This is a genomic window from Kribbella sp. NPDC049174, from assembly GCF_043197365.1.
Lineage (GTDB): Bacteria > Actinomycetota > Actinomycetes > Propionibacteriales > Kribbellaceae > Kribbella.
Genome location: NZ_JBICSZ010000014.1, coordinates 56,407 through 114,077 on the forward strand (window position 1 = coordinate 56,407; position 57,671 = coordinate 114,077).

The following is a 57,671-nucleotide window of genomic DNA, read 5'->3' on the forward strand; positions in this document are numbered from 1 at the left end:
AGATCAGCGAGTGGAACGGGATGAACTGCCAGGACACCACGAAGACGACCACCCCGAGGGCGAGGTTCCCCTGGCCGAGCCAGTCCTGGGTGAGGAACCCGATCTTCAGCCCGGCGCCGAGCCCGAAGTTCGGGTCGAGCAGTGCCTTGTAGGTGATCGCGATCGCGGCCGAGCTGAGCAGCAGCGGGATGAAGAACAGCACCGCCAGGAACCCGCGGTAGCGCTGCCGGCCGGCCAGGAAGGTGCCGATCAGCATGCTGAGCGGCGTCTGCACCACCCAGGACAGGATCATGATCTCGAAGGTCACCCAGACCGTGTGCGGCAGTCCGGGATCGCTCAGGACCGAGCGCCAGTTGGAGAAACCGGTCGGGCTGATCGGGCCGAGGCCGTCCCACTGGGTGAAGCTGAGGAACAGGACACCGAACAGCGGGACGACGCCGAAGACGATGAAGACCACCAGCGCGGGCAGCGCCATCCAGGCGACCGGACCACTCCGGCCGGCGGCCTGCGTCAGGCGTGGGCGACGGCCGTCCGGGCGTGGCAGTTCGGTGGGCGAGGCGACCCAGCCGGTATCGACCGGGCCGCCGGACAGATCCGTCACCTCACTTCCCGATCACTGCGTTCATGCTGTCCGCGAACTGCTGGGGTGAGATCGACAGCTGGAACAGCTTGGCGATGTTGTCGAGCAGGGTCTCGGCCTGGGTCGGGCTGAGCGCCTGGTCCCAGGACTGGACGAAGGTCTTCGCGTTCGCCGAGGTGTCGTAGACGAAGTTCAGCCACTCGGAGTCGTTCTTGTCGGTGATCGACGAGAGCTTGTCCTTGGAGCTCTTGGCCACCGCGATGTTGCCCGACTTCACCCACGCCTCGACCGAGGCGTCGTCGAGGGTGTTGTTGGCCAGGAACTTCTTCGCGGTCTCCTTCTCGCCGTCGGTGGCCTTCGACGAGATGGACAGGTACTGGCCCGGGTTGCCGACGGTGGTACTCGGGTCGCCCTTGCCGCCGTCGACCGGCGGGAAGTTCATGTACCCCAGGTGGCCGCCGGTGACGAAGTCGCCGCCGGACGCCTTCATGTTGCCGTAGGTCCAGGCGCCGTGCAGCATCATCGCGGCCTTGCCGGTGAACAGCAGCGCCTGGTCGGCGTTGGAGTCGGCGGTGATCGAGGAGAAGCCCTTGATGAAACCGTTCGCCTTGATCAGCTTCTGCATCTCGTCGAGCGCCTTCAGCGCGGACGGGTCGGACCAGCTGTTCGGCTTGCCGTCGAAGATGTTCTGGAACACCTCGGAGCCGCCGATCCGGTCGAACAGGAACTCCAGCCACATCATGTTGGTCCAGCGCGACTGGCCGCCGAGTGAGAACGGCGCGATCCCGGCGCCGTTGAACTTCGGCACCAGGTCCATGATGTCGGCCCAGGACTTCGGCGGCTCGGCGCCGATCTTCTCGAAGGCCCGCCTGTCGTAGAACAGCACGATCGGCGTGGTGGTCTCGACCGGCATCGCGTAGATCTTGCCGCCGACGGTCGCGGCGCCGAAGGCGGACGGGAAGATCGAGTCCTTCAGCGTGGCGTTCTCGCCGAACCACGAGGTCAGGTCCTCGACCTGGTTGGCGTCGACGTAGCTCTTCAGGCCGCCGCCGCCCCAGCCCCAGATCAGGGTCGGCCCCTGGCCGGCGCCGATGGCGGTCTTGATCTTCTGCTTGAACGCGTCGTTCTGGAACTCGGTGGTCTTGAGCTGGGTGCCCGAGTTCGCGTCGTTGAACCGCTTGACCTGCCCTTCCCGGATCGCCTGCTGCGGCTGGCCGGTCAGGAACCAGTACGACGCACCGCTGCCGGCCGCCGCACCACCCGTGGAGCCGCCGGAGCTCTGTGGGCCTGAGGTACCACAAGCAGCAAGGCCGGCCGCGAGCGCGCCGCCGCCGACCAGGCCGAGGAAGGAACGCCGAGATGTCGTGATGGGATCCACAGTGATCTCCGTACTCCATGCCGCGGACCGCTCCACGGCGCATCGGTTGCGGGGTGCCCCAGAGAGACCGCGAGCACCTCGATTAAGACTATGTTTCGTAACGTAGGTTTCGGGAGTTTCGCTGTCAAGACTTGAACTACCGACTTTTTGGGGTCACAGTGAGGTCACGGAATCCCTGCTCTCACAGGCGATCCCCAGACTTCTCGAACACCGTGACGACGTCGGGAAGCAGGATCAGAATCTTCGAAACTTTTTCGATACTTTGTCACGGCAAAGGGCACAGGTTAAGGGAGAATTTCTTGTCCACCTCCGACTCCGCCGGGCCGGCGCCGATCCCGTCCGACCGTCCCTGGCTCGACCCCGCCCTGGCGGCCGAGAAGCGGGCGGAGCTCTTGCTGCAGGCGATGACCCTGGACGAGAAGATCGCGCAGCTCGGCAGCCGCTGGGCCGGCAACGACATGGCCGACCACGAGCTCCCCGCGGAGGAGACGATCAACGTCGCGCCGATGGAGGACGTGTTCGCCGCGGGCGGTTCACTGTCGCTGGAGGAGGCGAGTCGGCACGGTCTCGGCCATCTCACCCGGGTCTGGGGCAGCGTCCCGCAATCGGTCGAGCACGGCGTGGCCGAGCTGATCCGCCAGCACAAGGTGGTGCTCGAGGGTTCCCGGCTCGGTGTCCCCGCGCTGGTGCACGAGGAGTGCCTGACCGGCTTCACGACGTACGGCGCCACCGTCTATCCGGCCTCGATCGCGTGGGGTGCGACGTTCGACCCCGAGTTGGTCGAGCGGATGGCCGCGGCGATCGGGCGCGACATGGCCGCGGTCGGGGTGCATCAGGGGTTGTCGCCGGTGCTGGACGTCGTCCGCGACTATCGGTGGGGCCGGGTCGAGGAGACGATCGGTGAGGATCCGTACCTGGTCGCGATCCTCGGGTCGGCGTACGTTCGCGGTCTGCAGAGTGCCGGTGTGCTCGCGACCCTGAAACATTTCGCCGGGTATTCGGCGTCGAGGGCCGGGCGCAACCACGGGCCGGTGTCGATGGGGCGTCGCGAGTTGCTCGACTTCATCCTGCCGACGTTCGAGACCGCGATCGCGACCGCCGATGCGGCGTCGGTGATGAGTTCGTACTCCGATATCGACGGCCTGCCGGCGAGTGCGGATCCCTGGCTGTTCGCCGAGGTACTGCGTGATGAGTGGGGTTTCGGCGGCACGGTGGTGTCGGACTACTGGGCGGTGCCGTTCCTCTCGTCGATGCACCGCGTCGCCGCCGACAACGCGGACGCCGGTGTGGTCGCGCTGACCGCCGGCACCGATGTTGAACTGCCGGACACGATCGGGTTCGCCGGCCTGGCCGACAAGGTCAAGGCGGGTGAGGTCTCCGAGGATCTGGTCGATCGCGCGGCCCGGCGACTGCTGCTGCAGAAGGTCAAGCTCGGTCTGCTCGATCCCGACTGGACTCCGGAGAGCTCGGTCCGCGAAGGCGGTGCCGACCTCGACTCGGCCGAGAACCGGGAGATCGCGCGGCAGCTGGCCGAGCGGTCGGTTGTGCTGCTCGACGCGGGCACCGCCTTGCCGCTCAATCGCAACCTGCGAAAGATCGCGGTGGTCGGGCCGAGCGCGGGCGATCCGCGCACGCTGATGGGGTGCTACGCCTTCCCGAACCACGTGCTGCCGCGGTACCCGGACCGCGGTCTCGGCGTCGGGGTGATCAGCCCGCTCGATGCCCTGCGCAACGAAATCGACGGCGCGGAGCTCGTGCACGCGAAGGGTTGTGAGGTCACCGGCGAGGACCGGTCCGGGTTCGAGGCGGCGGTGGCGGCGGCACGCGACGCCGAGCTGTGCATCGCGTACGTCGGCGACCTGTCCGGACTGTTCGGACACGGCACCTCCGGCGAGGGCTGTGACGCGGAGGACTTGCGGCTACCCGGCGTACAGGCCGAACTGCTCTCGGCAGTGCTCGACACCGGTACGCCGGTTGTCGTGGTGGTCGTGTCAGGTCGGCCGTACGCGCTCGGCGACATCGCGGATCGGGTTGCCGGTCTGGTTCAGGCGTTCATCCCCGGTCAGGAGGGTGCGGCCGCGATCGCCGGCGTACTGAGTGGACGCATCGTGCCAAGCGGCAAGTTGCCGGTGCAGATCCCGCGGCATGTCGGTGGGCAGCCCGGTACATACCTGCAGCCGGCACTCGGCAGCGTGGAGAGTGCGGGGATCAGCGGGCTGGAGGCTCGGCCGTTGTTCCCGTTCGGGTACGGCTCGTCGTACACCGGCTTCGACGTCGGCGACCTGCGGCTCAGTGCGTCCGAGATCGGGAACGACGACGAGTTCACCGCGACCGTTCGGGTCCGCAACACCGGTGAGCGGGCGGGCGACGAGGTCGTCCAGCTCTATCTGCACGATGTGGTGGCGCGGATCGCCCGGCCGCTCAAGTTGCTGACCGGGTTCGCCCGGGTGACGCTGGAGCCAGGCGCGGCCGCCGATGTCACCTTCCGTGTGCACACGGATCGCACCGCGTACACAGGGCCCGACCTGCGCCGCATCGTCGAGCCCGGTGACGTCGAAGTGATGATCGGCACGTCGTCACAAGACCTGCCGTGTCGGGCTTTTGTCCGGGTTACCGGGGATGTGAGGGTGGTGGGGCATGATCGCAGGCTGACGACCCCGGTCCAGGTCACGCCCGTGGCCGACCAGCGAGTAGGAGGAGGGTGATGAGATGTCGCGGTTGAAGGGTCGCGTCACCCTGGCCACCGTCGCCGGCACCGCCGGAGTGTCGGTCGCCACGGTCTCCAAGGTGCTCAACGGACGCAGCGACGTCTCGCCGGCCACGCGGGCCCGGGTGCAGGAGATTCTCGAGCGGCACGGGTACGTCGGCCGCCGGCCCGAACCGGTCGAGCGGGACAGCGTCGAGTTGTTCTACCAGGGCGTGGTGAACGCGTACTCGGTCGAGGTGATCCAAGGCGTCGTCGAGGCCGCCCAGGTGGCGGGCGTGGACGTCGTACTGAACGCGCATCCGCCGCACCCGCAGACCTCGAGCACCGGCCGGGCCGCGCGCTGGATCCGCGAACTCATCGGCAACGGCCGGCGCGCCGCCATCGGCATCACCAGCGAACTGGCCGACGCCGACCTGGCCGCACTGTCCCGGGCCCGGCTGCCGCTCGTGGTCGTCGACCCGGCGAACATCCCGCAGCCGGACGTGACGAGTGTCGGCTCGACCAACTTCGCCGGCGGGATGGCGGCCACCCAGCACCTGCTGTCACTCGGCCACCGGCGGATCGCGTACGTCGGCGGACCGCCGACCTCAGGCTGCAACCAGGCCCGGATGAGCGGCTTCCGCAGCGCGATGGAAGCCGTCGGCGCGCCGGTGCCACCGGACTACATCTGGCTGCGGGACTTCCTGTACGACGACGGTCTGGCCGGCGGAGCCAAGTTGCTCGACCTGCCGGACCGGCCGACCGCGATCTTCGCCGGCAGCGACGAAGTCGCCCTCGGCATCCTGGAGGCGGCCCGCGCCCGCGGCCTGCGCGTCCCCGAAGACCTCAGCATCGTCGGCTTCGACGACACCGAGGTGGCCCGGCTGGCGTCCCCACCGCTCACCACCGTGAAGCAACCGCTGCGCGAGATGGGCGCTGTCGCGCTGCGCACCGCGCTCCAACTGGCGGCCGGCGAGAAGGTCGACTCCCACCACGTGGAACTGGCGACCAGCCTGATCATCCGCGCTTCCGCGGCCCCCACGCACTACACGTCGATCGCCGCCTCCTAGCGATCTTCGACCCATCCCGTCAGGGCTGGAACAGTTTCCACTGCCCCTCGGAGACGACCTGGGGGACGCCGTCGACCACCTTGATGGCGGTCTCGTCGTCGATCGCGTACGTCGGCGCAGGAATCCGTGCCGCCCACTTCTCCGCGTTGGCCAGGGAAGCGTCGGGGTGGTGCGGGTGCTCCAGGTGCGGGATCACCGCGAAGTCGACGAGTCCCGCTCCCTGTCCGGTGACCAGAATTCTGTCGATGTCACCCCGGGGCGTGGCGAAGACGACGTCCTCCGACTTCAGCGGTCCATCGGTCCCGCGGGGCGGTTCGACGAAGGTCTCGACGAAGGTTGAGGTGACAGCGATGCTCCCGGCGCTCACCCCCACGTAGACAGCCTCGGAGCGCAGCGTCGGCAGCAGATCGGTCAACCCGGAGCGCCGCATCCAGTTGGCGAGAAACAGGGGATCGCCACCCCAGACCAGCAGTGCGTCGGCGTCCCGCACCGTTGGCACCCACGCAGCCTCCTCGATGCTCGGCAGCACCGACAACTCCAGGATCCCCAACGACTTCCAGCCCAGGTCACTCAACCGCGATGAACCCTGGCCGCACATCGCCCGCCACGCCATGCCCGGCCCGCCGGGGAAGGAGTAGATGGCGGTGGGGATGAAGAGGGCATTGGACTCGGAGACCGGTTTGCCCAGCAGGTCGACCAGCGCGTCGTGGATGCTGCTGTTCGTGATCCCGGACGATGTGAGGAGAGCTCTCATGCTCCTACCTTCCCGAGGTAACTCCCAGCGCGCCTGAAGATTGCGGTGGGGCGCGTCATTCGGTACCGTTGTGTGTTTGTGCGGGGACATAAAAAAATGCCCCTATCGGGGCATCTGGTAACAGATTATCAGGAAATTCCGCGGTGCGCAATGGGACGTGGGGGCAGCGTGACGAACGAGGTGCTGGCACGAGAGATCGCCATGGAACAAGGCGATGTGACGACGATGTACGACCGGCTCGACGTACTCCGGGAGCGCGTTCGGGGTGAATTGGCGCGGGTCCAGCGGGAGGAGACGACCGAAACAGAGCAGGCCTACACCGAACGTCATTCATTCACCGAGCTGTTCTCCAGCCGATTCGCACAGTTGTCGTCGGTGGAGCGCGGACTGTGTTTCGGCCGGATCGACACCGGCGGCGGTGAGCGTTTCCACGTCGGCAGGATCGGGCTGTTCGACGAGGACTACGACCCGCTCCTGATCGACTGGCGGACACCGGTCGCCCAGGTGTTCTACCGGGCCACGTCAGCGGCCCCGCTCGGTGTCACCCGGCGCCGGCACATCCGGCTGCACGGCCGGACGGTGATCGGAGTCGACGACGACGTCCTCGACCTGGACGCGCTCGGTGACACCGACCGCCGGTCGCTGATCGGCGAGGCCGCGCTGCTATCGTCGCTCGGCGCCAACCGCACCGGCCGGATGAACGAGATCGTCGCGACGATCCAGTCCGAGCAGGACGAGATCATCCGGTCCGGCCTGCCCGGTGTGCTCGTCGTCCAGGGTGGCCCGGGCACCGGCAAGACGGTCGTCGCGTTGCATCGGGCGGCGTACCTGCTCTACACCTATCGCGAGCAGCTCGCGCGCAGCGGCGTACTGGTCGTCGGGCCGAACAGCACCTTCGTCCGGTACATCGATCAGGTCCTCCCCTCGCTCGGTGAGACCGACGTCGTCCTGGCGACGATCAGCGAGCTCTACCCGGGTGTCGTGGCGACCGCGCCGGAGTCCCAGACCGCCACCCGGGTCAAGGGCGACGAGGCGATGGCCGACGTACTCGCGCAGGCGGTGCGTGACTTCCAGCTGGTCCCGACCGCACCGATCGAGTTCAAGGTCGACCAGTACGAGTTGGTCCTGCGTCCGAGCGCCGTACGGAAAGCGCGGCAGCGGGCCCGGGACACGGATCGGCCGCACAACCGCGCTCGGCCGACCTTCGTGACCGGAATCCTCACTGTGCTGACCAATCAGATCGTCGACCGGCTCGGGCGCCAGTACCTCAGCGCGGAGGACATCAAGGACATCCGCAAGGAGCTCGCCGAGGACGACCGGGTCCGGGCGGTGCTCGACCGGCTCTGGCCCGAGCTCACTCCGCAGATCCTGGTCGCCGTCCTGCTGTCATCGCCGGAGCGGCTCGAGGCCGCGGCTCCGCACCTCACCGACGACGAACGAGCAGCGGTACTGCGTCCGGTCGACGCGGACTGGACACCGTCCGATGTCGCGCTGCTCGACGAGGCGGCGGAGCTGCTCGGCGACACCGACGGAACCGTTGCCGCGCGCAACCGTCAGGAGGCGGACGAGGCCGCGGCCGAAGCCGCCAACCGCGAGTACGCCCGGGGTGTGGTGCAGATCGAGCTGACCGCCGACCGGATGACGCTGATGCCGTGGGAGATCGAGCAGTTCGCCGAGCTGGTTCACCAGCGGACGCAGCTGATCGAGAACCCGGGCACCCTGGCCGAGCGGGCGGCCTCGGATCGCACGTGGGTGTTCGGGCACGTCATCGTCGACGAGGCGCAGGAGTTGTCCGCGATGGACTGGCGGATGCTGATGCGACGCTGTCCGCGCCGGTCGATGACGCTGGTCGGCGATGTCGCGCAGACCGGTTCGGCCGCGGGCATCGGGTCGTGGGCCGACGTACTGGACAAGTACGCGCCGCGGCGGTGGCGGAACGCGCAGCTGACGGTGAACTACCGGACACCGATGGAGATCATGGCGGTCGCGGCCGACGTACTGGCCGCGATCGACCCGACGCTCGACCCGCCGGACTCCGTCCGCGAGACCGGCACCCAGCCGTGGATCGACGCGGTCCCCGCCGATGCGTTCGTCGACGCCCTCGTCACCACGATCAAGTTCGAGCGCCAGTCGCTCGGTGACGGCCGGCTCGCGGTCATCGTCCCCACCTCCCGGTACGACGAGTTGGCCGCCGTACTCCCCGGCGTCGCCCAAGGCCACGACCCGGCCGTCCTGGACGCGGACACCGCCCTCCTCGACGTCGCCCAGTCCAAAGGCCTCGAGTTCGACGCGGTCCTGATCGCCGACCCCGCCGGCATCATCCAGGAGTCGGACCGCGGCCTGTCCGACCTCTACGTCGCCATCACCCGACCCACCAAACGCCTCACCATCCTCACCCCCGGCGACCTCCCGGAGGTGCTGCAAGGGAGGCACTGACAGTGCGTGGATCAGCAGTGACTGCCGCGCGCGCGTAAGGCCGTCTTCACTGGATGCATGCGAGCGACTTACATGTACAAGGCCGGCGACGTGCGGGTCATCGACGTACCGGATCCGGTCATCCAGGAACCGACCGATGCCCTGGTGCGGGTCGTCAACGCCTGTATCTGCGGCAGTGACCTGCACCCGTATCACAACCTCCCCGCGACACCCGGTGGGAGACCGATGGGCCACGAGTTCGTCGGGGTGGTCGAGGACGTCGGCGGTGACATGTCGACCCTGCGGAAGGGAGACTTCGTCATCGCGCCGTTCGCCTGGTCGGACGGAACGTGCGAGTTCTGCCGCGAAGGGCTGCAGACGTCCTGCCGACACGGCGGCTTCTGGGCATCGAACGGGATCGGCGGCGGGCAGGCCGAGGCGGTCCGGGTACCGCTGGCGGACGGGACGCTGGTCAAGGTCCCGGTCGACGTGGACTCGGCGCTGCTGCCCTCGTTGCTGACGCTGTCCGATGTCTACGGAACCGGGTACCACGCCGCGCTGAAGGGTGGCGTCCGGGCCGGCACCACCGTGACGGTGATCGGCGACGGTGCGGTCGGGCTGCTCGCCGTCCTGTCCGCCCGTCAGCTGGGTGCTGAGCGCATCATTCTGATGGGCCGGCACAAGGTGCGGACGGATCTCGGCGTCGAGTTCGGCGCGACCGATGTCGTCGCCGAGCGTGGTGCGGAAGGTATCGCGAAGGTTCGCGACCTCACCGGTGGCGACGGCACGCACGTCGTACTCGAGGCCGTCGGCCACATGCCGGCCTACGAGCAGGCGCTCGGCGTCGTCCGGCCCGGCGGTGTGATCAGCCGGGTCGGCGTCCCGCAGTACGACGACGCGCCGGTCGGTTTCCCGAGTCTGTTCGGGCCGAACATCACCCTGACCGGCGGTCCGGCCCCGGTCCGCGCGTACGTCGACCGGCTGCTGCCCGACGTACTCGACGGGAAGGTCGCTCCGGGCAAGGTGTTCGACCGGACCGTCGACCTCACCGGCGTCCCCGACGGCTACCAGGCGATGCATGAGCGCGAGGCGTTGAAGGTCCTGGTCCGCCCGTGATCTCACGGGCGCGGCCGGGGGCGATCCTGGCGATCATTCTGGCCAGCTACTTCATGATCCTGCTGGACAACTCGGTGATCTTCACCGGCCTGCCGAGCATTCGCACCGAGCTCGGGCTGTCGGCAACAGCGTTGTCCTGGGTGCAGGACGCTTACACGTTGGTGTTCGGTGGCTTGTTGCTGCTCGGAGCGCGGGCCGGGGATCTGATCGGCAGGCGGCGGCTGTTCGTCGCCGGGCTGGCGGTGTTCACCATCGCGTCGTTCCTGGTCGGCGTGGCACCGACCGGCTGGTGGCTGATCGCGGCGCGAGCGCTGCAGGGGATCGGCGCGGCGATCGTCGCGCCGGCGTCCCTGTCGTTGCTGACGGCAAACTTTCCGGAAGGACGCGAACGCACCCGCGCGGTCGGCTGGTACGGCGCCACCGCCGGGATCGGCGCGAGTCTCGGGCTGGTCGTCGGTGGTGCCTGCGCGCACTGGATCTCCTGGCGGGCCGGCTTCTTCATCAACCTGCCGGTCGGGGTGGCGTTGATGGTCGCGGCACGTCGGTACCTCGGTGAGACGGAACGCCGTAGCGGCCGCTTCGACAGCGTCGGTGCATTGACCGCCACCCTCGGGGTGGGTGCGATCGTGTTCGGGATCGTGAACTCGGCCGAGGCTGGCTGGGGTTCGCCGGAGACGGTCGGTGCGCTGGTCGCGGGCGTCGTACTGCTGGTGGTGCTGGTGGCGAACGAGTGGCGCGCGGAGCAGCCGATCATGCCGTTGCGGTTGTTCCGGAGTCGCGAGCGCAGTGGTGCGTACGCCGTCCGGATGCTGTTCCTCGGCGCGATGATCGGGTTCTTCTACTTCACCACGCAGTACCTCCAAGGGGTTCTCGGTTACAGCCCGCTCGAGGCCGGGCTGGGGTTCCTCCCGATGACGGTGGTGAACTTCGCGGTGGCGGTCGCCGTACCGCGGCTGACCCGACGCTTCGGCAACGCCGTGCTGCTTGCATCTGGTCTCGCTGTGACGTTGGCCGGGATGGCTTGGCTCAGCCGGCTCGATCCGGGAGACGCCTACCTGATCAGCGCCGGGTCGCTCACCGCCCACGTCACCACCGCAATCACCGGAAGCGCAGTCCTCCTCGCCGCGGCCCTCGTCATCGCCCTCGCCACCATCACCCCCACCCGCATCGCTCCCCCAGTCCAACCCCGCATCGCAACCGGGAAGGCATCATGACCGACACCCCCACACCGGCCCAGAAGCTCATCGGCGACTTTGCTCCGAAGCTTGTCTCGCTCACCGACGACGTTCTCTTCGGGGATGTCTGGGCGCGGACCGAGCTGTCTCCGCGTGACCGCAGCCTGATCACCGTGGCCAGCCTCATCACCGGTGGCAACACCGAGCAGCTCCGCAGCCATCTGGCCCGGGCGAAGCAGAACGGCCTGACCGAGACCGAACTCAAGGAAGCCATCATCCATCTGGCCTTCTACGCGGGCTGGCCAAAAGCGATGTCTGCCATCACTGTGGCAAAGCAGGTCTTCGCACCCGAAGGGGAGAGCAGTGACCAGCTGGACTGCCGATGAACTGGATCGGATCGGCAACGCGACCGAACTCCGCGTCGCGTCAACGCGCAAGGACGGCACGCTCCGCCGCTATGTCATCATCTGGGTCGTCCGCGCCGGCGACGACCTCTACATCCGCTCCGCCTTCGGCACCGACAACCCTTGGTACCGCCGCGCCAAAACCAGCGGCACAGGCCGCATCAAAGCCGGTGGGGTAGAACGCGACGTCACGTTCGCCGAACCCGCCCCCGACGTCCACCGCAGCCTCGACGCCGCCTATCACACGAAATACGACCGCTACGGCGAAGCCCTCGTCTCCCCCGTCGTCGGTCCGATCGCCGCCGAAGCCACCCTCCGCCTCCTCCCCCGCGACTGACCTCATCCAACAGGAGTCACCATGGAATACACCCGCCTGGGCACCTCAGGCCTGAAGGTCAGCCGGATCGCGTTGGGCTGTATGAGTTTCGGCGACACGTCGCGAGGGTTCAACGAGTGGGCCCTCGACGACGAGGCGGCCGCGCCGGTCTTCCGGCAGGCGGTCGAGCTCGGCATCACCTTCTGGGACACGGCCAACGTCTACGGGTACGGCAGCTCGGAGGAGATCGTCGGCCGCGCGATCACGCAGTACACCCGCCGCGAGGACGTCGTACTGGCGACCAAGGTCCACTTCCCGATGCACGACGGCCCGGGCGGATCAGGCCTGTCCCGCAAGGCGATCCTCGAGCAGATCGACGCCTCGCTGAAGCGCCTCGGCACCGAGTACGTCGACCTGTACCAGATCCACCGCTTCGACCCCGGCACCCCGGTCGAGGAGACCATGGAAGCCTTGCATGACGTGGTCAAGGCGGGCAAGGTGCGCTACCTCGGCGCGTCCTCGATGTGGGCGTGGCAGTTCGCGAAACTGCAGCACGCCGCGGACCTGCACGGCTGGACGCGGTTCATCTCGATGCAAAACCAGTACAGCCTGATGCAGCGCGAGGAAGAACGCGAGATGTTCGGCCTGCTCGCCGACCAGGGTGTCAGCAGCATCCCGTGGAGCCCGCTGGCCAAGGGCCGCCTGGCCAGGCCCTGGGGGACCCAGACCCAACGTGCCGACACGGACCCGGTCGGCCGCCGCTTCTTCGCCATCAACGACCAGCCCATCGCCGACGCCGTCCAACGGATCGCCGAGACCCGCGGCATCCCGATGGCGCAGGTCGCTCTCGCCTGGGTCCTCCGCAATCCCGTTGTCGCCGCACCGATCGTCGGCCCGACCAAGTCCCACCACCTCCCCGACGCCGCGGCAGCCCTTGACGTCGACCTGTCCCCGGAGGAGATCGCTGCCCTCGAGGAGCCGTACACGCTTCGCCCGCCGACAGGCTTCTGAAGGTCATTCAGTGAACGAACGATCACGGTGGGTGAGAACTCTGGGCAGCTGAGTAAAGTCTGTAACGAAAAGGTCCCGGAAAGCCCTGTCCTGACGTAATCTGCCGGACCATGCACAGAGGCGAGCCGGCCCGGCCCCACGTCGTTCAGTCGGTGATTCTGTTCCTGTTGGTCAGCGGTCTCTGCGGCGCACTGGTCGCAGGCCTGGCTCTTCCGTTCGCCGGACTGGCCGGAGTCACCACCGAGAAGGCGCACGACACGGTGCAGTACCTTCCGCAGGACCTGAAGACGGAGCCGCTGGCGCAGAAGAGCCAGATCTTCGCGGCCGACGGCTCGCTGATCGCGACCCTGTACCAGGAGAACCGGACGCCGGTCACGCTGAAGCAGATCAGCCCGCTGATGCTCAAGGCGATCGTCGCGATCGAGGACGACCGGTTCTACGAGCACGGCGCGCTGGACGCCAAGGGCACCCTGCGCGCGCTGCTGCGCAACCAGTCGCAGGGCTCGGTCCAGCAGGGTGGCTCGAGTATCACCCAGCAGTACGTGAAGCTCAGCCTGGTCGCCAAGGCACGCACGCCGGAGGAGATCCAGGCCGCCACCGCGGAGACGTACGAGCGCAAGGTCGCCGAGCTGCGGTACGCCATCGCGGTGGAGAAGCAGTACTCCAAGGACGAGATCCTCAACCGCTACCTGAACCTGGCCTTCTTCGGCGATCGCTCGTACGGCGTCGAGGCCGCGGCCATGCACTACTTCGGCGTCCACGCCTCGAAGCTCAACCTGCCGCAGGCCGCCCTGCTGGCCGGCCTGGTGAAGAACCCGACCGGCTACAACCCGACGAACAACCCGAAGCGGGCCAAGGACCGCCGCGACGTGGTGCTGCGCCGGATGCAGGAGCTCGGCATCGTCACCGCCAAGGAGGCCCGGCAGGCGATCAGTACGCCGGTCATCGACCCGGCCAAGGTCCGCAACGTGCCGAACGGCTGCGCGAACTCGAAGTACCCGTTCTACTGCGACTACATCGTGTCCAAGCTGAAGGAGAACCGTGCCTTCGGCAAGACCAAGGAGGACGCCGAGAACTACATCGAGACCGCCGGCCTGATCGTGCGGACGTCACTCGACCCGAAGGTCCAGAAGGCGGCCGAGGCGTCGATCAAGAAGCACTCCAAGCCGACCGACTCGGCCGTCGCCGCGATCACGATCGTCGAGCCGGGCACCGGTCTGGTGAAGGCGATGGCCCAAAGCCGGCCGTACGGCAGCAAGAAGGGCCAGACGTCGTACAACTTCAACGTCGAGAAGTCTTACCCCGGCGGCTACGGCGGGTTCCAGAACGGTTCGACGATGAAGGCGTTCACGATCGCGGCCGCGATCAGCAAGGGCGTCCCGATGACGTACCGGATCAACTCGCCGCAGACCCTCCCCCTGAGCGGCAAGAAGTTCAGCACCTGCACCGGTACGACGGTCGACGACGACTACAACCCGGTGAACTCGACCAAGACGATCGCGGACCCGTCCATGCTCGACGCGGCCAAGGCGTCGACGAACACCTACTTCCTGCAACTGTCCCAGCAGATCGGCCTCTGCCCGATCGCGACCATCGCATCGAAGCTCGGCATGTACGACGCCCAGACGATGCAACCGCTGGAGCAGGTCGTCTCGTTCACCCTGGGTTCCGCCGGTCTGATCACCCCGCTGATGCTCTCCAACGCGTACGCGACCTTCGCCGCGCGCGGGATGTACTGCAAGCCGCAGCTGATCACCGCGATCACGACCAGCAAGGGCAAAGCGGTTCCGACGCCGGCGCCCAGCTGCAAGCGTGCGCTGTCGCCGACCGTCGCCGACGGCGTCAACTACGTGCTGCAGAAGGTGATGGAGCCCGACGGCACCGGCGGCAAGCTCAAGTTCGGCAAGAGCGACCTGGCCGGCAAGACCGGAACGATCGACAGCAACAAGGCGGTCTGGTTCGCCGGGTACTCCTCGAAGCTCGCCGCCGCTTCGGTGGTCGCGGACGCCAGCCCGCCGTACGACGATCTGATCGGGCAGACGCTCAACGGCAAGAAGATGCGCGACGCGTCCGGTTCGGGGACCGCGGGTCCGATCTGGGAGTCGGCGATGCAGGCCGCGCTGGCGGGTCTGCCCACGAGCCGGTTCGTGGCGCCGGACGACAAGACGATCCGCGGCAACGTGAAGGACCTGCCGTACCTGAAGGGGATGCCGCCGGCCGAGGCGATCGCCAAACTGGCGCAGCTGGGCTTCAAGGCCCAGGTCGCGCCCGCACCGGTGGACTCGGACGCGCAGGCGGGCACGGTCGCCTACACCAGCCCGCGGCAGGAGGACGGCGCGCCGGAAGGTGCGATCGTGACGCTGTTCCTGTCCAACGGCAGCAAGGCGCTCCCGCCCACACCGCCGCCGACGCCGCCCATGCCGCCGATCACGCCGCCGACGATCAAGCCGCCGCCGGGCTTCCCGACCTGCGGGCCCTGGGATCCCAAGTACCCGAACTGCCGGCGCGGCGGCGGCTGACCGTCCTGTGGATATCCCCGACGGGCAAGATCGATGAGTCACTAGGCTGTGGTCAGCAATTGCCTCAGCTGAAAGGGATTCCCGTGACCGTCGACGAGCTGCACCGCGCCCGCCAGGACTACGACGCCCTCGTCGCGCGGGGACTGAAGCTCGATCTGACCCGGGGCAAGCCGTCACCGCGTCAGCTCGACCTCGCGAACGGGATGCTCGATCAACAGGGCGCGCCGGTCTCCGCCGACGGTGCCGACCTGCGCAACTACGGCGGTCTCGAGGGGCTGCCCGAGCTGCGGGCGATCTTCGCCGACGCGCTGCAGGTGCCGGTCGGCCAGCTGCTCGCGGCCGGCAACTCCAGCCTGGAGCTCATGCACGACGCGATCGTGTTCGCGTTGCTCAGCGCCGTACCAGGTGCCGAGCGGCGCTGGGTCGACGAGCCGGAGATCACCTTCCTCTGCCCGGTGCCCGGGTACGACCGGCACTTCGCGGTCTGCGAGCGGTTCGGCATCACGATGGTCCCGGTGCCGATGACGCCGGACGGTCCGGACATGGACGTCGTCGAGCGGCTCGTCGCCGCGGACCCGCAGGTGAGGGGCATCTGGTGCGTGCCCAAGTACAGCAACCCCGACGGCACGGTCTACTCCGACGAGACGGTGCGGCGCCTGGCCGCGATGGAGACCGCGGCGCCGGACTTCCGGATCTTCTGGGACAACGCGTACGTCGTCCATCACCTGACCGACACCGAGACGGAGATCGCCGACGTACTGGCGCTGTGCGCGGAGCACGGTCATCCGGATCGGGCCTTCGTGTTCGGGTCCAGCTCGAAGATCACCTTCGCCGGCAGCGGTGTCGCGTTCTTCGGGTCGTCGGCCGCCAACATCGCCTGGTGGTTGAGCCACACCTCGAAGCGCAGCATCGGCCCGGACAAGATCAACCAGCTCCGGCACGTCACCTTCCTCCGCGACGCCGACGGCCTACGGTCCCACATGCGCAACCTGGCGGAGCTGATCCGGCCGAAGTTCGAGGCGGTCGACAAGATCCTCACCGCCGAGCTCGGTGGCACCGACCTGGCCTCCTGGACCAGCCCGGCCGGCGGGTACTTCATCTCCCTGCAGGTCCCGGAAGGCTGTGCCCGCGCGGTCGTCGCCAAGGCGAAGGACGCCGGTATCGCCCTCACCCCAGCCGGCGCCAGCCACCCGTACGGCGACGACCCCGACGACCGGACGATCCGGATCGCGCCGACCTACCCCGAGCTGCCCGAGGTAGAAGCCGCCATCTCCGGACTGGCCACCTGCATCCGCCTCGTCGGCGCCGAGAAGCTGGCGGCCGACCAAGTTGGCTGACCGACCCGAAGGGCCTGGCCAGTACCTTCGACCGCGCCGGCCTGACCAACCCGGCTGACCGCGCCGACTCACCCCGCGCCGGCTCACCCCGCGCCGGCTCAGCCCGCGTCGGCTCAGCCCGTGCCGGTGACGGCGAGGATGAAGCGCTGGGCGGGACTCAGCCGCCTGTACGTCTCGACCCGGAGGTAGGCCTGCTGGTCGAGCTGCTGCGGCAGATGGCGGAGCGCGAAGTAGGAGTGCATCGCCCGGCGCGGCTTGTCGGTGCGGTTCTGGGTGCCGCCGTGCCACAGGTGGCTGTTGAACACCACGACAGTTCCGGCTTTACCGGTCAGCTGGATCTGCTCCGGGTGCTCGTCACCCGGATTGGCCATCTCGTCACCCGGCATGGTCCCGCGCCGGTGTGACCCGGGGACGACACGGGTCGCGCCGTTCTCCGGGGTGAAGTCGTCGAGCAGCCAGATCGAGTTGCACACCTCGTACGCGCCGGGCTCGACCGGGTGGCCGAAGTCGGCGTGCAGGCCCTGGTGACCCTGACCAGGAAGGGCCGCGCGGCTGTTGAGGGACGACAGCTTGAACTCGCCGAGCACGTGCTTCATCGCGGCCAGGACGCGCGGGTGGCTGAAACACACCTCGAACTTCGGGTCCTTGTTGACCAGGTCGGCGAGCCGGTCGGTGCCGTTCTCCTGGTGCACTTCCAGACCCGCCCGGTCACCTTCGGCGGCGGTGAGCTCCGCCATCCTCTTGTTGAGTCCGGATACCTCTTCCTCCGTGAGAATCCCTTCCAGCGGAAGGAATCCGTCGCGGTCGAGCTGCTCCTTCTCGGCGGGTGCGAGTACGTCGTCGGTCACGCCGAGGTCGTGAAGTGCGGTCGCCATATCCATCACAAGCACTCCTTTACCGATGCACGAATCGATGTCAGCATCGATCGGACATGCCGGAGAAACAATGCAGAAGGCGACAGTGGTTATGCACAAATCGCTTCGACTGCTCGGCGCCGGCGTACACACCGCGGGGCCGGGCAAGGACTACCCGTCGCATGCGCACACCTCGTGGGAGCTGGTGTACTACGTGCGCGGACGGATCACGTGCCCGGTCGGCGCCGAGACGTACGCCGCCACGCCGGGGACCGTGCTGCTCACCCCACCGCGGACGTGGCATGCCGAGCTCAGCCGCACCGGCTACGTCAACCGCTTCCTGCAGGTCGACGCCGCGGTCGGCATGCCTTGGCCACGCGTCTGCTTCGACGACGGCGAGCGCAGCCTGGGCAGGGTCTTCGACGCGCTCGTCCGCGAGAGCACGCAGCCCGGCGACGACAGCGACCGGCTGTGCTCCTTGCTGCTCGGCGAGCTCGACCTGCTGCTGCGCCGCGCCACGGCGGCGCCGCTGACCGCGGCGGAGCAACTGGTCGTGCAGGCAGAGCGGATCTTCGAGGAACGCTTCGCCTCGGGAATCCGGGTCGCGTCGGTCGCCGCCGAGCTCGGCATCTCGCCGTCCGGGCTGCGGGCGTCCTTCGCGCGGTTGCGCGGCACGAGCCCGCGCGCGGCGCTGCAGCACGTCCGGCTGCGGCACGCGCTGGGCCACATCCGCAACTCGACGTTGACGTTGCAGGCGATCGCGGAGCTGACCGGCTACGACTCGGTCAGCCACCTCAGCCGCCACGTCAAGGCCGCGACCGGGTCGGCGCCGGGTGCGTTGCGTACCCCCGAATGACTCTTACTGCGTGGGGATCTCGAAGATCAGGCAGGTCGACGTGGCATGCGCCAGCAAGGTGCCGCGCTCGTCGAAGAGGCGGGCTTCGGCGACCGCGGTACGGCGTCCCCGGCTGATGACAGCGCCTTCGCAGCGCAGGAGACCCGAGGCGACGGTGACCGGCTTGATGAAGCGGGTCATCAGGTCGAGTGAGGTGTAGCCGACGCCGGCCGGGAGCGTCGAGTGCACGGTGCAGCCGGCTGCCGTGTCGAGCAGGGTGGCGATGATCCCGCCGTGCACCGTGCCGAGCGGGTTGTAGTGGAACTCCTCCGCCGGCATGAAGACCGTGACCTTGCCCTCCTCGACCTCGATCCCGGTCCCACCGACCAGCTGCAGGATCGGCGGCGCCGGGATCTTCCCGTCCCGCATCGCCTGCAGCATCTCCAGCCCGGAAATCGCGCCGAGCGACGCCGCCGTCCGCGCCGGGTCGGACCAGGAGAAGGTACGGCTGCGGGTCGCCTGCTGGGTCTCAGTCATGGACCGAGCCTCACACCACCCACCTGGGTCTGTCAACGAGACCTAGCACTCACTACGATGGCACGATGAGCGCGACGTACGACGCACTGGACTGGTCGGTGGACAACTGCCCGATCGGGCGGGCGATGGAGATCCTCGGCGAGCGGTGGACCGTGGTGGTGCTGCGCGAGGTGTTCAACGGCATCCGCCGGTTCGACGACCTGCGGATCCGGACCGCGATCCCCCGGCAGGTGCTGTCCAACCGGCTCGGCAAACTCGTCGACCACGGCATCCTCCGCCGGGTCCCGTACCGCGAGCCCGGCGCCCGGCAACGCGACGAGTACCGGCTGACCGAGAAGGGCTTCGATCTCTACCCGCTGCTCATCGCCATCCGCGACTGGGGTGACAAGTACCTCGTCGGCGAGGAGGGCTCGCCGCTCACCATCACCCATCGCGACTGCGGTGCCGTCGTCCACACCGAGGTCCACTGCGAGTCAGGCCACACCGTTGTGTCACCGCGCGACGCCGTACCGCGACCGGGTCCCGGCGCCCGCCCGCGGCGCCCCACCGAGCGTTCAAACGTATGAAATCAAGGCTTTTCGGACCCCGGCCCTCACTCCTCGCATCGTTCTCGGTAGGGTGCTGCGGCGACGAACAACCTCTCGGGGAAAGGGGGTTGCGTGAGGCAGTTCAACGCGCCGCCTGGCTGGCCTGACCCGCCGAATGCCAGATGGCGACCGCCCAAACGCTGGGGTCCTGCTGAGTCCTGGCCGCCCGCGCCCGCAGGGTGGGTGTTCTGGGTCGACGAGGACGGACGTCCGGTCCGTGGGCCGATCGGCCGGTACGGCGGTCCGAGCATCATCAAGCTCGGCGCGGTCGCGGCCGTCGTACTCACGTTGATCGGTCTGGTGCTGTTCAACCCGTTCACTGGAGGCGACGACTCGGCGACCACCGCGGCACCGACGGCTGCGGTCGAGACGACGCCGGCGCCGGAGGGTACGCCGACCGGACCCGAAACCGCGGCTCCGACGACCAGCCCGACCACGGCGCCCACGCATGTGCCGACACAGACGCCGACGCCGACGCAGACACCGAGCGGGACGCCGACCGAGCGACCGACGTCACCGCCGTCCACGACCACGTCGAGCACCCCGACGCCGACCGAATCCACGACGGCACCGACCGGCTCCAGCGAGGCCGTCGTGTATCAGAGCTGCGCCGAGGTCCGAGCCGCCGGCAAGGCACCCTTGCACCGCGGCGACCCGGGCTACTCCGAAGAGCTCGACAAGAACGGCGACGGGACGGCCTGCGAGCGCGGCAACTCCTGACCGCCGTCTCGCAGTCCCTCGTTCCACAGCTCCTGGGTCTGGAGGATCCAGAAGATCGCGAACAGGGTGATCAGCACGCCCTCGATCCACAGCACCGCGTGCTGCCAGCCGAACAGCGCCTTCCAGGCCAGCATGACCAGCGGTACGACGACCATCCCGAGCGCGATCACGGAGTACCTGTTCGCCGGCACTGACCGAGTGTCCGCAGGCTCCTCCTTGCGGCGGAACTGCTTGGCGTTCAGCAGCACCACCGCGATGATGCAGACGAACATGACGACGGCCGCGGCATAGTGCGCGTTCTCGGTGAATCCCTCCCGATCCAGGAAGAACCAGGCGATGCCACCGCCGAAGATCGCCAGCGCGACCGCGAAGCCGAGCAGGTACATCGGATTCCGGTCCGACCGCGAGAGGTGGGCCCGGAGCACGAACACCGCGGTCACCAGCAGGCACGGTGCTCCGACAACGAACAGGGCCAGCATGTTGTTGGCGATGTTCGCGGCCGTGTCGCCCAGCACCACCGGCACCGATCGGCACGCACCCTGTCCGGGTGTCGGCACCAGCGCGACCGCGGGCGCGAGGATCCCGGCCACGTTGAGCAGGATGTCCTCCCGCTCGGTGTTGCCCTTCAGCACCACCATGCAGAGGCCGATCGAGATCAACGCGCCGACGAAGATCGCCTGCACCGGGGTGTAGTAGTAGGCGCTGATCGAGGTCTGCAGACAGCGCGGATCCGTCTTCGACCACTCGATCACCAGCGCCGCCCCGAGCAGCACGACCATGGCGACCATGGCCATCCGCAGATAGCGGTACGTCTTGATGGAATAACCAGCAGGCTCAGCCATGTCGGCCCCCTCGAGCAAGCTCCCCCTACATCTCGCAGTATGCGCTCGCGAGGGCCGCACGGCAGCAGCACGTGCGGCCCACGCGTGTCGGATCAGCCGGCCTGGGCCGTGGTGTAGACGTTCTGCGCGTCGGTGCCGAAGTACGGGCCGAACATCCAGGTCGGGATGAAGTTGATCTTGTAGCTGTTCACCGAGTTGACGATGCCGGCGCCGGTGGACTCGCTGAACTGCAGGAACCAGCCACCGCCGCTGGAGCCGCCGGTCATGTCGCACGTCATCCCGATCCCGTCGGAGATGAGTGCGTCGAAGGTCGAGCCACTGCAGTAGATCAGCTTCGAGCCGTCGTACGGCGCCGCGGCCGGGTAACCGAAGGCGTACATGTTCTGGTCGCGCGCCTGGTTGAACGCGATGCCCTGACCGCCGACCACGTCGGTGAGGTTCTGGCCGTTGAGCGGGTTCACCGCGGCGGCGCCGACGTCGTAGTTGATGTCCTCACTGGCCACCCACTGCGGTGTCGCGTAGGTCTTCTTCGCCGTCCAGGTCCCGTACGGCGTGCTGCCGTTGTTGTACGCCGGGACGAAGACCCAGTTGGTGTGGAACGCGCCGTCGAGTTTCACGCAGTGCCCGGCGGTGTGCGCCACGATAGGCCGAAGACGCCCGTTTCAAAACCCTTTACAGGCGGATCGACTTCTTGTTCATGAACTCCTCGATACCGGCCGGGCCGAGTTCGCGGCCGATGCCGGAGCGTTTGATCCCGCCGAACGGGAGGTCGGCCTGGGAGCCGCCGGCGCGGTTGAGGTAGACCATGCCGGCGTCGATCCGCTCGGCGACCCGGCGAAGCCGATCGGGGTCGGTCCCCCAGACGCTGGCGCCGAGACCGAACGGGGTGTCGTTGGCCAGCCGGACCGCGTCGTCCTCGGTGTCGGCCCGGAACACGATCACGACCGGCCCGAAGATCTCCTCGTAGTACGCGTCCATCCCCGGTGCGACATCGGTGAGCACGGTCGCTTCGAGAAACGCACCGGGCTCGATCCGGTGACCGCCGGTCCGCAGCGTCGCGCCCTGCTCGACCGCCTTCGCGACCTGGCCCGCGACCTCGTCCGCCGCAGCGATCGACGCGAGCGGCGGCAGCTTCGTCTCCGGGTCGGCCGGATCGCCGGGCACGTAGTACTCCGCGACCCGCTTGGTCAGCCGGTCGACGTACTCGTCGTAGATGTCGGCCAGCACGATCATCCGCTTCGGCGCGTTGCACGACTGGCCGCAGTTCCGCATCCGCGCGGTCGCGGTGGCGTTGACCGTCTCGTCCATGTCGTCGGTGTCGAGCACGATCAGCGGGTCCGAGCCGCCGAGTTCGAGCACGGTCTTCTTCAGGTGCCGCCCGGCCTCGGCGGCGACCGACACACCGGCCTGTTCGCTGCCGGTCAGCGAGACGCCCATGATCCGCGGATCGGCCAGGATCGCCGGGATCTGCCGGCTCGACGCGAACGTGTTCACATAGACGTCGTCCGGTACGCCGGCATCCCGCAGGACGTCCTCGATCGCGCGGGCCGAGCGCGGGCAGATCGACGCGTGCTTGAGCAGGATCGTGTTGCCGAGCACCAGGTTCGGCGCGACGAACCGGGCCACCTGGTAGCACGGGAAGTTCCACGGCATGATCCCGAGCAGCGCGCCGATCGGGCTCTTGGTGATGACGGCCCGGCCGCCCTTGATGTCCAGCGGCTCGTCGGCCAGCAACGCCGGCCCGTGCTCGGCGTAGTACCGGAAGATGTCGACCACGATGCCGATCTCACCGCGGCCCTCGTTGATCCGCTTGCCCATCTCCAGCGTCATGATGTTCGCGAACTCGTCGGCCCGTTGCTCGAACAGGTCCGCCGCCCGCGCCACGATCGCGGCCCGTTCCACCACCGTCCGGCTTCGCCAGCCCGGGAACCCGGAGTGCACCCGGCCGATCGCCTCCTGCACCTCCTCGTTCGTCGAGTTGGCCACCTCCTCGACCAGCTCACCGTTCGCAGGGTTCGTCACCACATACATGGGTCCTCCATCCACAGACGACGCAAGCGCTCAGGCTAACCACTTCTCTCCATACTGTATACAGTGGTTTCATCTGTTGTGGTCAGCGGTGTCGACAAGGCAAGCTCATCCACGTCCTCGCTGCGCTCCGGGCGCGGATGAGGCACAAGAAGCACTGTGTTTGACGGTGAACTCGCTCCGCTCGTTCACTGCAGCCCGTTGTCCCGCCCTGAGTGATCGGATGCCCGCCCGTGTCTGAGCAGCGGAAATTTCGTCTTGCCCTGCGACTGGTCGCCGTACTGGCCGCCGTGTCGGTCCCTTCGCTGGCGCTCGCGTCGCCGAGCGCGACCGCTCCCCCGGATCCCGAGAACGCCTGGCAGTACCCGCATTGGCCGCAGCAGCAGCCGTGGCAGGAGTCCGGCGTACAGCAACGGATCGCGTCCACGACCGGTAACGGTCTGCCTGGGCCGATCGACCCGCAGAACTGGGAGAACCCGGACCACATGACCTGGAGCGACTATCGCAAGCCGCCCGGGACGAACTGGTCGGACCCGAACGTCAAGGGGTCGACCAGGACGTTCAAGGGTGCGCTGGTGCTGGTCGACTACCCGAACCAGGACTTCGTCGTGACGAAGCCGAAGGGGTCGACGCCCTTCGGCAACCCGAGTGCCGAGGCGAACGGCGTACCCCGGGAACAGGTCGCGGAGTTCTACAAGAACTTCCTGAACACCCCCGGCACGCTGAACCGCGGTCACACCATCCACGAGTACTGGATGGAGGACTCCGGCGGCCGGTACGGCGTCGAGTTGACCGGCTTCGGCCCGTACCGGATGCCCGGCAAGTCGCACGAGTACGCGATGGAGTTCCAGGGCGACGGCGCCTGCCCGGCCGGCGACACCTGTAACAAGAACATCCGGACCGACGCCCGCGCCGCCTGGGTCGCCGCGACCGGACCGGAGGTGCCGGCCGGTTTCGACTTCGTCTTCTACCTGAGCGCCGGCCAGGACGAATCGTCCACCTGGCAGGAGTTCGGGATGATGAAGTTCCCGACCAAGGAGGAGGTCACCGAGGAGTTCGGCCCGCCGGACCCGAACCTGCCGAACTGGTCGAACACCCGGTACGTCGACTGGACCTCATGGGCGGCCGGCGCGTCGATCTGGCCGAACGCCGGTGGCGGTTCGTCGACCCAGGCCGAGAGCTCCGGCATGGGCGTCTACGCGCACGAGCTGAGCCACATCCTCGGGATCGGCGACAACTACAACAACCCGTACGGCGTACCGCCACGGCGCGCGTACACCGGCATCTGGGAGATGCTCAGCCGGGGCAGCTTCAACGGACCCGGTGGACCACACAGCCGGTGGATGATCCCGGCGACCGGCGGCGGGTCGATGGGCGCACAACACATGCTGCGGAACAAGATCAAGCTGCAGATGGTCGACGAGCAGAACGTGCTGCGGCTGTCCCGCGACGCGTTGAAGTCCTCGGGGGTGGTGATCGCCGACGTCACCGCGCGGACCGTGCAACCGGGACCGAAGGGTCTGGCCGGCGTCAACATCGAGCTCGGCGCCGCCGGTGATCTCGCGCCCGCGTGCGACATCACGACGGATCCGATGTGCGACGGCCGCGGGTACCAGAACTACACGGTCGAGGTCGTCGACCGGATGGGCACCGACTCGTTCACGCCCGACTCCGGCGTACTGCTGGCGAAGACGAAGAACGAGGACCGGGCACCGTTCGAGTGGGTCATCGACGCGAACCCGCAGGACATCGGCATGACCGACTACGTGCTGCCCGACGGCACCGAGGTCCCGATCACCATCGGCGACTACCGTCAACTGTCGGACGCGCTCTTCCACGCCGGCACGAACTCGGGCAGCGAGTACGAGTACACCGACGCCGCGAACCGCCTGCACTTCTACATCACCAACGTGAAGCGGGATCACCAGGGCGTGCTGTCCTACACGGTCGCCATCCGATCCCTCGACGGCGCCGGCGCGCAGAAGCGCGGTGTCCGCGTCACCCCGACGGCCGCGGTGAAGGCCCAGAACGGCGTACTGACCTGCAAGTTCCCGCTCACCAACACCGGCAAGGCAGGCACCGCCGGCCAGCACCCTGAGGACGTCACGTCGTACCTGAAGGGCGACGTCTACCGCCTCACCGCCAAGATCGACGGCCAGGGCTGGTCGATGTCCCTCCCGAACGCCCTCACCACCGCCAACGCCGGCCAGCACACCACCGTCCCCGTCCACGCCAAACCCGGCACGTCGACCCTGGCCAAGATCACCCTCACCGCCACTTCCGAAAGCGACCCCACCAAGAAGTCCACCGCCACCTGCATCGCAGTCAAGCGGTAAGGGCAACCAGCTCGTCCAACGTCCACACGCTGCTGACGCCGGGCGCGGAGAGGAGGTACTCCGCGACCCGGCCGGCGGTCCAGCCGTGGGACTCGATCAGGCCTGCGGTGATCCAGCGGAGGTACGGCGCGGTGGGTGCGACCGGCTCGAGGTCGGCGGCGGTGCCGTGGGTGACGGTGAACATGGGTATGCCGTCCTGGTCGCCCAACCGCGCCACGGTCTCGTAGCGGCCGGGGCCCATCGTGTGGACTGTCTCGACGTGGGGCAGCAAGCCGGCGAGGTCGTCGGCGAACTCGCCTCCGGGCTCCCGGCGCATCTCCTGCGCAGCCACGTCACCCAGCTGCTCCGGCGTCAGCAGGTAGGCCCGCCCGGCTACCCGCCCCGGGCCGGCGGCGTCGTAGAACGCCGAGCCGCCACCCCAGACCCTCGACGCACCCGCGAAGACGAGTCGGCCCGGCACCTCGACGCCGACGATCCGCTCGGGGTCGCTGCGGTCGCGGCAGCCTGGGTACACGCGCGCACCGCCGGCCGGGCGGCCGCCGGCCAGGTAGCAACGGAAGCGGCCGAGAGCCAGGTTGGAACCGTAGGCGACGTACCAGACTCGCTGCATCGAACCTCTCAGACCGGAAGCGGATGTTCCACGAAGGCCTGTTCGGCCTCCGCCAGCACAATGCGGGAAGCATCACGGTATCGGCGATCCGCCTCCGCCGGGGTGTCGCCCACCGCCGTCAGCCCGAGCCGGCCCTTCTCCGTCAGGCAACTGATCATGTGGAACACCACGCCGACCTGCCGCGACTGGTCGAAGTGCAGCCCGTGCCGCGCCACGATGTCGAAGACGTCCGCCGGCACCAAGCCCTTCAGCAGCTCCGACTCGAGGTGATCGGTGGCGACCAGATGTTTCTCGTGGCCGCGCGGCGTGATGAACAAGGCGGTCCGCGGGTCGTACCGCCCGTCGGTCAGGAACTGCAACGTCAGGAACGGATGCGTCGTCCCGCCCTTGCGCAGATTCAGCTCGATCGCGTACGGCGTCCAACCGCCGCCGGAACCACGGACCACGACGAAATCGACTGCGAATCGCCCAAGCGCACCTTCGGTCGCCAGTCGCCGCCCGATCGTCGCGGCGTGTTCCGAGATCAGGCGTGCGTATTCCGGCGCGGCCGGGAACACACACCCCAGATACCGCTGGCCACTCGCTCCACCCAGCAGCTGATCGTGTGTGGACAGCAGCTCGACCTCGCCACCGGGCAGCACCCGGAGCTGGACGCTCGGGCTGCGCAGCTCGTCGCCGACGATCCGCTCCTCGACGATCCCGCCGTTCTCGGCGAACTTGGCGATGTAGACGTCGAAAGGCGTCTTCTCCGACTCCAGTTCCATCTCGCGCAGCCGCTTCATCACCTCGTCGCGCTCCGCCGGCGCACCGGGTGCGGGCAGTCCGTTCAGCCGGACCACCGCGTTGCCCTCGCCCGAGACACCCTCGTTGAGCTTCACGATCGCGCTGTCCATCGTGGGCCGCCCGGCCCGCATCGCGAGCACCGCGTCGGCGATGTCGTCGAGGCTGCGCAGGTTCTCCGCACCGAGCGGATGCGGGACACCCACCTCGGCGAACATCCGCCGGCACCCGGACTTCGACCCGAGTGGTGCCAGCCGGGGATCGGCGGCGTACATCGGGATCCCGAGGCTGAGCGCGACATCGCGTTCGAGCTCGGTCGTGTTGTACGGGATCAGATGCGAGCGGGCGGGGTTCGGGATCAGCCGGGCGATCCGTCGCAGCAGCCGCGGCCGGGCGAGCAACTTCTCGCTGAGCGAGATGGGCGACGCATCGTGGACCGAGATCAGCGAGAGCCGGGCCCGCGCATGACTCGGGATCACGCCCGGCAGCAGGGCCAGGTAGTACTCCACGATCTCGGGAGCGATCGGCATCGAGGTCACGTAGACCATCCGCAGCCGCGGTTGTCGCAGCAGCACCAGCAGGAAGAGGAAGCGCTCCTCGTACGCCTGCATCATCGTCCCGGTCCCGGTGGTCTGCGTCCGATCCAGCGAGATCGACGGTACGACGACCACGGACTCGTCGTCGTGGTTCAGCCGCATCGCCTCCCACACCCCGGCCATCCGCGCCTGTAACTGGTCGAAGGAGCGGTAGCGCTCTTCCTCGGTGAGGGTGGACAGTCCACGCGCCGCCTCGTCGGGCGCGGTCCACAGGTCGCCGGTCATGACGCGATCCTGGAGTTGTCGAGACCGCGGATGCTGAAGGCGTGCACGGTCCGGCTGAAGCCACGGACCTCCCGCAGGCCCGCATCCTCGCCGATCACCACATCGCCGGCGGCGCTGTAGACGCGTTCGGTGGCGAGGATCTGCCAGGGCTCGGCGTCGGCGCACAACCGGGCGGCGAGGTTCGTCACGCTCCCGATCGCCGCGTAGTCGAGCCGTGCGTCGAAGCCGATCGTGCCCAGCGTCGCGTACCCCTGGGCGACCCCGATACCGAGCCCGAGGTCGTGCCCGCGCCGCCCCCAGGCCTCGGCCAGCCCGCGGACCCGGGTCCGCATCGCCACACTCATCCGCAGCGCCCGCAGCGGACCGTCCTCACACCGGACCGGGTCGTTGAAGAACACCATCAGGCCGTCGCCCGTGAACCGTTCCAAGGTTCCCTCGAACCGGAAGATCAGGTCACCGAGCGCGTGGTGGTACTCCTCCAGCACGCCCATCACCTCTTCCGGCTCGCTCGCCTCCGCGAACGTGGTGAAGCCACGCAGATCGCAGAAGACCACGACGATCTCGCGCCGATGGCTGGCCAGGAACGACTCGTCGCCGGAGTCCACGATCAGCTCGGCCAGTTGCGGACTGAGGAACCGGCGCAACCGGCCCATCCGCTGCAGCTGCGACACCTGACTCTCGACCCGGGACTCCAGCTCCTGGTTCCACGCGGTCAGCTCGGCGGCCTGGCGTTTGATCGTGTCCTGGTACCGCTTGATCCTGGCCAGCGACGCCACCCGGGCCAGCAGTTCGCTCTGGTTGACCGGCTTGGTCAGGAAGTCGTCCGCCCCGGCCTCGAGCGCCTTCACCTTCTGCTCGTCACCGCTCGCCGTCACCATCACGACCGGCAGGTACGCCGTGTCCACCTGGTCCCGGATCCGCCGGCACACCTCGTACCCGTCGATCCCGGGCATCAGGATGTCGAGCAGCACCAGATCGATGTCCTCGGCACCGATCTGCTCCAGCGCCTGCTCCCCGGACGACGCGGTCAGTACGTCGTACCCGCGCGGAGCGAGAATGGCCTCGAGCAGCCTTACGTTCGGCGGCTGGTCGTCGACCACCAGGACCCTGGTCATGGGGCCTCCCGGTCTGGACTGAGGAGCGTAGGGAGCGAAGCGACTGGAGCGACGAGGGAAGACCGGGAGCCAAGGCCCCATGACCCGCCGCGCCGGAGGCGTGGCATCAATACAGTCATGTGACACCTCCGAGGCGGAGAAAGTCCTTGATCTGCTGGGGAAGGCGACGGATGCTGATCGGCTTCTCGACGTACCCGGTGAATCCGGACGCGAAGGCGTGCTCGCGGTCGTGGTCCATCGCGAACGCCGTCACCGCGACCACCGGTACCTCGCGAGTCCGCGCACCGGACCGGATCCGGCGCAAGGCCTCGGCGCCGTCGATACCTGGCAGCTGCAGGTCCATCAGGATCAGGTCGGGTTCCTCCGACGCCGCCAGCCGGACGCCGTCCTCACCCGAGGTCGCCTCGATCACCTCGTAGCCGGAGAACTGCAGGACGTCGCGCACCAGCTTGAGATTCTTCGGATTGTCTTCCACCACCAGGATCCGGCTCGGACTCATCGATCCTCCCCCTTGTCGTCTGCCACGGCTCCGACGGCCGCCAGGGCGTGGAGCAACGCGTCCCGGCTGACCGGCTTGACCAGATAGGCGGCGGCACCGAGCGCGGTACCGCGAGCCCGTTCGTCGACGATCGACACGATGATCACCGGGATGTCGCGGGTCACGGGCTCTGCCTTCAGCGCCTGCAGGACGGCCCACCCGTCGATCCCCGGCAACCGGATGTCCAGCAGTACGGCGGCCGGCCGCACTCGCCGGACGGCGTCCAGACCGGACTGCCCGTCGCCGGCCACCGTGACCCGGAGCGCCGCACCGGACAGGTACGCCGTGATCAGGTCGAGCGACGGCCGATCGTCCTCGATGACGACGACCGCGCCGACCGACCGGGCCGCATCCTGCCGATGCTCGTCCTCCCTGCTGCGCAAGGAGAAGCCGAAGGTGCTGCCGACGCCGACCTCGCTCTCCAGCCACATCCGTCCGCCGAGCAGCTCGACGATCCGGCGCGACAGTGTCAGCCCGAGGCCGGTCCCCTCCTCCTGCGACGGACCCCGGCCGCCCTGCTGGAACGACTCGAAGATCCGCTCCCGATCCTCCGGCGGGACGCCGCGACCGGTGTCGGTGACGGCGATGTGGACCTCGGCGCCGGACCTGGTGGCCCGGACCACCACCGAGCCGCCGTCGCCGGTGAACTTCACCGCGTTCGTCATCAGGTTCAGCACGACCTGTTTCAGCCGCAGCTCGTCGGCGTACACCTGATCGATCCCCGGCCCGATCTCCACCCGCAGGTCGACGCCGTGCGCGGTCGCGCGCTCGCGCAGCATCGACGCGGTGTTGTCGAGCAGCCGCCGCAGCGGGAACGTCGAGTACTCCAGCTCCATCCGGCCGGCCTCGACCTTGGACAGATCGAGGATCTCGTTCAGCAGTTCGAGCAGGTGCTTGCCCGAGCCGTGGATGTCGCGCAGGTACTCCTCCTGCCGCTCGTTCAGCTCGCCGAACATGCGCTCCAGCAGTACTTCGGAGAATCCGAGTACGGCGTTGAGCGGCGTCCGCAACTCGTGCGACATACTGGCCAGGAACTCGGACTTGTGCCGGCTCGCCACCTCCAGCTCCGCACTGCGCTGCTTCAGTTCCCGGAACAACTGCGCGTTCAGCAGCGCCAGCGTCGACTGATCGGCGAACATCTCCAGCAACGTCAGCGTCTCGGCCGAGAACTCACCGGGCCGCTTGCGGCGGACCACCAGTGAGCCGAGGATCTGCCCCTCGCGCAGCAGCGGTATGGCGACCAGTGAGCGCCAGCCGGCTTCGTACAGCACGGCCAGGTGCGGATCGAGTTCGGCGGCGCCGAGGTCGGGCACCGCCAACGGCCTGCCGAGCTTGGCCGCGCGGCCGACCAGGGTCTCGTCGAGGTGGATGCGGGTGGACCGCAGCCGTTCGATCACGCTCGGAGCGGTCTGGTACACGCTGCGGACCAGGAAGCACCGCTCGTCCTGGTCGTACTCCATGATCGAGCCGCCGTCGGTCGCCGAGATCCGGACCGCGTGCTTGGCGATGGTCGACAACACCTTGGTCACGTCGAGGCTGGAGTTGACCGCCTCGCCGACCTCGCGCAGCGCCTCCAGCTCGCCGACCTTGTGCGCCAGCTCGGCGCCACGAGCCTCCAGCTGCTGCACGAGCTTCACGCTGTTGACCGCCATCGCGGCCTGCCCCGCGAACGCGGTGACGAGGTTCTGCTCGCGCTCGTCGAACGGGCTGACCTCATTACGCCACACGGCCAGTGCTCCGACCACTTCGTCGTCGACGAGCATCGGTGCGCCCATTGTGGTCCGAAATCCCGCCACCCGCTGCAGTTCCTGCCGACCGTAGGCCGGGTCAGCCAAGACGTCGGGGATCTGCTGAGTCGTGTGATCGAGCCCGACCCGGCCGATCAAGGTGGCCCGATCGACTGGTGTCGGATGGTCGATCAGGTACCGAGTCGCCTCTGCCGACAGTCCAACCGCTTTGCTGAGCTGGTAGTACCCGCCATCGAGCAGATAGAGCTGCGCGGCCTGCGAGCGGCACAGACGTCGTGCGCTCTCCACGACGGTGGTGAGCACCGTGTCCGGGTCACCCGCCGAGCGGCCGACCGCGGAGAGTACTTCGTTCGCCGCAGCGAACTGATCCGACAAGGCCGCGAGCTGTCCTTGGAGCCCCTGGTGCTCCACCCCTGTTCCGGCGCCCCCAGCGAGCGCCCGCCCGCCCATCGCAGCCACCCCTCCCCCGAGTCCCCCAGGCCGCGCAAGTCCAGTCTCCCGCCGTTCGAGGCGGGGAGCAATCACTCTCCGGGTGATCGAACCATCGTTTGAACGCTCGGAATGGTTTGGAACTCGCCGTGTGCGAACAGCAGAGTTCATCTTCCGTCGTTTAATCGTTCAGGTTAGGGTGCCTGCGATGCAGTGCTGGTGTTCCAGACTCCACCCGCCCCACCGCCCACCAGGAGACCACGCATGCCAGACATCAACCGTCGCAGGTTCCTCCAGCTCGCCGGTGCCACGGCCGCGTTCAGCGCGATGGCGAACAGCATCGAGCAGGCCGCCGCGATCCCGGCGCAGCGCCGGCACGGCAGCATCCAGGATGTCGAGCACATCGTCGTCCTGATGCAGGAGAATCGTTCGTTCGACCACTACTTCGGCACCCTCAAGGGCGTCCGCGGCTTCGGCGATCCCCGGCCGGTGACGCTGCCGAGCGGCAAGCCGATCTGGCACCAGACGAGCAGCACCGGCCAGGAGACGCTGCCGTTCCACCCGGAGGCCGACGACCTCGGCCTGCAGTTCCTCCAGGGCCTGCCGCACAGCTGGCCGGACGGGCACCAGGCGATCAACAGCGGCAAGTACAACCAGTGGATCGCGGCCAAGTCCGCGGTCACGATGGCCTACCTGACCCGCGAGGACATCCCCTTCCACTTCGCGCTCGCGGACAAGTTCACGATCTGCGACGCGTACCACTGCTCGTTCATCGGCGCGACCGATCCGAACCGCTATTACCTGTGGACCGGCTACACCGGGAACGACGGCACCGGCGGCGGCCCGGTGCTCGGGAACGACGAGCTCGGCTACGGCTGGACGACGTACCCGGAACGGCTCGAGCAGGCCGGTGTGTCGTGGAAGATCTACCAGGACATCGGCGACGGTCTGGACGCGGCCGGCCACTGGGGCTGGATCGACGACGCGTACCGCGGCAACTACGGCGACAACTCGCTGCTGTACTTCAACACCTACCGCAACGCCGCTCCCGGGAATCCCTTGTACGACAAGGCCCGCACCGGGACGAACGCCAAGGCCGGTGAGAACCTGTTCGGCCAGTTGGCCGCCGATGTGAAGGCCGACCGGCTGCCGCAGATCTCGTGGATCGCGGCGCCGGAGGCGTTCAGCGAGCACTCGAACTGGCCGACCAACTACGGCGCCTGGTACATCTCCCAGGTCCTCGACGCGCTCACCGCGAACCCCGAGGTCTGGAGCAAGACGGCCCTGTTCATCACGTACGACGAGAACGACGGCTTCTTCGATCACATCGTCCCGCCGTACCCGCCGGCCTCGGCGTCCCAGGGACTGTCCACCGTCGACACGGCACCCGACTACTACCCGGGCAGCAGCAAGTACGTCGCCGGCCCGTACGGTCTCGGCCCGCGCGTCCCGATGTTCGTGGTGTCGCCGTGGAGCACCGGTGGTTACAGCTGCTCGGAGGTGTTCGACCACACCTCGATCATCCGGTTCATGGAGAAGCGGTTCGGCGTGCACGAGCCGAACATCTCGCCGTGGCGCCGCGCGATCTGCGGTGACCTCACCTCGGCCTTCGACTTCGGTACGTCGAGCACCCAGCCCGCGGAGCTTCCGGACACGTCGGGCTACGAGCCGCCGGACAACGACCGGCACCCGGACTACCGGCCGACGCCGCCCGCGGTCGGCAGCATCCCGGCCCAGGAGCGCGGCCGGCGCCGTACCAGGCCGTTGCCCTACGCACCGGTCGTCGACGGCGCTGTTGCCGGTGGCAAGTACACCCTCACGTTCACGTCGGGGTCCAAGGCCGGCGCCCAGTTCCTGATCACGGCGGCGAACCGCACCGACGGCCCCTGGACGTACACGACCGAGGCCGGCAAGAGCATCGCGGACAGCTGGAACACCGTCTACTCCAACGGCGTCTACGACCTGACCGTGCACGGCCCGAACGGCTTCCTGCGCACCTTCAAGGGCAAGCCGGCCACCGGCCTGGAGGTCACCGCCCGCGAGAACGCCCACAGCGGCGACCTCGACCTCACCTTCACCACCGACGTCGCCCGCCGCGTCACCATCTCCAACGCGTACGGCGGCAAGCCGAAGCGACTCGACCTCCGCCCCGGCACGACCACCTACACGAGCACGACCACCAACCGCTGGTACGACGTCCAGATCCTCACCGACTCCGACCCGACGTACCTCCGCCGCTTCGCCGGCCACGTCGAGAACGGCACCATCGGCCTCAGCGACCCCGCCATCCGCACCGTCTGACCCGGATCAAATGATCGGGGTCTCCGGGCCGCTGGTGGTCGCGGGGGCCTTCTCGGCCTCCTCTTCCTCGTCGAGTTCATCGACCCGGATGCGGCTGGTCCAGCGGTCGTCGGGGTCGGGTTGGGGGATGGAGTCGAGCAGGAGCTGGGTGTAGGGGTGGGACGGCTCGTGCATCACCGTGGAGACCGGACCGCGTTCGACGATCGAGCCCTTGGTGATGACCATGACCTCGCCGCCCAGGTAGTAGACCGTGGACAGGTCGTGGGTGATGAAGAGCGTGGTCATCCCGTGCTCACGCTGGAAGTCGAGGAGGATGTCCAGGAAGTGCTTGCGCACCTGGGCGTCCAGCATCGACACCGGTTCGTCCGCGATGATGAACGACGGCCGCAGCATGTGCACCCGGGCCAGCATGATGCGTTGCCGCTGGCCGCCGGACAGCTGGTGCGGGTACCGGCCGAGCACGTTCTCCGGCTCGAGCCGGACCGCCCGCAGCGACTCCTCGATCAGCTCCAGCCCCTTGGACCGGCTGGTCGTCAGCCCGAACTTCTTCACCGCCTTCCAGAGCGCGCGATCGACCCGATAGAACGGGTTGAAGATCGCGTACGGGTCCTGGAACACCGGCTGGACGTCGCGCCGGTACTCGTCGTACTCGGCCCGGCTCAGCTTGAAGATGTCCTTGCCGCCGTACAGCACCGACCCGGCCGTCGGCTTCTGCAGGCCGAGCACGTTGCGGGCGATGGTGCTCTTCCCGCTGCCGCTCTGCCCGACCAGGCTGACCACCTGCGGCGGCTCGGGCGCGAGCGTGAAGCTCACGTCGTCGACGGCGGTGATGTAGCCGTCGGCCACCCCGCGGGCGTGGAATCGTTGCTGTACGCCACGAAGTTCGAGCTCGGACTTCATGATGCCCTCCTCCGTCCCAGCCGCGGGATCGATTCGATCAGCTGGCGGGTGTAGCCGTCCTGCGGGTTCTTGAACACCTGCCGTACGTCGCCGACCTCGACCAGCCGGCCCTCGTACATCACCGCGACCCGGTCGACCAGCTGCGCGTGCACACCCATGTCGTGCGAGATCACCATCAGCGTCACGCCGAAGTCGGTGCGCAGATCGGCCAGCGACTGCAGGATCACCCGCTGGATGGTCACGTCCAGCGCGGTGGTCGGCTCGTCCGCGATCACCAGGTCGGGTTCGAGGGCGACCGCGATCGCCATCAGCACCCGCTGCTTCATCCCGCCGGACAGCTCGTGCGGGAACATCCGGGCCACCCGCGGCTCCAACCCGACCTGGCCCAGGAGCTTCGGGATCAGCTCGGGCAGCGACTCCCTGCGATCGGGCGCGTGTTCCAGGATCACGTCCTTGAACTGGTCCTGCACCCGCATCACCGGGTTGAGCGAGCTCATGGATCCCTGCGGCAGGTAGGACAGGGCGCTCCAGCGCAGGACCCGAAGCTCCTCCCCGTCGACCTTCAGCAGATCCACCGGCGAACGCTTGGCCGGCCGGAAGATCGCCGAGCCCGCCGTCACCTTGCCTGGCGGTTTCAGCAACCGCAGCAGCGCGACCGCGAGCGTGCTCTTCCCGCTGCCCGACTCCCCCGCGATCCCGAGGATCTCGCCCCGGCGGACGGCGAGATCCAGACCGCGGACCGCCTTCACGTCACCACGGCTGGTCGAGTACGTGACGTCGAGACCCTCGATCTCCAGCACCGAGTCACTCACCGGTCACTCCCCTCAGCCGTGGGTTGTAGACCTCTTCCAACCCGATGTTGACCATGTTCAGCGCCGCGAACAGCAAGGTCAGCAGCACGATCGGCACGGCGAACATCGGCCACGCGCCCAGGGTCAACGCGCCGGTGGTGATCGCGTTGAAGATGATCTGCCCGAGGTCGACCACCCCGCCGGGCCCGAGGCCGATGACCTCCAGCCCGACCAGACCGAAGATCGCACCGAGCGCCGAGGACGCGAACCCGACGCCGATGAACGGCAACAGGTTCGGCAGCAACTCGGTGGTGATGATCTCCAGGTCACGGGCCTTGGTCACCCGGGCCAGATCGACGTACGGCCGGGTCCGCAGGCTCAGTACCTGCGAACGGATCGTCTTGGCGGCGAACGGCCACGAGAAGATCGAGATCATCACACCGACCTGGAACAGGGTGACGTTCTTCGCGTACGCCGACAGCGCGATCAGCAACGGGAACGTCGGGATCACCAGCAGGATCCCGGTGAACGTCGACAGCACCCCGTCGATCCAGCCGCCCTTGTACCCGGCGACGAACGCGACGATCACGCCCACCACGGTCGAGATGACACCCGCGATCGCCCCGATCTGCAGCGACACCGACAGTGCCTTGACCACCATCGCGAACACGTCCCGGCCGAACTGGTCGGTGCCGAGCAAGTGGTCCGCGGACGGCACCAGCCACTTCTCGTACGCCGCCACCTCGAGCGGATCCTCGCCACCACCGACGGCCTTCGTGATCAACGGGCTGCACAACGCCAGCAGCACCATCACGCCGAGGATCACCAGTCCGGTCGCCAGCCGCCGGCTGCCCCGGATCGTCCGCACCACCGCAGTCAGAAGTCTCATCGCGATCACTTCCAGTACTTGACCCGCGGATCCAGCAGCGGGAGCAGGAGGTCGAGGATCAGGACGGCGGTCAGCACGGAGAAGATCGCTATGTTGGTCACCCCAAGGATCGTGTTGAAGTCGAGCTGCTGGATCGCGGTGACCAGCGTCGTCCCGAGCCCCGGGTAGTTGAACAGCTGCTCGACGAGCACGTTGCCGTTGAAGATGAAGCCGAGCGAGATGCCGAACGCGGTGATCTGCGGCAGGTAGCAGTTCCGCAGCGCGTACCGGGTCAGGATCCGCGAACCCTTCAGGCCCTTGGCCTCGGCGTACACCAGGTAGTCCTCGCCGAGGATCGGGATCATCAGCATCCGGGTGGACAGGATCCAGCTGAACGTCCCGATCAGCACGATCGAGAACGCCGGCAGGAAGCCGTACTTGAGCACGCTGCCGATGAACTCCGGCGTGATCCCCGGACTGATACTCGAGTCGTACGCCGATCTGGCCGGCAGCATGCCGAGTGTGTACGCGAAGATGTACACCAGGATCAGCGCGACGAAGAAGTACGGCACGTGCGACAGCGCGATCGACAGATTGGTCGCGATCCGCGATCCGAGCTTGCCGCGCCGCCAGCCCGCGATCGCCCCGATCACGACGCCGAAGATCCAGGCGAGCACGGCGGAGATGCCGAGCAGTCCGATGGTCCAGGGCAACGACCTGAGGATGACGGTCTGCGCCGGCGTCGGGTAGTTGATCAGCGACGGCCCCATGTCGCCGTGCAGGACCAGCTTCTCCATGTACTTGACGTACTGGGCGAACAGGTTGCCGTCCAGCCCGAACTCGTGCTGGTACCGCGCGATGAGCTCGGCGCTCGCCTGCTGGTTGTAGATGTAGTTCTGCTGCAGGGTCTGGATCAGCGTCTGGATCGGGTCACCCGGCATCAGCCGGAAGAAGAAGAACGCGATGGTGAGCGCGCCCCACAGCTCCACCAGGTAGAGCCCGAACCGGCGCAGCCCGTACGCCGCCAGCGGGTGCCGCGACAACCAGGCCCGCACCGGGGACACGGGTGCGGAGGCCTGGCTCTTGTCGACAGTGACCACCGGCGGGGCTTCCGCCGTCACGCCGGTCCCTTCTGCCCGGTGGCCTTGATCTTGGCGAGCACGAAGATGAAGTGTGGCCACCAGTTCAGCGGCACCTCGTAGAGGTCGTCGTCGGTCGGCCAGCCGGACCAGAACGCGGTGTTGAAGAACTGCGGGTACCCGGTCTGGATCACCGGGAGCAGCGGCAGCTTCTGGAAGTAGATCTCCAGCGCCTGCTCGAGCAGCGGTTTCGCCTCCTCGCTGTTCGGGTCCATCCCGGCCAGCTTCTTGGAGATCTCGTCGAACTGCGGGTCCCGGAACCGCATCTTGTTCCTGCCGGCGGCGTTCTTGCCGATCGGCTGGGCCTTGCTGCTCTCCCAGTCGGTGTAGAGCTGCTCGGGGTCGATGGCGAATCCGGCCCAGCTCGAGTCGATGTCGTACTCGCCGCGCTGGAACTTCTGGTCGTGCACGCTGCCGGACAGGCTGCGCAGCGTGGCCGGCACCCCGACCTTGGCCAGGTCGGTCTTCAGCACGTTGGCGATCGCGTACTCGTCCTTGTCGACCGGCGCGGGCGTGATGATCTCGAGGTTGATCTCCTTGCCCTTGTACGTCCGCTTGCCGGCGGCGTTCTTCGGAGCGATCTCGTCGAGCAACTGGGTCGCCTTGTCCAGGTTGTACTCGTACTTGTACTTGTTCGCCAGCTCGTCGTTCTTCCACTTGTCGTTGGTCGGGTAGTCGGCCCACGGGTAGACGGCCGGCGGCACCTCGACCTGCCAGACTGACTTGCCGATCTTCTCCCGGTCCAGGCAGTGGTTGATCGCCTGGCGCATCTTCGGCTCCGCGATCGCGCCGCGGGCCGGGTCGCAGTTCAGCCACAGCACCCGCGGGTTCGGGTCGTGGAACTGCGTGGTCTGCAGCGCCGGGTAGCCGGTGTTGCGCAACTGCTTGGCGTGCTGCTCGTCGATCGAGCCGACGTCGAACTCGGCCTTCTCGAACGACAGCGAGGCCTGGTCGGCCTGCTTCGAGGTGCTCTGGAAGATGACGTACTGCGCTTTGACGTCGAGCTTGTCCTTGTTCCAGTAGTTCGGGTCCTTCTCCCAGACGAACATCTTCTGGTTCCGGATCGCCTGCTTCAGCTTGTACGGGCCGGACCGGACCGGCGGGTTGTCCTTGTACTTCGTCGGGTCCTGCGACTTCCAGACGTGCTCGGGCATGATGTTGTTCGGCGCGCCGGCGATCGCAGCGATGAAGTTGTAGTGCAACCGCGGGGTCGGCTTGAGCAGCTTGACCACCGCGGTGTGCGGGTCCGGGACCTCGACGTCCTTCACGAACTCCTTCAGCTCACCACCGCCGCCGAACAGGTCCGGGCGGTCCTTCAGGAGCATCACGGTGAACCTGAAGTCGTTGGCGCCCAGCGGCTTGCCGTCGTTCCAGTGGGCCTTCGGGTCGAACTTGATGGTCAGCTCGGTGTGGTCGTCGTTGTACTTGTACTCCGTGGCCAGCCACGGCGTCAGCTTGCCGGTGGCGAAGCTGAGGAAGAACAACGGCTCGGTGGCGAGCTCGACGCCGGCACCGCCGGGGGAACCGTTCGGGATCATCCCGTTGAAGCTGTCGAAGACCGTGTACTCGACCTGGCCGACGATGACGGTCTGGTCCCGTGGGGTCGGGATGTTGGCCTTGCCGATCTGGACCGACTTGGTCGCGGCGGGCTTGTTGTCGGCAGGCTTGTCGGAGTACGAGCCGCCATCGCCGGAGCAGGCGGCGAGCAGGCCGGTCAGCGCGGCTGCCGCGCCTCCTCCGACCAGGGTCCGACGGCTCAGCTGGTAGCGGATGACGTCAGCGACGTCTTCGAACTGGGGGCGCGGCGCTTCGTTCATGACGAAAGTCACCTCCGTTTTCGTTGCGCGGACAGGGCGATCACCGACCGAGAGGTGCCACGGACTATAAGTAGCGTTGACAACGTTGGCAAGACTTCATTGCCACGTTGGAACAATCGCCGCGAATCCGCTGATCAGTCGATATACCAACCTCTGACAACGTTGGTTCGCTCTGCGTAACGAACCTCAGGCGGGAACGACCTCGGATCGTCACACGCCGCATCACACGCAGACCCTCTTTGATCGGTACGACGGCCGCACCGGGCGGTCGCGAATTTCCCAGGGGGAGACACATGACGAACACGACGGTGGACTTCGAGGCGATCAAGGACAAGCAGCGGGCTGCCTGGCAGACCGGCGACTACCCGCGGGTCGGCAACACGCTGCAGATCATCGCCGAGCTCCTGGTCGAGGCCGCCGACGTCCGCGCCGGGCAGCGAGTGCTCGACGTCGCCTGCGGTCAGGGCAACGCGGCGATGGCGGCGGCGCGGCGGTTCGCCGAGGCGACCGGCATCGACTACGCGGCGAATCTGCTCGAGCAGGGCCGGGAACGCGCCGCGGCCGAACACCTGCCGGTGACGTTCACCGAGGGGGACGCGGAGAAGTTGCCGGTTCCGGACACCTCGTTCGACCTGGTCTGCAGCACGGTCGGCGTGATGTTCGCGCCGAACCACCAGCAGACCGCGGACGAGCTGGTCCGGGTGACGGCTCCGGGCGGCAAGATCGCACTGGCGTCGTGGACGCCGGCCGGCATGATCGGCCAGCTCTTCAAGACCGTGTCGAAGTGGGCCCCGCCGCCGGCCGGTGTGAAGGCACCGACGCTGTGGGGCACCGAGGACCACCTCTTCGAGCTGTTCGGCGACCGGGTCGAGTGGGTCGCGCTGAACCGGCGCGAGTTCGTGTTCCGCTACCACTCGCCGGAGCACTTCTCCGAGTGGTTCCGGGACTTCTACGGCCCGATCACCCGCCTGGCCGGAACGCTGGACGGCGAGGACCTGAACCAGTTCGCTCGCGAGCTCGCCGACGTACCGCGTCCGTTCGACTACGCAGACGACGGCACGGTCGCCGCCCGCGCGGAATACCTCGAGGCGGTGGGAATCCGCCGCTGAGCAGGTGACACTGGTCTCCGGGAGGGGGAGAGATCAATGGTGACGATTCGGCTGCTCGGTCCGCCGGTGATCGAGCACGGCCGGGAGCCGGGTCGTCAACCGCGCGGGCGGAAGGCATGGGCGCTGCTCGGCTATCTGTTGCTGGCCGAGCGGCCGCCCAGCCGGCGCCGCCTTGCCGAGCTGTTCTTCGCCGACGCCGAGGATCCGCTCGGCGCGCTCCGGTGGTCGTTGGCCGAGCTCCGCCGCGCGATCGGCGTACCGGACCTGCTCACCGGTGATCCGGTGGTGACAGCGCTGGACGGTACGACGACCGTCGATGTGCTGGCGTTGACCGAGCCGTCGGTGGAGCCGGAGCTGCTGCTGAAGCTCGGTGGTGAGCTCCTCGAGGGTGTGGACCTGGAGTCCTGTCCGGAGTTCGAGTCGTGGTTGCTGGTCGAGCGTCGCCGGGTCGCAGGGGTTGTCGAAGCGCGGATGCGGCAGAACGCCATCGCCCTGGTCGCGGCCGGGCAGGCGGCCGCCGCGATTCCCTTTGCCGCAAAGGCGATCGAGATCAATCCGCATGAGCAAGGCAATCACGAACTGCTGATCCGGAGCATGGCCACGTCAGGCGATCGGGTCAGCGCGTTGCGGCAGGTCGCGATCTGCGAGGACCTGTTCCGCCGCGAACTCGGCATCGGGGTGTCCGAGACACTCCGGGACGCCGCGGAGGTTCGGCCGAAGTCGGGTCCACCGCTGAGCGGACGGGCCGCGGCCGTCAGTCAGCTTCAGGCCGGCCGGGCGGCGATCGTGGCCGGCGCGGCCGACGCCGGTCTGCAGTGCCTGCGCCAGGCCGCTGCGCTCGCGGTTCAGTGTCACGACAAGACGCTGGAGGCACGGGCGCTTGCGGCTCTCGGCGGCGCTCTCGTGCATGCGATCCGCGGTCATGACGAGGAAGGCGCGATCGTCCTGCACGAGGCCGTGACGGTCGCCGAGGAAGCCGGTGAACGGGCGACGTCGGTGTTGGCCCTGCGCGAGCTGGGTTTCATCGAGGTGCAGGCCGGCCGGCGCAAGACCGGCGACGAGTGGCTGACCAAGGCCCAGGCCCTCGCCGAGACCGATGCGGAGTGCGCTGCGATCCTCGGCGTACGGGGCATGAACTCCTCGGACCGGGCCGACTACCCGGCTGCCTTCGAGCAGTTGGGGGAATCGGCCGAGCTCGCTGCCCGCTGTGGCGATCATCGGCAACAGGCGTGGTCACTGTCCCTGGTCGGCCGGGCGCATCTGTTGCGTTCGGAGTACAGCCAGGCCGCGACGATCCTGGCCGAATCGCTTGACCTCGTCCGGCAGGAGCGCTGGATCGCCTTCCTGCCCTGGCCGCAGGCGCTGGCCGCCGAGCTCGATCTGTACGCCGGGAAGCTCGACAACTCGGCCGAGGGGTTCGAGCAGGCCTGGGCGCTTGGCTGCCAGCTGAACGATCCGTGCTGGGAAGGGATGGCCGGCCGCGGGCTGGCTCTCCTGCACGCCGGTCGGGGCGACTACCCGGGCGCGACCGAGTGGTTCGATCTGGCGTTGACCCGGGCCAGTCGCGAACCGGATCGCTATCAGTGGGTGCACGCGCATGTCCTCGACACCGCCGTCGGGACCGCCCTCGATCAATCCGACGAGGAGCGGGCCCGGCGACTGGCGAGCAGTCTCTCCTCGCTCGCCGGCCGGTGTGACCTGCGGGAGATGCAGGTTCACGCCCAGCTTCACCTCGGTCGGCTGGGAGATCAACGGGCCGCCGCAGCCGCGCGGTCGCTGAGCGCCGACATCGACAATCCGGCGTTGCGAGACCTGGCGAGTCGTTAGTCGAACGCTGCGTCGACCAGGAGTTCGGAGCTGCGGTCGGGTTCGTTGAGCACCGCGCGGATCACGTGCCGTTGGTCCCACCGGCCGCTCGCCCACGCGAGTGCCTTGGCCAGCCCGTCGAACGTGGCCGCATGCGGAGCACCTTCGTCGTCCACCCACCACGACACCTCGACCCCGTCCACCATGAGTTCCTCGTGCTCCCACCACGTCGGCGGGACCTCCGGGACCAGTTCGCGCACGATCGCCGGCACGTCGGCCGCCGTACCGGCGCCGTCGATCTTGCCCTGGGCAACTTCCTGTGCCATCGGTACGTCGAACAGGTCGCTCAACCCGTCCGCGGCCGCACCGGAGGCGACCACGAAACCGCCCAGATCCTCACGCTGCAACCACATCGGACCGTCGACGACCACCGCCCGGCCGGCCTCGGCGACGCGAGTCTCACCGTCGTCCGCGAGGACCCGGACCTGCTCCGGCGCATCACCCGGGAACACCGACAGCGTGCCGAGCTGACTCCACAACCGCAGGATCGCGCTCTCCTCGACGTCCCGTTCCGGGTCGGCCAGACGTTCCAGCAGCAGACTGATGCCGTCGGCATCGAGATCGCCGACCTCGCGGACCAGTCCGACCGCCGTACGCACCTCGGGATCGAGTCCGGCCGTCCACGCCGGCGCCTCGTCGAGGAAGCTCGCCAGCACCGGATCGGCATCCGGATCGGCCCGGCCGGCCAGGGGTTCGCCGTCCTCGAGCATCACGCGCTCACGGATCCACCAGGCCGAGTACGGCGGGACGCCGAGCGGCCGGTCATCGGGACCGACCACGCGGACCTGGGTGACCAGCGCGCGGCGGAGATCGGGTGACGAGCCGAACAGTTCCAGGACCCGCGGCCAGGCGTCATCGGTGATCCAGTCGAGGTCGCGGATCGCTGCGAGTTCGCCGACGGTTGCACCGTACCGGGATCCGTCCGGTGCCACGTCGTACGCCCAGTCCTCGATGCCGTCGAGATCGTTGAGGGACTCGGGCAACTCGTCGAGGGCGACATCCGAGGCGGTGACGACACCGAGGGTCGCGAGTACGCCGACCGCCTCAAGCGCAGGCAGTCCGTAGCGATCGAGGAGCGCCCGGTCGACCGGTGCGACCTCATCCTCGTCGAGGACAGACTCGGCTTCGGAGCCGCGGATGACGAGCGCGTTCGCCGGGACCAGGTCGCCTTCGTCGTCCCGCAACGCGAGGTCGGCGAGCCACCACAGTCCCTCTGCTTGGGTCGGATCGGCGGCGACCAGGCTCAGGACAGCGTGCGCGATCCCGTCCGGATCGTCGGCTTCCAGCGAGTGCTCGACCGCGGTGCGTACGGCGCTGTCCTCCAGCAACGTCCGTGGAGTCGCCGGGAGGGCGCCGAGTCGTTCGAGCGCTGGGTCGACGGCGTCGGGGTGGACGATGCGTACGCCGTACTCACCGAATTCCTTCAGCACGTCGACGGGGAGCTCCGGGCCGGGGAGCAGCAGGCCGCGGACAACGCGGACGAGGCGGCCGTCGGCGAGCGGGACGGGCAGAGTGCCGAGGGATTCGCGCAGCAGCGCGTCCTTCACCATGCCGGCGAGTGACGCGTAGAGGGTGCGCCACCACTCGGGTGATTCCTCCACGCCGAGTTGGTCGACGACCTCGGCCAGCTCGAGCCTGCGGACTCCGAGTACGTCCAGCGCGGTGCGGAATTGCAGACTCGACCGGATCAGCCCGGGCACGATCGGCGCGAGCACAGCAGTGAACGCGTCATCCGCGCCCTCCACCACGACCGCATCCCGCGGCCGGAGCAGCTCCCCGTCCTCCACTCCCCTGAGAATCGCCGTCCCAGGCAGCACCGCAACAATCTCGTCCCGGATCGCCCGATCCAACGCCCCCGCCGCCAGCCCAGTGGGCACCAGCTGCAGCACGTCGTCCCCATCCTCAACACGTCGCCGCAGCAACTCGGCGTACGCGCTGCCCGCCTCCCGCACCAACCGATCCGTCAACGCTCCCTGCGCCACATGCCGCCGCGTCGGATCCAACGGAAAACTCGCCAACAGCAACGCCCGGAGACTCAACGGCTCGTCGGTCGGGGTCGGCGCCTGCACGACTCCTGGAAGCGCGACAGCCTCGTCACGTGGAAGCGCCCAGAGCACAGACCACTGAGGGCGGGAGCGTTCCTCCGTCGGGCGGTCGGCCAGTAGCTGTTGTCTTTCCTGCTCATCGAAGACACCGGCCACACGATGCACATGCCAGCGGGACTCGGCGTCCGCCAGGGTGCGACGACCCTCAACCGTCTCGATCTCGATGCGTTCGAGACCAGGCAGCGCCAGGAGGAGCGCATCACCGGCGTCGTCGAGCAAACGGCGTACGAGCGCGGCAGCTGCCTCATCGCGCAGCGGCAGGATGACGGCAGTGTCGTACCCCTCCGGCGGCTCCCCCTCCGCCTCGAACGGCAGGCGCAACACAGGCACCTGGCCGTCACGCCGCCGTACCTCCGTATCAAGTCCAGCAGACCCCAGCCCCGCGATCGCCGCCGCCGTATCCGCCTTCGAGAACCGCACCCCACCGGACCGCGACAGAATCACCGGCTCATCCGTCACCGCCAGCACAGCGGAGAACCCGACCCCGAACCGCCCCACCGCGCCCTCGTCCCGCTTCGCCGACGCCCGCAACGTCGCCAGCGACTCAACCCCGTCAGCGGTCAGCGGCGCACCGGTGTTCGCAACCACCAACGTGCTCCCCCGGAACGAGAAGAGCACCCGCCCATCCACTCCCGCCCGAGCAGCCGCATCCGCCGCGTTCTGGGCCAACTCGACAACGACCCGGTCGACGTACCCGCCGAGCGCCAGATCCTCTTCGGCGTTCGCGTCCTCCCGAAACCGCACCGGAGCCGCCGCCCACCCAGCCAGCACCCGCTCGCGAATCCCAGCTGTCCCGAACTCGTCGTCACTCACGCCGTGCAGTATGCCAAGGAACCGGAGTGTGCCTGCTGGAGCAGGCAGCTCCGCCCCACCGGGCCCGTTCTGGCGGCGCCGGCCTCATCGGGGCAGGTCGCGGCTAGGGTGGTGCGGTGATCGCACCCGGCAGCCGGTACGTCGCCCTCGGCAGCTCGTTCGCCGCGGGCCCAGGAATCAACCCGATCGTGCACAAGGCGGCGGGGCGTTCGGGCAACAACTACCCGCACCTGGTCGCCGCCGAGCTCGGGCTCGACCTCGTCGACGTCACGTACTCCGGCGCGACCACCGCGAACATCCTCGACACTCCGCAGGACGAGGCTCCACCCCAACTCGACGCCGTCGGACCGGACACCGCCCTGGTCACGATCACTGTCGGAGGCAACGATCTCGAGTACGTCGGGACGTTCATCCGAGGCAGCATGCTCAACACCCTCGCCAAACCAGCGACCATCCTCGGCCGCCGCGTCGCGAACCGGATCCGCGCCCGGGTCAGCTACCTCAAGGACGACGCCGCCTACCAGGCAGTCACCGACTCCCTCGTCACCGTCGTCGAGCGGGTGCGGGAGCGGGCTCCTGCGTCGCGCATCGTCCTGGTCGACTACCTGACACTGGTCGGACCGAGCACTCGTCCGCGTCGCGACGTACCGCTCAACGAGGAACAGTTGCCCAGCATCGCGATGATGGCCGACGGCCTCTCCGCCGCCTTCGCCAAGGCGGCCGCCACCGCAGGTGCCGACCTGGTCGTGTCATCGGCCGCGAGCCGGCAGCACGCGATCGGCTCACCCGAGCCCTGGACGACCGGATTCACCCTCCGCCCGCCGGGATTCCCCGGCGCTGTCGTCCCGTACCACCCGAACGCGGCCGGCATGCGAGCCGTCGCGGACCTGATCGTGCGGACGCTCAAAACGTAGGCTCGGAAACGTAAGCTCGGTGCATGCAGGTGCGGCAGGCATCGGAGACGGACGTCGACGCGGCGGTCCGCACCCTGGCCCGCGCGTTCGAGGACTACCCGATGACGCGGCTCGGCCTCGACCCGGACGACTACCTCGACCGGCTGACGCGGTACCAGCGACTGTTCCTGACCGGGATCGGCCTGCCGCACGGCCGGGTCTGGGTCACCGACGACACCAGCGCCGTCGCCGTCTGGACCACCCCGGCCACTCCCCCGGACGCCTTCGCCCCGCACGCCGACGAGTTCACGAAGCTCGCGGGGTCGCGGGCCGCCCTGGCCAAGGAGTGTGAGCAGGCGATGGGCATCTTCCGGCCACGCGAGCCGGTCTGGTTCCTCGTCCTGGTCGGCGTCGATCCGGACCGTCAGAACCAGGGCCTGGGCCGAGCCGTCATCACCCCCGGCCTGGCCGCCGCCGATGCCGAGCACTCCCCCGCCTTCCTGGAGACCTCGGAACCCACCAACCTCACGTTCTACGAGTCCCTCGGCTTCACCGTCACCGCCGAACTGGAGCTCCCCCACCACGGCCCCATCCACTACTCGATGTACCGCCCACCCCACTGACGATCCGAACGTCTCCGCGGCCGCGAATCCTCAAGGCTCGGGCTTCCTCCCGGTCGCCACAACCACCCCTGGGTCCGCACCCCCCGCCTGACCCCACCGGCGTCAGCGGGCTCCGGCGGTGCGGAGCCAGCGGATCGCACGACGGGCAGTGCTCGTCTCATGCGCGTGCTGCGGCTCGTTTCCACGCTTGGTCGCGCGGCGCTTGGGCTGCTTCGGGGGGATGGTCGGCTGGGTGTTGCCGAAGTGGGTGAGGGAGACCATCAGGTTCAGCGGTTCCATCTGTCCGTCCTCCAGATCGGGGCGCCCGGTGCGGGTGCCTACATCTGGAAGTCGGAGCCGATCGCGGCTTCTTGACATCGCTCACGGGCATCTAGTCAGACGTGGCCAGTTGTCTTATTGTCTTACTTGAGTAGGACAATAGGGAGGTGTGGCGTGATCGAGTTCCATCTCGACGGTCACTCGAAGGTCGCGACGTACATGCAACTGGTGCAGCAGGTCCGGCAGTCGCTACGGCTCGGCCTGATCGACCCGGGTGACCAGCTGCCCCGGGTGCGGGAGGTCGCGGAGGCTCTGGCGATCAACCCCAACACCGTCCTGAAGGCCTACCGGCAGCTGGAACTCGAAGGGCTCGTCTCCGCGCGCCCAGGCGTCGGCACCTTCGTGACACGATCGCTGGCCGGCCCGTCGCTGGCGAATCAAGCCGCACTCCGGCACGAGTTGGTCGGCTGGCTCAACCGGGCCGCGACCGCCGGACTGGATCAGGAGGACATCGTCGCCCTGGTCGAGACCACCCTGCGGGCCACGTTTCAGGAGGGGGTAGAGCAGGCATGAGGACGGCGCTCGAGACCACCGGCCTGGGCAAGCGGTACGGCCGGACCTGGGCCTTGCGGGACTGCACGCTGCGGCTCCCGACTGGCCGGGTGGCCGCCCTGGTCGGCCCGAATGGTGCGGGCAAGACGACCCTGCTGCACCTCGCGGTCGGACTACTCCGGCCGGACGCCGGATCCGTCCGCGTTCTCGGCCGTACGCCGGCCTCCGACACCGGACTGCTGACGCAGGTCGGGTTCGTCGCCCAGGATGCGCCGATGTACCCGGATTTCACCGTTCCGGATCTGCTCCGGATGGGCCAGAAGCTCAACCAGCACTGGGATTCCGAGCTCGCATCCGGTCGACTCGAACGGCTGCGAATCCCGTTCGATCGCAAGGTCGGCAAGCTGTCCGGCGGCCAGCGGGCCCAGGTGGCGCTGGCTCTCGCATTGGCCAAGCGCCCTGAGCTCCTGCTCCTGGACGAGCCGGTCGCGAGCCTCGACCCGCTGGCCCGGCGCGAGTTCCTGCAAGCGCTGATGGGAGCCGTGGCGGACGACGGCACGACCGTCCTGCTGTCATCGCATCTGGTGGCCGACCTGGAACGGGTCTGCGACTACCTGATCGTGCTGCAGGAGTCGCGGGTGCAGGTGATCGGCGCTGTCGACGATCTCCTGGCCGAACACAAGCTGCTGATCGGTCCGCGTCGCTCGACGGCGCCGGTGGGGGTGGCGGCCGTCGTCCGGGACAGTCACACCGACAAGCAGACGACCCTGCTGGTGCGCACCAACGGGCCGATCCTCGACCCGGCCTGGGCCGTCCGTGACCTCAGCCTCGAGGAACTGGTCCTCGCCTACCTCGCCGAACCATCCGCGGGAGTCCTGCCGGGACCGACGCCGCTCGGGATGGATCTGAGGTCATGATCTGGATGACGTGGCGGCAGCACCGCCAACAGGTTCTGTTCCTGCTCCTCGCCATGGCCGCGGTCGCCGCGCTGATCGTGCCGACCGGCCTCAGGATGCACGACGTCTTCACCGACAGCGGCCTGGCGGACTGTCTGCACCGGACAGCCGACTCCGAGTTCGTTGCCGTCGGCGACGATTCGCAGACCGACTGCGGTGAGCTCGCGAACCAGTTCCTGGCTCGGTTCGGCAACCTGCAGCCGCTCGCGGTCCTGCTCGCGGTGCTGCCCCTGCTGGTCGGGTTGTTCCTCGGTGCGCCACTGGTCGCCCGTGAGGTCGAGCACGGTACGCACCGGCTGGTCTGGACGCAGGGGGTCAGCAGGCTCCGCTGGGCGCTGGTCAAGTTCGGTCTGGTCGGAGCAGGCTGCCTTGCGGTCGCCGTCGGTTACACCCTGCTGATGAACTGGTGGATCCGTCCTCTGAACGGGGCGAACGGCAGCCGCTTCACGGTGCTGATCTTCGACCAGCAGGGAATCGTGCCGATCGGCTATACGCTCTTCGCGGTCGCGCTCGGCATCTTCGCCGGCACCGTGACTCCGCAGGTGATGACGGCGATGGCCACCACCCTGGTCGGCTTCCTCGCCGTACGACTCGTGCTCGCCGGAGTGGCTCGGCCGCACTTCCAGGCGCAGCGGGAGCGCACGTTCCCCGTCACCAGCAATGTCGAACCGAACCAGCTGAACGGCGACTGGATCATCCGCACCGGCATCTACGATGCGTCAGGTGTGCAGATTGCGGCGAACCAGCAACGGTCATGCCGGATCGAATCGCCGCCACCGACCGCGACGCCGACCGGACCAGTGCCAGAAGGCTGCGAAGAAGGGCTCTACAACCTGCAGGTCTATCAGCCCGCCGGCAGGTTCTGGCTGTTCCAGGCGATCGAGACCGGCATCTTCCTTGCTCTGGCGGCGATCCTGATCGTCCTGGCCGTCCATCGCGTCCGGCGCCGCATCTCCTGAGCCCCGGCACGAGTCCGTCGACCAGCGGCGGCCGGGAGACCGGGGTCGCCGGCTGGTTCGCAGCCTGGTCTGCACCGGGTCAGCCGGACTTTCTCTCCGTGGCCTGGACGAGGCGGCGGAGGAGGGCTTCCAGGCGGATCTGGTCGCTGGAGGAGAGCTCGTGGATCAGGGTCTGTTCGACGTGCTGGATCTGGTCGATGCCTCGTTCCCACAGCTTGTGGCCGGCGGGAGTGAGGGTTGCGCCCACCTTGCGGCGGTCGTCACGGTCGTGGGTGCGTTCGACGTACCCGCGTTTCTCGAGCGCGTCCAGGCGGTTGGTGAGCGCGGCCGCCGACATGCCCAGCTGCTTGGCCAACTCCCCCGGCGTGGCGCGGTACGGCGTACCTCCGCGACGAAGCATGTGGAGGGTCTTGAACTCCCACCACTGCAGCCCGTACTCGGCCAGCACCGCGTCCCGGTGCCGATCCAGGTACTTCGTCAGCACCTGCAACCGGACCGCGATCCCCTCGACCCTGCGATCCAGGTCGGGCAGCTCGTTGGCCCAGAGGTCGACATGGTCATCCACCGAATCCTTCACCCATCTAACTTTTCAGTGACTGAAGGTTAGTTGTCAAATATTTCGACGTCGAAATACTCTGCGAGCATCACCACCAACTCATCCGTGAGGACATTCCATGGCCGAGCTCGCCGTACCCGCCGTCATCACCGCCGCCACCCACCTGATGCGCGCTGCTCAGTGGACAGCCGCCACCGACCTCCTTCGCGCCGCAACCGCCGACAACCCGGCCGACCAGCGCGCCCTGAGCCTTGCGCGAGCCGAGGTCGCGGTAGACCAAGACTTCGCCCAGCAGACAGACCACGCCGCCCCAGCCCTCGCCGCCGCGGCCGAAGCTCTCACCGCGTTGCCCGACCCCACAGCTGCCTGGGACCTCGAGATGCTGTTCCTCCGGAAGAAGTACGCAACGAAGCTCTTCAGCACCTCGCAGCAGTCCGACCCGGGTGCCGGCGGTGAGGAGCTGGCGGGGTGGGTCGAAGGGCTTCGAGACAGGGCTCCTGATGGCGCCCGGCGCGGGATGGCGTGCTTCTACGCGGGACTCATTGCCGACAACCTGCTCGGCAAGCACGAGACCGCTTTCGCCTGTTACACCGAAGCCCTCGCGCTCGGGGAAGGTTGTTCGGACGATCTCCTGGTTTCGTTGGCGTTGCGCCACCTCGGCGACCACGCGCACACGGCCGGCGATCTCGAGCAGGCGCGACGGCAGTGGGAGCAGTCGACCGAGCTTCGGCAGAAGGTGGGCCACCTTCTCGGAGCGCTGGCTCAGCAGACGTTGCTGGCTGTTCTTCTGCGAGCTGAAGGCGACACGGCCGGTGCACGCGCACTGGCGACCGAGGTCAAGCGGTGGTCGGAGCAGGTCGGGCTGCCCTTCATCAGCAAGCAGACCGCCGAATTGATGGCGTGACCAGCACTAGGCGCGGAATGGCAGCGCGAACTCTGCTGGGACCCCGGGGCTGTAGGCGACGTGGTCCGGTGGGTTGGTCAGATGGCCGAGGCCTACTGAGGCCAACAGTCCCTCGTCCTCGAAGCTGACCAGCTCCGCGGCGTGGAGCGTCCAGGCTGGGTGCTGGTTGGGGAGGTACCAGGTGCGGCCGGCTCGCGAGATGTGCAGACCCCAGCGCGCGGTGAGGAAATGCTCCAGCGGCCCGAGCTCCACCGGTTGGCCTGTGCGTACGCCGATCGCAACGGAGGCTCGGACACCTGGCCACCGGAGTGTCGACGTGTAGGTGTGGTGGTTGCCGTCAGCAACATGGGTCATGCGAGCCCAGCGGTACGGGAGGCCGAAGACGGTTCGGGCGGCCGTGACGACAGCCAGGCGGTCGGCGTCCAGGCTGAGGAAGACGACACCGCGCCGGCCTGAGGTGTCGACGGAGTACAGGCGGATGTTGGTTTCCAGGAACGTACCCAAGTACGGGACCGCCGGCCCGTGCGGAAGACCGGTGTCGATCATCCGGAACGGCACGAGGCCGACGAACGTACGTCCCTCGAAGGTGTCCGGCCTGACACCAGGTGGAAAGAAATGCGCGACGTCGGACGGGTCCACGGCCCAGTGCAGGAAGGTCAGATCACGCCACCCTTGCTGCAGAATCCGCGGTCGCCGGAGCGAAGGCGCCGCGGGCCAGATCGCGTCCACCGGCTCAGTCGGCGCTGGGCCGGACCTCGCAGGTCGGGCGGCCGTCGTTCAATTCGCAGACGATGTACGGCGCATCCTCGCCGGACTCGGCGGCCGCACGCCACGGCATCACCGCGTCGCCGCTGAGCAGCGCGTCGAGGGTCTGGAGCTCCGGATCGCGCTGTTCGGCGTGATGCCGGTACCCGGCGGCTCCGAGCGCCAGCGCGATCGCCATGCCGAGCAGATTCACCTCGGTCGGCTGTTCCGGCGCAACCGAGTCGGCCGCCGGCTCGAACCTGATGCCGTGATCCGGAACCTCGACGATCCGCGCGACGTACCTGCCAGCTGTCATGCCATCGAGCGTAAACCCGGAGGTCCCCGATCTGGTGGTCGGGGACCTCCGGCAGTTCGTCAGGTCGTTCAGGAAGAGAAGGCGGCGTCGAAGGAGGCGGTCGGCGGGTCGAAGGCCAGGGAACGGACGAACTGGAGGGCTTCGGCCGCGCCGACCAGGCGATCCATCCCGGCGTCCTCCCATTCCACCGAGATCGGGCCGTCGTACCCGATCGTGTTCAGCATCCGGAAGCACGCCTCCCACGGGACGTCGCCGTGGCCGGTGGACACGAAGTCCCAGCCGCGGCGCGGGTCGCCCCAGGCCAGGTGCGAACCCATCCGGCCGTTGCGGCCGTTGCCGACCTGGCGCTTCGCGTCCTTGCAGTCGACGTGGTAGATCCGGTCCTTGAAGTCCCACAGGAAGCCGACCGGGTCGAGGTCCTGCCAGACGAAGTGCGACGGGTCCCAGTTGAGCCCGAACGCCTCCCGGTGCCCGATCGCCTCCAGCGTCGAGGTGGTCGACCAGTAGTCGTAGGCGATCTCGGACGGGTGCACCTCGTGGGCGAACCGGACGCCCACCTCGTCGAAGACGTCGAGGATCGGGTTCCACCGATCCGCGAAGTCCTTGTAGCCGGCCTCGATCATGGCCGGCGGCACCGGTGGGAACATCGCCACCGTCTTCCAGATCGCCGAGCCGGTGAACCCGACGACCACGTCGACGCCGAGCGCACGGGCCGCCCGGGCGGTCGTCTTCATCTCCTCGGCAGCACGTTGCCGGACGCCCTCGGGGTCGCCATCGCCCCAGATGTGCGCGGGCAGGATCGCCTGGTGGCGCTGGTCGATCGGGTCGTCGCAGACCGCCTGGCCGAGCAGGTGGTTGGAGATCGTCCACACCTTGAGGTTGTACTTGTCCAGGATGTCGCGGCGGTCGCGAATGTACGCGTCGTCCTCGGCGGCGCGCCGTACGTCGAGATGGTCACCCCAGCAGGCGATCTCCAGCCCTTCGTAACCCCACGACGACGCCAGCCGGGCCACCTCCTCGAACGGCAGGTCGGCCCACTGGCCGGTGAACAGGGTGATCGGTCGAGCCATTCCTCTACTCCTTCGTCGAACCGGTTCTTCTGGTACTGCGTTCAGCCGGGGCGGACTGTGATCGAGGAGCCGGGGTGTCCCCCGGCGGCGCCTGGAGCGCGAGGCGCCGCCGGGGGTCCCCGCCGGCCGTGGGAGAGCGCACTGCCGAGAGCCCTGGATGGGGCCGAACCAGCCTGGGCGGCGGCAGGTGACAGAAGGCGATCTCCCACGGCGACGTCATCAGGCCAGCCTGCTCTTCAGGTCCTGGCCGACGGCGGTGAGCAACGTGCGGGCCGGGACGTCGTGGACGGTCCGGGCCTTGGCCAGGAACAGGTCGAGGGCGACGGCCGCCACGGCCGGTTGGTTGCGGCGAACAGCACGCTCCGCCAGTCCCAGCTGGACTTTCAGCACCGTGGCAGTTGCCAACGGCACCTTTCCTTCGGCACGGAACCGGTCGACGAGCTTGACGGCCTCCGGGTACGACGCAACAACTGTGAACGGCACCGTGGCCACCGACTTGTTGCCCGCGACATCCACCGCCGATGCCGTCAGGTTGTGCGCGCCGAGACCGAGGACAGCACCGTCGAGCTTTCCGGCCGGCGACAACGACCGGCCGTCGACCGCGAGCGTCACGTCCCCGTTCGGCCCGGACAACGCATCCGACGCCGTGGCCGCAACCGCAGCAACCGAGGCCACGCCGAGAGAGCCACCACTCGCGAGACCGGTGATCGTGGCGACAGGCGCCGTACGGTCGATCTTCACCGTGACCGACTCGGGCGCCGACAGGTTGCCGGCGGTGTCGCTTGCGCGGACGGCGAGCGTGTGAGTGCCGTCGGCCGAGAACGTCACCGGTGTCGTGTACTCGGACCAGTTGCCGTCGCCGACCTTCTGTTCCACGTACACCTGACCACCCTGGTCATCCGTCGCCATCGCCGTCGCGACGACCGGGTCGGTCCACCAACCCGACAGACCCGACGGAGTTGACGGGTTCAGCGACAGATTGACCGACGGAGCGACCGTGTCCCGGACCAGCTTGAAGTAGTCGAACCGTGCCGTCTTCGACGCGACCTGGTCCGCCCCGAACGCGTACACACCGAACGACGCCGACTCGAGCGCCGGGTTGGTCACCGCCGGAAGCGCGGTCCACGCCACGCCGTCGGCACTGTAGGACCCGGTGAACGTCGACCCGCTCTTCGCCAGCCGTAGATACCAGACACCGTGAGTCGCCGCAGCGTTCGGCGCCGGCTCGACGACCGCATCCGCCACCTCACTCCGCAACTCCAGCCCACGCGTCACCGCGGACCCAGCCGCGTTCGTGGTCAGATAGTCGAGCTTCACGTAGTTGGCATCGTCGGCGTAGACCATCAACCCGGCCTGCTGGTACCGCTCGTCGAACGCCGACGCGTCCACCTTCGTCTCGATCGTCCAGTCTCCGTCTGGTGCCGGCTGCAGCATCAGGTTCCTGGGATTCGTGTTCCCACCCTGATAGATGTCGCCCTTGCCGGTGTCGATCTCCAGACCATCACCAGTCACCCGGAAGGCCGCCGGATCAGGCCGTACGACGTCCGACCACCGGCACGCGTCCAGCGTCGTACCGGCGAACTCGTCGTCCGGGGACGGCTGCTCGGCGGTGTCGTCCGGCGTGATGGTGAAGTAGTCGAACGACGCCGTGATCGGCAACGCCTCGGCCCGGTTGGTCAGCCCGAACAGCCCGATCCGCGGATTCGAGATCCCGGCCAACTGCTTGGTCTCCGGCATCTGCGTGAACGTCGCGCCATCCGCGCTGTACGCAGCGGTCAACGACGACCCGTCCGAGGTGAACCGCACCCACACGGTGTCCGGGTACGACGCACCCAGGTTGGCCGTGTTCGACCCGGCGACCTCGTTCGGTACGCCGGCCTCCTCCCGGATGAACTGGAAGATCCGGTCCGCCGCCGACGGCGATCCGGTCGACCGGCCCTGGACCACCATCTTGGCGTAGTTGTCGTCGTCGCCGTACACGATCAGACCGGCCTGCTGATAGGCCAACCGGGCCGGCAACGTCAGCTTCGTCGTCGCCTGCCAGGCACCAGCCGGCAACGGCTGCAGCACGATGTTCGGAGTGCCCGAGTTGCCGGTCCCGTAGATGTCGGTCGCGGTCAACGGGATCGACAGCTTGCCGTCGGCAACCGCCAGTTCCTGGTTGCCCCGGACAACGGCGGACCATCGCTCGGTGTCGAGCGCCGTACCGTCGAACCCGTCGGACCGCCCGGTCAGACAGGCCGGCAGCGACGGCGAGTCCACGGTCACCATCACGGTCGACGTGCCCACAGCACCCCGGGCATCCGTCACGGAAACCTTGGCGGCAAAGGTCCCGGCCGCCGTGAAGGTGTGACTGACCGAGGCCCCGGTGGCGGTGGCTCCGTCGCCGAAGCTCCACGCGTAGGACAGCGGCAGGTCCCCTTCAGGGTCGGTCGCCGACGCGGTGAAGTCGACCGGCAACGGGGCCTTGCCCTGGGTCACGGACGCCGACGCCGTCACCGTCGGCCGCTGGTTCTCCGTCACACCCTTTCCGATGAACTTCACCCAGTTGACGTTGAGCTGCCCGGTCGTCTTCACGAAGTACAGCGGCCCGCTGTCCAACGACGCTCCGGTCAAAGAACCGGTGAAGTCGCCGTACGTCTGCCACCCGCCGGTCGGCGAGACCTGAATCGTCGCCACCACCGGGCCGTCGGTCGGCGATCCCTGCCGAACCTGCACCGTCGCGCCCGCCTCCGGAGACGCCGCCCGCAACTGAATCTGGTCGATCAGAGTCAGGTTGGTCGGCTTCCAGCCCCACCAGTCACCGTCCTCGATCCACCCGATGTTCTTCCCGCCACCGGCCACGTCACCGGTGTCCTCGACCTGTACGCCGGGTGTCGGTCCCGATCCCCCGGTCTCGTTGAAGTACTCCGCCTCACGCGTCTTGGGCTGCAGTTGGACGACCTTCTGGGTGGTGATCGTGCCCGTCCCCGGCGCGCCCTTGTCCGTGTACGTCACGGTGACGATCCCGAAGATGTTCGCGCCGACATGCCCTTGGTCACCCGGCAGCGGGAACGTCCCTTCACACCCGCGGTACTGCTCATAGCCGTGCGCGTGCTCGTCATGTCCGAGCGCCGGCTGCGTGATCACGTCATTGCAGTCGACCACCCCATCCTCGGGGTCGGTCACCGTCACCTTGTAGCGGATCGTGTCCCCGAAGTCGAAGAATCCACCGTCGACCGGAGCCTGCACGGTGACCGTCGGTGCTGTGTTCCCGGCCGTGATCGTCCGGTTCGACACCGCCGTACGGCCATCCGGATCGGACACAGTCAGCCGGGCGGTGAAGACGCCGGCCGTGGCATAGGTGTACGACGGCTTGGCCTCGGTGCTGTCCGTCGTACCGTTGCCGTCGAAGTCCCAGGCCAGCGTGATCGGCTGCCCGTCCGGATCCCGCGAACCGGTCGAGTCGAAGGCCACCGTCAGCGGCGCCGGCCCCGACGTCTTGTCCGTGCTGAACTGCGCGATCGGCGCCCGATTCCCTTGCACGTAGTCGATCCGGTAGATCCCCGAGTCGGCGTTGTTGCCGCCGAACCCGCTTCCCCACTCGATCACGTACAACGCACCATCGGGCCCGAACTGCAGTGCGTGCGGCCGGATGAAGCTCAGCTTCTGCAGCATCCGCGAGACGTCGACCACACCGCTGCGGTCGTCGTTCAACTGCACCGAGAACAGCCGGCTGTCGTTCCAGTCCGCCCACACCGCCTTGCCGTCGAAGTACGCGGGCCACTTCCGGTCCGACGTACTGTCGGCGTTGTACTGATATCCACCACTCGTCATCGGTGCACCACTGCCACCGATCTCGGGTACGCCGGTCGTCGACTTGCCCATCCACAGCGTCGCCGGGATCGCGGCCGGCAACTGCGTGATGCCGGTGTTGTTCGGCGACTCGTTGACCGGCGCGTTGCAGTTGAACACCGCACCCGACGTCCCGGTCGCGAAGTCGTGGTCGTTGTACGGCGTGTTGTTGCCGACGCAGTACGGCCAGCCGTAGAACCCCGGCTTGTCCAGGATGTCCCACTCGACCCGGCCGTCCGGCCCGCGGGTCGGCGAGACCGCGCCCGCGTCCGGTCCGTAGTCCGCGACGAACAGGTGGTTCGTGGTCGGGTCGATCCCGATCCGGAACGGGTTCCGGAAGCCCATCGCGTAGATCTCCGGCCGCGTCTTCGCCGTCCCGGCCGGGAACATGTTGCCGGCCGGGATCGTGTACGACCCGTCCGCCTCCGGGTGGATGCGGAGGATCTTCCCGTTCAGGTTGTTGCTGTTGGCCGCACTGCGCTGCGCGTCCCACGCGGCCCGGCCGGACCGCTCGTCGATCGGCGTGTAACCGTCGGAGTCGAACGGATTGCTGTTGTCGCCGGTCGCCACGAAAAGGTTGCCCTGGCCATCGAACTCCAGCGCACCACCCGCGTGACAACACTGGTCCCGCTGCGTGTCGATCCGCAGTACCTGCTTCTCGCTCGCGAGATCGAGGGTGTCACCAGTCACCGTGAACCGCGAGACCCGGTCGAAGGCCTCGGTGCCCGCCGGAGAGTAGTAGAGGTAGACAAAACC

At 68.1% G+C, this 57,671-nt stretch carries 48 protein-coding genes (2 of these 48 only partly in view); 23 read left to right on the top strand and 25 right to left on the bottom strand.

Going from position 1 to position 57,671, the window contains the following annotated elements:
• Together ACGFIF_RS40820 and ACGFIF_RS40825 are read right to left on the bottom strand one after the other, a co-directional pair.
• Nucleotides 1–601 carry the 5' portion of a carbohydrate ABC transporter permease gene (locus ACGFIF_RS40820; protein ID WP_393162634.1) on the bottom strand. It extends 368 nt beyond the left edge of the window, so only the first 601 of its 969 coding nucleotides appear in the window; it begins with the start codon at nt 599–601; its stop codon lies beyond the left edge, outside the window.
• A 1-nt stretch (nt 602) separates the two neighbouring features.
• Nucleotides 603–1,958 carry an extracellular solute-binding protein gene (locus ACGFIF_RS40825; RefSeq protein ID WP_393162636.1) on the bottom strand — a complete coding sequence of 452 codons (1,356 nt, stop codon included), beginning with the start codon at nt 1,956–1,958 and terminating at the stop codon, nt 603–605.
• Nucleotides 1,959–2,257: 299 nt separating this feature from the next.
• Between ACGFIF_RS40825 and ACGFIF_RS40830 the strand changes: the two genes are divergently transcribed.
• Together ACGFIF_RS40830 and ACGFIF_RS40835 are read left to right on the top strand one after the other, a co-directional pair.
• Nucleotides 2,258–4,663, top strand: coding sequence for a glycoside hydrolase family 3 N-terminal domain-containing protein (locus tag ACGFIF_RS40830; RefSeq protein WP_393162638.1), 2,406 nt, complete (start codon nt 2,258–2,260; stop codon nt 4,661–4,663).
• A 4-nt stretch (nt 4,664–4,667) separates the two neighbouring features.
• Nucleotides 4,668–5,714: a LacI family DNA-binding transcriptional regulator gene (locus tag ACGFIF_RS40835; RefSeq protein ID WP_393162640.1), complete on the top strand. Its 1,047-nt coding sequence runs from the start codon at nt 4,668–4,670 to the stop codon at nt 5,712–5,714.
• Between the two features lie 19 nt (nt 5,715–5,733).
• On the opposite strand, the gene ACGFIF_RS40840 is transcribed toward ACGFIF_RS40835, so the two are convergent.
• Entirely contained in the window at nt 5,734–6,468 is a 735-nt protein-coding gene (locus ACGFIF_RS40840; protein WP_393162642.1) for a Type 1 glutamine amidotransferase-like domain-containing protein, read from the bottom strand.
• Nucleotides 6,469–6,636: 168 nt separating this feature from the next.
• Between ACGFIF_RS40840 and ACGFIF_RS40845 the strand changes: the two genes are divergently transcribed.
• From ACGFIF_RS40845 to ACGFIF_RS40880, 8 genes are all read left to right on the top strand, one after another.
• Complete coding sequence (locus tag ACGFIF_RS40845; RefSeq protein WP_393162644.1) at nt 6,637–8,904, top strand: HelD family protein; 2,268 nt, start codon at nt 6,637–6,639, stop codon at nt 8,902–8,904.
• A gap of 57 nt (nt 8,905–8,961) precedes the next feature.
• Nucleotides 8,962–9,999, top strand: a complete 1,038-nt coding sequence (locus ACGFIF_RS40850) for an alcohol dehydrogenase catalytic domain-containing protein (RefSeq protein WP_393162646.1) — start codon at nt 8,962–8,964, stop codon at nt 9,997–9,999.
• A complete protein-coding gene (locus ACGFIF_RS40855) occupies nt 9,996–11,213 on the top strand; it encodes an MFS transporter (RefSeq protein WP_393162648.1) in 1,218 nt (405 codons plus the stop codon). Before ACGFIF_RS40850 ends, ACGFIF_RS40855 begins: the two co-directional genes overlap by 4 nt.
• Nucleotides 11,210–11,560 carry a carboxymuconolactone decarboxylase family protein gene (locus ACGFIF_RS40860; RefSeq protein ID WP_393162650.1) on the top strand — a complete coding sequence of 117 codons (351 nt, stop codon included), beginning with the start codon at nt 11,210–11,212 and terminating at the stop codon, nt 11,558–11,560. Before ACGFIF_RS40855 ends, ACGFIF_RS40860 begins: the two co-directional genes overlap by 4 nt.
• Nucleotides 11,538–11,915, top strand: coding sequence for a DUF2255 family protein (locus tag ACGFIF_RS40865; protein ID WP_393162652.1), 378 nt, complete (start codon nt 11,538–11,540; stop codon nt 11,913–11,915). Before ACGFIF_RS40860 ends, ACGFIF_RS40865 begins: the two co-directional genes overlap by 23 nt.
• Before the next feature lie 21 nt (nt 11,916–11,936).
• Complete coding sequence (locus tag ACGFIF_RS40870; protein ID WP_393162654.1) at nt 11,937–12,905, top strand: aldo/keto reductase; 969 nt, start codon at nt 11,937–11,939, stop codon at nt 12,903–12,905.
• 110 nt (nt 12,906–13,015) lie between these two features.
• Entirely contained in the window at nt 13,016–15,424 is a 2,409-nt protein-coding gene (locus tag ACGFIF_RS40875) for a penicillin-binding protein (RefSeq protein ID WP_393162656.1), read from the top strand.
• 77 nt (nt 15,425–15,501) lie between these two features.
• Nucleotides 15,502–16,761 (top strand): aminotransferase class I/II-fold pyridoxal phosphate-dependent enzyme, encoded by a 1,260-nt coding sequence (locus tag ACGFIF_RS40880; protein WP_393162756.1) that lies wholly within the window; start codon nt 15,502–15,504, stop codon nt 16,759–16,761.
• Between the two features lie 113 nt (nt 16,762–16,874).
• On the opposite strand, the gene ACGFIF_RS40885 is transcribed toward ACGFIF_RS40880, so the two are convergent.
• The gene (locus tag ACGFIF_RS40885) at nt 16,875–17,636 is read right to left on the bottom strand and encodes a phytanoyl-CoA dioxygenase family protein (protein WP_393162658.1); all 762 of its coding nucleotides are present in this window, start codon (nt 17,634–17,636) and stop codon (nt 16,875–16,877) included.
• Between the two features lie 91 nt (nt 17,637–17,727).
• Here ACGFIF_RS40885 and ACGFIF_RS40890 point away from each other — a divergent pair, with 91 nt between their 5' ends.
• Complete coding sequence (locus tag ACGFIF_RS40890; RefSeq protein ID WP_393162660.1) at nt 17,728–18,471, top strand: helix-turn-helix domain-containing protein; 744 nt, start codon at nt 17,728–17,730, stop codon at nt 18,469–18,471.
• Between the two features lie 3 nt (nt 18,472–18,474).
• Here the strand turns inward: ACGFIF_RS40890 and ACGFIF_RS40895 are convergent, their stop codons facing one another.
• The gene (locus tag ACGFIF_RS40895) at nt 18,475–18,987 is read right to left on the bottom strand and encodes a PaaI family thioesterase (RefSeq protein ID WP_393162662.1); all 513 of its coding nucleotides are present in this window, start codon (nt 18,985–18,987) and stop codon (nt 18,475–18,477) included.
• A 65-nt stretch (nt 18,988–19,052) separates the two neighbouring features.
• Here ACGFIF_RS40895 and ACGFIF_RS40900 point away from each other — a divergent pair, with 65 nt between their 5' ends.
• Both ACGFIF_RS40900 and ACGFIF_RS40905 read left to right on the top strand, forming a co-directional pair.
• The gene (locus ACGFIF_RS40900) at nt 19,053–19,553 is read left to right on the top strand and encodes a winged helix-turn-helix transcriptional regulator (protein WP_393162664.1); all 501 of its coding nucleotides are present in this window, start codon (nt 19,053–19,055) and stop codon (nt 19,551–19,553) included.
• 204 nt (nt 19,554–19,757) lie between these two features.
• Nucleotides 19,758–20,294 (top strand): excalibur calcium-binding domain-containing protein, encoded by a 537-nt coding sequence (locus ACGFIF_RS40905; RefSeq protein ID WP_393162666.1) that lies wholly within the window; start codon nt 19,758–19,760, stop codon nt 20,292–20,294.
• Here ACGFIF_RS40905 and ACGFIF_RS40910 read toward each other — a convergent pair.
• The 3 genes from ACGFIF_RS40910 to ACGFIF_RS40920 form a co-directional block, all read right to left on the bottom strand.
• Nucleotides 20,234–21,136, bottom strand: coding sequence for a hypothetical protein (locus ACGFIF_RS40910; protein ID WP_393162668.1), 903 nt, complete (start codon nt 21,134–21,136; stop codon nt 20,234–20,236). The genes ACGFIF_RS40905 and ACGFIF_RS40910 overlap by 61 nt on opposite strands.
• A 92-nt stretch (nt 21,137–21,228) precedes the next feature.
• Nucleotides 21,229–21,777 carry a trypsin-like serine peptidase gene (locus ACGFIF_RS40915; protein WP_393162670.1) on the bottom strand — a complete coding sequence of 183 codons (549 nt, stop codon included), beginning with the start codon at nt 21,775–21,777 and terminating at the stop codon, nt 21,229–21,231.
• Nucleotides 21,778–21,808: 31 nt separating this feature from the next.
• Entirely contained in the window at nt 21,809–23,167 is a 1,359-nt protein-coding gene (locus ACGFIF_RS40920; RefSeq protein ID WP_393162672.1) for an NAD-dependent succinate-semialdehyde dehydrogenase, read from the bottom strand.
• Nucleotides 23,168–23,397: 230 nt separating this feature from the next.
• Here ACGFIF_RS40920 and ACGFIF_RS40925 point away from each other — a divergent pair, with 230 nt between their 5' ends.
• The gene (locus tag ACGFIF_RS40925) at nt 23,398–25,500 is read left to right on the top strand and encodes a M6 family metalloprotease domain-containing protein (protein ID WP_393162674.1); all 2,103 of its coding nucleotides are present in this window, start codon (nt 23,398–23,400) and stop codon (nt 25,498–25,500) included.
• On the opposite strand, the gene ACGFIF_RS40930 is transcribed toward ACGFIF_RS40925, so the two are convergent.
• From ACGFIF_RS40930 to ACGFIF_RS40950, 5 genes are all read right to left on the bottom strand, one after another.
• Nucleotides 25,490–26,110 carry a histone deacetylase gene (locus ACGFIF_RS40930; RefSeq protein WP_393162676.1) on the bottom strand — a complete coding sequence of 207 codons (621 nt, stop codon included), beginning with the start codon at nt 26,108–26,110 and terminating at the stop codon, nt 25,490–25,492. The two genes, ACGFIF_RS40925 and ACGFIF_RS40930, sit on opposite strands and share 11 nt — an antisense overlap.
• A gap of 8 nt (nt 26,111–26,118) precedes the next feature.
• The gene (locus tag ACGFIF_RS40935; RefSeq protein ID WP_393162678.1) at nt 26,119–27,711 is read right to left on the bottom strand and encodes a peptide ligase PGM1-related protein; all 1,593 of its coding nucleotides are present in this window, start codon (nt 27,709–27,711) and stop codon (nt 26,119–26,121) included.
• On the bottom strand, nt 27,708–28,826 hold the full coding sequence (locus ACGFIF_RS40940) for a response regulator (RefSeq protein WP_393162680.1): 1,119 nt from the start codon (nt 28,824–28,826) through the stop codon (nt 27,708–27,710). The genes ACGFIF_RS40935 and ACGFIF_RS40940 overlap by 4 nt, the downstream gene beginning before the upstream one ends.
• 115 nt (nt 28,827–28,941) lie before the next feature.
• Nucleotides 28,942–29,325, bottom strand: coding sequence for a response regulator (locus ACGFIF_RS40945; protein WP_393162682.1), 384 nt, complete (start codon nt 29,323–29,325; stop codon nt 28,942–28,944).
• A complete protein-coding gene (locus tag ACGFIF_RS40950; protein WP_393162684.1) occupies nt 29,322–31,562 on the bottom strand; it encodes a GAF domain-containing protein in 2,241 nt (746 codons plus the stop codon). Before ACGFIF_RS40950 ends, ACGFIF_RS40945 begins: the two co-directional genes overlap by 4 nt.
• Before the next feature lie 243 nt (nt 31,563–31,805).
• On the opposite strand from ACGFIF_RS40950, the gene ACGFIF_RS40955 reads away from it, so the two are divergent.
• Nucleotides 31,806–33,842 carry a phosphocholine-specific phospholipase C gene (locus ACGFIF_RS40955; protein ID WP_393162687.1) on the top strand — a complete coding sequence of 679 codons (2,037 nt, stop codon included), beginning with the start codon at nt 31,806–31,808 and terminating at the stop codon, nt 33,840–33,842.
• A 6-nt stretch (nt 33,843–33,848) separates the two neighbouring features.
• On the opposite strand, the gene ACGFIF_RS40960 is transcribed toward ACGFIF_RS40955, so the two are convergent.
• From ACGFIF_RS40960 to ACGFIF_RS40980, 5 genes are read right to left on the bottom strand one after another with little or no spacing between them, the layout of a single operon-like run.
• Complete coding sequence (locus ACGFIF_RS40960) at nt 33,849–34,742, bottom strand: ABC transporter ATP-binding protein (protein ID WP_393162689.1); 894 nt, start codon at nt 34,740–34,742, stop codon at nt 33,849–33,851.
• Nucleotides 34,739–35,554, bottom strand: a complete 816-nt coding sequence (locus ACGFIF_RS40965) for an ABC transporter ATP-binding protein (RefSeq protein WP_393162691.1) — start codon at nt 35,552–35,554, stop codon at nt 34,739–34,741. The genes ACGFIF_RS40960 and ACGFIF_RS40965 overlap by 4 nt, the downstream gene beginning before the upstream one ends.
• Complete coding sequence (locus tag ACGFIF_RS40970; protein WP_393162693.1) at nt 35,547–36,422, bottom strand: ABC transporter permease; 876 nt, start codon at nt 36,420–36,422, stop codon at nt 35,547–35,549. Before ACGFIF_RS40970 ends, ACGFIF_RS40965 begins: the two co-directional genes overlap by 8 nt.
• A gap of 5 nt (nt 36,423–36,427) precedes the next feature.
• Nucleotides 36,428–37,522 (bottom strand): ABC transporter permease, encoded by a 1,095-nt coding sequence (locus tag ACGFIF_RS40975; RefSeq protein ID WP_393162695.1) that lies wholly within the window; start codon nt 37,520–37,522, stop codon nt 36,428–36,430.
• Nucleotides 37,519–39,357, bottom strand: coding sequence for an ABC transporter substrate-binding protein (locus ACGFIF_RS40980; RefSeq protein WP_393162697.1), 1,839 nt, complete (start codon nt 39,355–39,357; stop codon nt 37,519–37,521). The genes ACGFIF_RS40975 and ACGFIF_RS40980 overlap by 4 nt, the downstream gene beginning before the upstream one ends.
• 293 nt (nt 39,358–39,650) lie before the next feature.
• Here ACGFIF_RS40980 and ACGFIF_RS40985 point away from each other — a divergent pair, with 293 nt between their 5' ends.
• Entirely contained in the window at nt 39,651–40,466 is an 816-nt protein-coding gene (locus ACGFIF_RS40985; RefSeq protein WP_393162699.1) for a class I SAM-dependent methyltransferase, read from the top strand.
• Nucleotides 40,467–40,502: 36 nt separating this feature from the next.
• Nucleotides 40,503–42,293, top strand: coding sequence for a BTAD domain-containing putative transcriptional regulator (locus ACGFIF_RS40990; protein ID WP_393162701.1), 1,791 nt, complete (start codon nt 40,503–40,505; stop codon nt 42,291–42,293).
• Here ACGFIF_RS40990 and ACGFIF_RS40995 read toward each other — a convergent pair.
• Entirely contained in the window at nt 42,290–45,250 is a 2,961-nt protein-coding gene (locus tag ACGFIF_RS40995; protein ID WP_393162703.1) for a sacsin N-terminal ATP-binding-like domain-containing protein, read from the bottom strand. The two genes, ACGFIF_RS40990 and ACGFIF_RS40995, sit on opposite strands and share 4 nt — an antisense overlap.
• A gap of 116 nt (nt 45,251–45,366) precedes the next feature.
• On the opposite strand from ACGFIF_RS40995, the gene ACGFIF_RS41000 reads away from it, so the two are divergent.
• Nucleotides 45,367–46,164, top strand: a complete 798-nt coding sequence (locus ACGFIF_RS41000; protein ID WP_393162705.1) for an SGNH/GDSL hydrolase family protein — start codon at nt 45,367–45,369, stop codon at nt 46,162–46,164.
• Between the two features lie 23 nt (nt 46,165–46,187).
• A complete protein-coding gene (locus tag ACGFIF_RS41005; protein WP_393162707.1) occupies nt 46,188–46,766 on the top strand; it encodes a GNAT family N-acetyltransferase in 579 nt (192 codons plus the stop codon).
• A gap of 102 nt (nt 46,767–46,868) precedes the next feature.
• Here ACGFIF_RS41005 and ACGFIF_RS41010 read toward each other — a convergent pair whose 3' ends face one another.
• Nucleotides 46,869–47,045 carry a hypothetical protein gene (locus tag ACGFIF_RS41010; RefSeq protein WP_393162709.1) on the bottom strand — a complete coding sequence of 59 codons (177 nt, stop codon included), beginning with the start codon at nt 47,043–47,045 and terminating at the stop codon, nt 46,869–46,871.
• A 153-nt stretch (nt 47,046–47,198) separates the two neighbouring features.
• Here ACGFIF_RS41010 and ACGFIF_RS41015 point away from each other — a divergent pair, with 153 nt between their 5' ends.
• The 3 genes from ACGFIF_RS41015 to ACGFIF_RS41025 are packed head-to-tail and all read left to right on the top strand — an operon-like array spanning nt 47,199 to nt 49,491.
• Nucleotides 47,199–47,597, top strand: a complete 399-nt coding sequence (locus ACGFIF_RS41015; protein WP_337006691.1) for a GntR family transcriptional regulator — start codon at nt 47,199–47,201, stop codon at nt 47,595–47,597.
• The gene (locus ACGFIF_RS41020; RefSeq protein WP_393162712.1) at nt 47,594–48,493 is read left to right on the top strand and encodes an ABC transporter ATP-binding protein; all 900 of its coding nucleotides are present in this window, start codon (nt 47,594–47,596) and stop codon (nt 48,491–48,493) included. The genes ACGFIF_RS41015 and ACGFIF_RS41020 overlap by 4 nt, the downstream gene beginning before the upstream one ends.
• Nucleotides 48,490–49,491, top strand: coding sequence for an ABC transporter permease (locus ACGFIF_RS41025; RefSeq protein WP_393162714.1), 1,002 nt, complete (start codon nt 48,490–48,492; stop codon nt 49,489–49,491). Before ACGFIF_RS41020 ends, ACGFIF_RS41025 begins: the two co-directional genes overlap by 4 nt.
• Nucleotides 49,492–49,570: 79 nt before the next feature.
• On the opposite strand, the gene ACGFIF_RS41030 is transcribed toward ACGFIF_RS41025, so the two are convergent.
• Nucleotides 49,571–50,068, bottom strand: a complete 498-nt coding sequence (locus ACGFIF_RS41030) for a MarR family winged helix-turn-helix transcriptional regulator (protein WP_393162716.1) — start codon at nt 50,066–50,068, stop codon at nt 49,571–49,573.
• A 97-nt stretch (nt 50,069–50,165) separates the two neighbouring features.
• On the opposite strand from ACGFIF_RS41030, the gene ACGFIF_RS41035 reads away from it, so the two are divergent.
• Nucleotides 50,166–50,951 carry a tetratricopeptide repeat protein gene (locus ACGFIF_RS41035; protein ID WP_393162718.1) on the top strand — a complete coding sequence of 262 codons (786 nt, stop codon included), beginning with the start codon at nt 50,166–50,168 and terminating at the stop codon, nt 50,949–50,951.
• 6 nt (nt 50,952–50,957) lie between these two features.
• Here ACGFIF_RS41035 and ACGFIF_RS41040 read toward each other — a convergent pair whose 3' ends face one another.
• From ACGFIF_RS41040 to ACGFIF_RS41055, 4 genes are all read right to left on the bottom strand, one after another.
• Complete coding sequence (locus ACGFIF_RS41040; protein ID WP_393162720.1) at nt 50,958–51,680, bottom strand: YqjF family protein; 723 nt, start codon at nt 51,678–51,680, stop codon at nt 50,958–50,960.
• Between the two features lie 4 nt (nt 51,681–51,684).
• Nucleotides 51,685–52,011 carry a hypothetical protein gene (locus tag ACGFIF_RS41045; RefSeq protein WP_393162722.1) on the bottom strand — a complete coding sequence of 109 codons (327 nt, stop codon included), beginning with the start codon at nt 52,009–52,011 and terminating at the stop codon, nt 51,685–51,687.
• Nucleotides 52,012–52,079: 68 nt separating this feature from the next.
• Nucleotides 52,080–53,081, bottom strand: a complete 1,002-nt coding sequence (locus ACGFIF_RS41050) for a sugar phosphate isomerase/epimerase family protein (RefSeq protein ID WP_393162724.1) — start codon at nt 53,079–53,081, stop codon at nt 52,080–52,082.
• A 219-nt stretch (nt 53,082–53,300) separates the two neighbouring features.
• On the bottom strand, nt 53,301–57,671 hold the 3' portion of the coding sequence (locus ACGFIF_RS41055) for a ThuA domain-containing protein (protein ID WP_393162726.1). 1,011 nt of this gene lie beyond the right edge of the window; 4,371 of the gene's 5,382 nt are visible here — the last part of the coding sequence; its start codon lies beyond the right edge, outside the window; its stop codon occupies nt 53,301–53,303.

What these genes read in the sequence shown, in the direction of transcription:
- ACGFIF_RS40990 (WP_393162701.1), top strand. Translation starts at nt 40,503, where the DNA reads ATGGTGACGATTCGGCTGCTCGGTCCGCCGGTGATCGAGCACGGCCGG.
- ACGFIF_RS40900 (WP_393162664.1), top strand. Translation starts at nt 19,053, where the DNA reads ATGAGCGCGACGTACGACGCACTGGACTGGTCGGTGGACAACTGCCCG.
- ACGFIF_RS40890 (WP_393162660.1), top strand. Translation starts at nt 17,728, where the DNA reads ATGCACAAATCGCTTCGACTGCTCGGCGCCGGCGTACACACCGCGGGG.
- ACGFIF_RS40940 (WP_393162680.1), bottom strand. Translation starts at nt 28,826, where the DNA reads ATGACCAGGGTCCTGGTGGTCGACGACCAGCCGCCGAACGTAAGGCTG.
- ACGFIF_RS40970 (WP_393162693.1), bottom strand. Translation starts at nt 36,422, where the DNA reads ATGAGACTTCTGACTGCGGTGGTGCGGACGATCCGGGGCAGCCGGCGG.
- ACGFIF_RS40950 (WP_393162684.1), bottom strand. Translation starts at nt 31,562, where the DNA reads ATGGGCGGGCGGGCGCTCGCTGGGGGCGCCGGAACAGGGGTGGAGCAC.
- ACGFIF_RS41050 (WP_393162724.1), bottom strand. Translation starts at nt 53,081, where the DNA reads ATGGCTCGACCGATCACCCTGTTCACCGGCCAGTGGGCCGACCTGCCG.
- ACGFIF_RS40885 (WP_393162658.1), bottom strand. Translation starts at nt 17,636, where the DNA reads ATGGCGACCGCACTTCACGACCTCGGCGTGACCGACGACGTACTCGCA.
- ACGFIF_RS40870 (WP_393162654.1), top strand. Translation starts at nt 11,937, where the DNA reads ATGGAATACACCCGCCTGGGCACCTCAGGCCTGAAGGTCAGCCGGATC.
- ACGFIF_RS40875 (WP_393162656.1), top strand. Translation starts at nt 13,016, where the DNA reads ATGCACAGAGGCGAGCCGGCCCGGCCCCACGTCGTTCAGTCGGTGATT.
- ACGFIF_RS40840 (WP_393162642.1), bottom strand. Translation starts at nt 6,468, where the DNA reads ATGAGAGCTCTCCTCACATCGTCCGGGATCACGAACAGCAGCATCCAC.
- ACGFIF_RS41020 (WP_393162712.1), top strand. Translation starts at nt 47,594, where the DNA reads ATGAGGACGGCGCTCGAGACCACCGGCCTGGGCAAGCGGTACGGCCGG.
- ACGFIF_RS41045 (WP_393162722.1), bottom strand. Translation starts at nt 52,011, where the DNA reads ATGACAGCTGGCAGGTACGTCGCGCGGATCGTCGAGGTTCCGGATCAC.
- ACGFIF_RS41010 (WP_393162709.1), bottom strand. Translation starts at nt 47,045, where the DNA reads ATGGAACCGCTGAACCTGATGGTCTCCCTCACCCACTTCGGCAACACC.
- ACGFIF_RS40850 (WP_393162646.1), top strand. Translation starts at nt 8,962, where the DNA reads ATGCGAGCGACTTACATGTACAAGGCCGGCGACGTGCGGGTCATCGAC.
- ACGFIF_RS40945 (WP_393162682.1), bottom strand. Translation starts at nt 29,325, where the DNA reads ATGAGTCCGAGCCGGATCCTGGTGGTGGAAGACAATCCGAAGAATCTC.
- ACGFIF_RS40920 (WP_393162672.1), bottom strand. Translation starts at nt 23,167, where the DNA reads ATGTATGTGGTGACGAACCCTGCGAACGGTGAGCTGGTCGAGGAGGTG.
- ACGFIF_RS40895 (WP_393162662.1), bottom strand. Translation starts at nt 18,987, where the DNA reads ATGACTGAGACCCAGCAGGCGACCCGCAGCCGTACCTTCTCCTGGTCC.
- ACGFIF_RS40980 (WP_393162697.1), bottom strand. Translation starts at nt 39,357, where the DNA reads ATGAACGAAGCGCCGCGCCCCCAGTTCGAAGACGTCGCTGACGTCATC.
- ACGFIF_RS40930 (WP_393162676.1), bottom strand. Translation starts at nt 26,110, where the DNA reads ATGCAGCGAGTCTGGTACGTCGCCTACGGTTCCAACCTGGCTCTCGGC.
- ACGFIF_RS40935 (WP_393162678.1), bottom strand. Translation starts at nt 27,711, where the DNA reads ATGACCGGCGACCTGTGGACCGCGCCCGACGAGGCGGCGCGTGGACTG.
- ACGFIF_RS40985 (WP_393162699.1), top strand. Translation starts at nt 39,651, where the DNA reads ATGACGAACACGACGGTGGACTTCGAGGCGATCAAGGACAAGCAGCGG.
- ACGFIF_RS40955 (WP_393162687.1), top strand. Translation starts at nt 31,806, where the DNA reads ATGCCAGACATCAACCGTCGCAGGTTCCTCCAGCTCGCCGGTGCCACG.
- ACGFIF_RS41035 (WP_393162718.1), top strand. Translation starts at nt 50,166, where the DNA reads ATGGCCGAGCTCGCCGTACCCGCCGTCATCACCGCCGCCACCCACCTG.
- ACGFIF_RS41025 (WP_393162714.1), top strand. Translation starts at nt 48,490, where the DNA reads ATGATCTGGATGACGTGGCGGCAGCACCGCCAACAGGTTCTGTTCCTG.
- ACGFIF_RS40960 (WP_393162689.1), bottom strand. Translation starts at nt 34,742, where the DNA reads ATGAAGTCCGAGCTCGAACTTCGTGGCGTACAGCAACGATTCCACGCC.
- ACGFIF_RS41005 (WP_393162707.1), top strand. Translation starts at nt 46,188, where the DNA reads ATGCAGGTGCGGCAGGCATCGGAGACGGACGTCGACGCGGCGGTCCGC.
- ACGFIF_RS40910 (WP_393162668.1), bottom strand. Translation starts at nt 21,136, where the DNA reads ATGGCTGAGCCTGCTGGTTATTCCATCAAGACGTACCGCTATCTGCGG.
- ACGFIF_RS40835 (WP_393162640.1), top strand. Translation starts at nt 4,668, where the DNA reads ATGTCGCGGTTGAAGGGTCGCGTCACCCTGGCCACCGTCGCCGGCACC.
- ACGFIF_RS40860 (WP_393162650.1), top strand. Translation starts at nt 11,210, where the DNA reads ATGACCGACACCCCCACACCGGCCCAGAAGCTCATCGGCGACTTTGCT.